General features: G+C 54.6%; 31 protein-coding genes and 1 pseudogene (2 of these 32 cut by a window edge). 13 read left to right on the forward strand and 19 right to left on the reverse strand.

All coding sequences use genetic code 11. The annotated features are described in order from the left end of the window. From DV706_RS20575 to DV706_RS20585, 3 genes are all read right to left on the reverse strand, one after another. Positions 1 to 312, reverse strand: the 5' portion of a protein-coding gene (locus tag DV706_RS20575) for a hypothetical protein (RefSeq protein ID WP_006065883.1). It extends 63 nt beyond the left edge of the window; the window shows 312 of its 375 coding nt (coding positions 1–312); the start codon lies at positions 310 to 312; its stop codon lies beyond the left edge, outside the window. Between the two features lie 443 nt (positions 313 to 755). Next, positions 756 to 2,690: a hypothetical protein gene (locus DV706_RS20580; RefSeq protein ID WP_006065884.1), complete on the reverse strand. Its 1,935-nt coding sequence runs from the start codon at positions 2,688 to 2,690 to the stop codon at positions 756 to 758. Between the two features lie 183 nt (positions 2,691 to 2,873). Beyond that, positions 2,874 to 3,029, reverse strand: a complete 156-nt coding sequence (locus DV706_RS20585; RefSeq protein WP_240756952.1) for a hypothetical protein — start codon at positions 3,027 to 3,029, stop codon at positions 2,874 to 2,876. A gap of 96 nt (positions 3,030 to 3,125) precedes the next feature. Between DV706_RS20585 and DV706_RS20590 the strand changes: the two genes are divergently transcribed. Together DV706_RS20590 and DV706_RS20595 are read left to right on the forward strand one after the other, a co-directional pair. Further along, entirely contained in the window at positions 3,126 to 3,944 is an 819-nt protein-coding gene (locus DV706_RS20590) for a hypothetical protein (RefSeq protein ID WP_136351018.1), read from the forward strand. Positions 3,945 to 4,083: 139 nt separating this feature from the next. Next, positions 4,084 to 4,260, forward strand: a complete 177-nt coding sequence (locus DV706_RS20595) for a hypothetical protein (protein WP_240756954.1) — start codon at positions 4,084 to 4,086, stop codon at positions 4,258 to 4,260. Positions 4,261 to 4,389: 129 nt separating this feature from the next. Here the strand turns inward: DV706_RS20595 and DV706_RS20600 are convergent, their stop codons facing one another. Further along, positions 4,390 to 5,559 (reverse strand): ISH3 family transposase, encoded by a 1,170-nt coding sequence (locus tag DV706_RS20600; RefSeq protein WP_006065887.1) that lies wholly within the window; start codon positions 5,557 to 5,559, stop codon positions 4,390 to 4,392. A 118-nt stretch (positions 5,560 to 5,677) separates the two neighbouring features. Between DV706_RS20600 and DV706_RS20605 the strand changes: the two genes are divergently transcribed. Continuing rightward, positions 5,678 to 6,586, forward strand: coding sequence for a DUF4238 domain-containing protein (locus tag DV706_RS20605; protein ID WP_006065888.1), 909 nt, complete (start codon positions 5,678 to 5,680; stop codon positions 6,584 to 6,586). Between the two features lie 113 nt (positions 6,587 to 6,699). Here the strand turns inward: DV706_RS20605 and DV706_RS20610 are convergent, their stop codons facing one another. The 4 genes from DV706_RS20610 to DV706_RS20625 form a co-directional block, all read right to left on the reverse strand. Continuing rightward, positions 6,700 to 11,232 (reverse strand): NACHT domain-containing protein, encoded by a 4,533-nt coding sequence (locus tag DV706_RS20610; RefSeq protein ID WP_240756956.1) that lies wholly within the window; start codon positions 11,230 to 11,232, stop codon positions 6,700 to 6,702. Positions 11,233 to 11,700: 468 nt separating this feature from the next. Beyond that, positions 11,701 to 12,141 (reverse strand): hypothetical protein, encoded by a 441-nt coding sequence (locus DV706_RS20615; protein ID WP_006065890.1) that lies wholly within the window; start codon positions 12,139 to 12,141, stop codon positions 11,701 to 11,703. 14 nt (positions 12,142 to 12,155) lie between these two features. Beyond that, positions 12,156 to 13,067, reverse strand: a complete 912-nt coding sequence (locus tag DV706_RS20620) for a ParA family protein (protein ID WP_006065891.1) — start codon at positions 13,065 to 13,067, stop codon at positions 12,156 to 12,158. A 451-nt stretch (positions 13,068 to 13,518) separates the two neighbouring features. Continuing rightward, positions 13,519 to 14,826 carry a tyrosine-type recombinase/integrase gene (locus tag DV706_RS20625; protein ID WP_006065892.1) on the reverse strand — a complete coding sequence of 436 codons (1,308 nt, stop codon included), beginning with the start codon at positions 14,824 to 14,826 and terminating at the stop codon, positions 13,519 to 13,521. A 561-nt stretch (positions 14,827 to 15,387) separates the two neighbouring features. Here DV706_RS20625 and DV706_RS20635 point away from each other — a divergent pair. From DV706_RS20635 to DV706_RS20650, 4 genes are all read left to right on the forward strand, one after another. Further along, positions 15,388 to 17,121, forward strand: a complete 1,734-nt coding sequence (locus tag DV706_RS20635) for a hypothetical protein (RefSeq protein ID WP_006065893.1) — start codon at positions 15,388 to 15,390, stop codon at positions 17,119 to 17,121. Continuing rightward, positions 17,118 to 20,081, forward strand: a complete 2,964-nt coding sequence (locus DV706_RS20640; RefSeq protein ID WP_006065894.1) for an AAA family ATPase — start codon at positions 17,118 to 17,120, stop codon at positions 20,079 to 20,081. Before DV706_RS20635 ends, DV706_RS20640 begins: the two co-directional genes overlap by 4 nt. A gap of 186 nt (positions 20,082 to 20,267) precedes the next feature. After that, entirely contained in the window at positions 20,268 to 22,856 is a 2,589-nt protein-coding gene (locus DV706_RS20645; protein WP_006065895.1) for a PD-(D/E)XK nuclease family protein, read from the forward strand. Then, complete coding sequence (locus DV706_RS20650; protein WP_006065896.1) at positions 22,853 to 25,714, forward strand: UvrD-helicase domain-containing protein; 2,862 nt, start codon at positions 22,853 to 22,855, stop codon at positions 25,712 to 25,714. The genes DV706_RS20645 and DV706_RS20650 overlap by 4 nt, the downstream gene beginning before the upstream one ends. Positions 25,715 to 26,038: 324 nt before the next feature. On the opposite strand, the gene DV706_RS20655 is transcribed toward DV706_RS20650, so the two are convergent. The 4 genes from DV706_RS20655 to DV706_RS20670 form a co-directional block, all read right to left on the reverse strand. After that, the gene (locus tag DV706_RS20655) at positions 26,039 to 26,914 is read right to left on the reverse strand and encodes a hypothetical protein (protein ID WP_006065897.1); all 876 of its coding nucleotides are present in this window, start codon (positions 26,912 to 26,914) and stop codon (positions 26,039 to 26,041) included. A 152-nt stretch (positions 26,915 to 27,066) separates the two neighbouring features. Beyond that, positions 27,067 to 33,039: a sacsin N-terminal ATP-binding-like domain-containing protein gene (locus DV706_RS20660; RefSeq protein ID WP_006065898.1), complete on the reverse strand. Its 5,973-nt coding sequence runs from the start codon at positions 33,037 to 33,039 to the stop codon at positions 27,067 to 27,069. A gap of 201 nt (positions 33,040 to 33,240) precedes the next feature. Then, the gene (locus DV706_RS20665) at positions 33,241 to 34,434 is read right to left on the reverse strand and encodes a hypothetical protein (protein WP_006065899.1); all 1,194 of its coding nucleotides are present in this window, start codon (positions 34,432 to 34,434) and stop codon (positions 33,241 to 33,243) included. Beyond that, positions 34,427 to 36,184 (reverse strand): DEAD/DEAH box helicase, encoded by a 1,758-nt coding sequence (locus tag DV706_RS20670; RefSeq protein ID WP_006065900.1) that lies wholly within the window; start codon positions 36,182 to 36,184, stop codon positions 34,427 to 34,429. The genes DV706_RS20665 and DV706_RS20670 overlap by 8 nt, the downstream gene beginning before the upstream one ends. Positions 36,185 to 36,303: 119 nt before the next feature. Here DV706_RS20670 and DV706_RS20675 point away from each other — a divergent pair, with 119 nt between their 5' ends. Next, positions 36,304 to 38,994: a DUF1156 domain-containing protein gene (locus tag DV706_RS20675; RefSeq protein WP_049889761.1), complete on the forward strand. Its 2,691-nt coding sequence runs from the start codon at positions 36,304 to 36,306 to the stop codon at positions 38,992 to 38,994. A gap of 271 nt (positions 38,995 to 39,265) precedes the next feature. Here DV706_RS20675 and DV706_RS20680 read toward each other — a convergent pair whose 3' ends face one another. Continuing rightward, positions 39,266 to 41,125: a DUF4143 domain-containing protein gene (locus DV706_RS20680; RefSeq protein ID WP_049889762.1), complete on the reverse strand. Its 1,860-nt coding sequence runs from the start codon at positions 41,123 to 41,125 to the stop codon at positions 39,266 to 39,268. A 118-nt stretch (positions 41,126 to 41,243) separates the two neighbouring features. On the opposite strand from DV706_RS20680, the gene DV706_RS20685 reads away from it, so the two are divergent. Both DV706_RS20685 and DV706_RS20690 read left to right on the forward strand, forming a co-directional pair. Next, a complete protein-coding gene (locus tag DV706_RS20685; RefSeq protein WP_006065903.1) occupies positions 41,244 to 42,479 on the forward strand; it encodes an AAA family ATPase in 1,236 nt (411 codons plus the stop codon). Further along, entirely contained in the window at positions 42,472 to 44,271 is a 1,800-nt protein-coding gene (locus tag DV706_RS20690) for a hypothetical protein (RefSeq protein ID WP_006065904.1), read from the forward strand. Before DV706_RS20685 ends, DV706_RS20690 begins: the two co-directional genes overlap by 8 nt. Before the next feature lie 15 nt (positions 44,272 to 44,286). Here the strand turns inward: DV706_RS20690 and DV706_RS20695 are convergent, their stop codons facing one another. The 3 genes from DV706_RS20695 to DV706_RS20705 are packed head-to-tail and all read right to left on the reverse strand — an operon-like array spanning position 44,287 to position 50,618. Beyond that, positions 44,287 to 44,682, reverse strand: coding sequence for a hypothetical protein (locus tag DV706_RS20695; protein WP_006065905.1), 396 nt, complete (start codon positions 44,680 to 44,682; stop codon positions 44,287 to 44,289). Positions 44,683 to 44,717: 35 nt separating this feature from the next. Beyond that, positions 44,718 to 47,345 carry a DUF1156 domain-containing protein gene (locus DV706_RS20700; protein ID WP_006065906.1) on the reverse strand — a complete coding sequence of 876 codons (2,628 nt, stop codon included), beginning with the start codon at positions 47,343 to 47,345 and terminating at the stop codon, positions 44,718 to 44,720. 39 nt (positions 47,346 to 47,384) lie between these two features. Beyond that, positions 47,385 to 50,618: a DUF499 domain-containing protein gene (locus DV706_RS20705; protein WP_006065907.1), complete on the reverse strand. Its 3,234-nt coding sequence runs from the start codon at positions 50,616 to 50,618 to the stop codon at positions 47,385 to 47,387. Positions 50,619 to 50,943: 325 nt separating this feature from the next. Between DV706_RS20705 and DV706_RS20715 the strand changes: the two genes are divergently transcribed. Then, complete coding sequence (locus DV706_RS20715; RefSeq protein WP_006065908.1) at positions 50,944 to 51,537, forward strand: hypothetical protein; 594 nt, start codon at positions 50,944 to 50,946, stop codon at positions 51,535 to 51,537. 2 nt (positions 51,538 to 51,539) lie between these two features. After that, complete coding sequence (locus DV706_RS20720; RefSeq protein ID WP_049889763.1) at positions 51,540 to 51,914, forward strand: hypothetical protein; 375 nt, start codon at positions 51,540 to 51,542, stop codon at positions 51,912 to 51,914. Here the strand turns inward: DV706_RS20720 and DV706_RS20725 are convergent. Continuing rightward, positions 51,911 to 53,356 carry a hypothetical protein gene (locus DV706_RS20725; protein WP_240756940.1) on the reverse strand — a complete coding sequence of 482 codons (1,446 nt, stop codon included), beginning with the start codon at positions 53,354 to 53,356 and terminating at the stop codon, positions 51,911 to 51,913. The two genes, DV706_RS20720 and DV706_RS20725, sit on opposite strands and share 4 nt — an antisense overlap. Before the next feature lie 165 nt (positions 53,357 to 53,521). On the opposite strand from DV706_RS20725, the gene tnpC reads away from it, so the two are divergent. Further along, positions 53,522 to 54,958, forward strand: coding sequence for an IS66 family transposase (tnpC, locus tag DV706_RS20730; RefSeq protein ID WP_029601814.1), 1,437 nt, complete (start codon positions 53,522 to 53,524; stop codon positions 54,956 to 54,958). An 8-nt stretch (positions 54,959 to 54,966) separates the two neighbouring features. On the opposite strand, the pseudogene DV706_RS20735 reads toward tnpC, so the two are convergent. Both DV706_RS20735 and DV706_RS20740 read right to left on the reverse strand, forming a co-directional pair. Continuing rightward, positions 54,967 to 56,202, reverse strand: a pseudogene (locus DV706_RS20735) (DUF1156 domain-containing protein); the annotation flags it as partial. Positions 56,203 to 56,297: 95 nt separating this feature from the next. Further along, positions 56,298 to 57,671 carry the 3' portion of a protein NO VEIN domain-containing protein gene (locus DV706_RS20740; RefSeq protein WP_006065912.1) on the reverse strand. Its footprint extends 1,218 nt past the window's final position, so the window shows 1,374 of its 2,592 coding nt (coding positions 1,219–2,592); its start codon lies off the right edge, out of view; the stop codon is at positions 56,298 to 56,300.

Raw genomic sequence — 57,671 nt, forward strand, 5'->3', positions numbered from 1 at the left:
GATCTCCGTCTTGGTGAGGACGTCCCGCATTGCGGTCTGCTGGAACAACCGGCGAACCTGGCTGAACCGATAGTCGGCGTAGAAGCTCAGGTCGAAGATCAGGGCGCGGGCTGCGTCCTCACGCGTCTCGTACGAGCGCGTCGACGACTCCCAGTCACCCTTCACGATCGGCATGATCCGGGCGCTGTTCGCAGCCGTCTGGAGCATCGTCCAGATCTGGTCGTCACTGAGTGGTTGTTCGAACCGGGGCGTCGGCTCGTTCGTTTGTGCATTGGTCGTGTCCGTCGATCGGATGTCGCGTTTCGAGCTCATAGTCGGTGGCCGCGCCCCGTCGCAACCTCGCGACGGGCGCGCTCCACCTTCGGTGAGGCGCGCCCCCGCGCCGGCCCGCCTCGCAATGGCCCAATCACCCAGGGAAATTCACCGATGGAGACGCATGTCTCGATCCAACGGTGGGTGTTCAGGCATCGTTCAGAAAGGGACAGGTCACAGTGAGCCGTGTGAGGACCAGTTCTGATCGAAAAGAGAGGGAAGGTCAAGAAATCTGAGGTCGGACGTATAGAACTCTATACGTAGTGGCTCAGTTTAGCGAAGGGAAGTCAGCTCAGTCCAGACGTAGGAAAGGTCTGATTCAGCGTTAGAGATGGGGATTTGGACGGTGTGAAACCGATGCGAGGCGGGCCGTCGCGAGCTGCTTGTGATTTCACGGAAAATCAACCGATAGCGTATTCGTGGGGGTGATAATACTTTCGCCACTACCCGAGTTCAGGCAGCCGCACGTGGGCGGTATGCGGAGCGTCAGCTAGGCCGTTGGCACCCCACGTGTATGGCTGGGAGTCATCACGGGAGACATACCCTTCCGACCGGAGTCGCTTCAGCCAGTCCCGGGTTTGCTTCTCGCCGATAGAGACTCCCTCTCGATTTGCGATCTCGGTGGCTGTCCCCGGGCCCTCGTCCAGGAGCGCGCGAATCACACCACGTTGCCCCTCGGAGCGCTCTTCGATCGTGACAGCCTCTGGCCCGACCGTGACCATCTCGGATAACCACTCAGGGAGTACCCCTGTGTGGATGTAGACCGTCGCAGCCGTCGTTCGGCCGAACCGGAGGACAGCTTGGGCAATCTTGTGTTCGCGATAGTGCCGGAGGAACGGCCGTTTAGGAATCCCGTAGTCGAGGTCTGTTCCCTTCCCCTCGTCACCTCTCACCGCCGTGAAGCCTTCCAGTGCGGCCGTAATCTGAAGCGGACGGTCTCCCGGATGGGGGGAACCGAGTACGACCCCCACCTTCGTCCCTGTGAAGTCGTTGCTACTCCGGAGCGCGCCGTAGTGTTTGACGTCCGCAATTTGGTCAGTCACTCGTTCGATGTCGATAAATGGCTCACTGGGTGGCTCTTCGAAGAGACGCTCAGTTGCACTCTTGGTCGTGATGACGCCTGGTGTTGTATCGTGGCGATTTGCGACCGCCTCGATCACCCCGAAGTCGCCCCGTCGATTGACGTATTCACCACTGCTGTATGGCTTGACGTGCGAGGTCGTTTGTACGAACTCGTAGCCGATGACGTCACGGAGATACCGGGCCCGACAGTCATCGCAGAGGATCCGCCAACTCACTATCTCGTCGACGCCAAGCCGTCCGCGCCAGAGTTCTTCGACCGGCGTTCCGTCGAGTCCAACTACTGCGCGGGCAGCATCAAGAGTCGGCGGCCGTCGGATGACGACCCGTGATTCAGCGTGATCGTAGACAACCTGTGACCCGTCTGGAAGCTCGACATAATCCAGTCCTGCTTCTTCCCGAAGCTGATCGTCCCAGTCATACTCCGTCGGTGCGGTATCGCCAATAATCGGTCCGCCAAGTTCGAGCATAGCGAGCACTGCAGTCGGGGCCTCGGCATGGCCGTCATCATCGTCGACTGCCTCAGTTGGACGGGCTATAGAGGTGTCATCTGAGAGTTCGTCACGAATCGCATCTCGTATCGCCTCCATCCCCTCATTTGTTGCAGCCCCAATCAACCCGAAGTGGTTGTCTATCGGCAAGTCGTCGTTCTTGCTGAGAAAGGTTGAAATCGCTGTTGAGAGTTGATTTGCGTCAAATTCCGTTCGATAGGCGGTTCCTGGGTCTTCGTCGAAGATGACGACGCGGTCGTCTACGACGCGATCAAGGGCGGCGTGGGCTGGCCCGCCGACGATGACGTCTGCCGCCTCGACCGCGTCCCAGCGTGCGAGGTATGGACAGTCACCGTCTTGCATACAGGGCAGCACATCCTGCAGATAGTAGTGAAGATACGTCGGTGAGGCTCCCCGCAACCGATAGTCGTTGATTCGCTCGGCCCAATCGGATCCGTACTCTCCTCGGCGGGTTGGACAGTCCCGGTCGAGCGTTGGAACTTCAACTACCGCTTTCTGATGCTCGGCAGCGAGATCGAGGTGCACGTCTCGCGTCTCGTACCGGTGCGTGAGGATTGCAGCCGGGATGTCTAGATCGAATGCGGTCTCCGTTGCATGTCGTGTTTTCCCGATCGTGGGGAGGCCGTCGATGATTACTGGTGGTGCCTGCTCGTCGTCGAGCTGTGTCTCGATTGCCTCTTGAATCCCATCTCGGCACGCATCCCAAACGGTTGCTTGAGTGAACTCGCCCTGTTGGGAAGCTGCGTGAGCACCCTGGCAGCAGTCATCAGGATCAGTACCAGCCATCTATCTGATTGTTGGGTGGTGATGAGTTAATCGTCTCGATTGATCGACTGGTTAGAAACTGATCACCCCTTCGAGGGTGGAGCATGTACGTACGGCGTTAGAGTGTTCGATTCAGGACGTCTGCTGTACGTTACCCCCCGATACAAGTGCGTGCATAGGCGAGGATTCTCGCTGGGCACACCCCTAACTATCGAGTTCCTCCCCGGCAATCTCGAGGAGCTTCTGGAGTCGCTCGTTGAAGTCGTCCTCGAACCCCGTGTGGAGAGATTCGTCGTACATCCGTAGAGTACGAGAAAGGCCAATAGCGGCCAGCCAGTCGCGGAACTGGTTGCTACTCATGTCTTCAACTGGCGTGTCCAAGGCCGTAGAGCTGGAACCAGCCGCCCAGAGTTGGAGCAGATCTAAACTGAGCGAGTTTGTTTCTCTTAGGTTCTGATGCGAACAGACTTTTCGGGTGGGCGGAACATAGGGTTGAATTATGGATGGAAAATGACGACATCCAAGCTCACACTCTACGATCTTATAGTAGATCTGATACCAGGAGTAGCCGCGCTTCTTCTGTTCACCTGGATACTACTACCCGACCGCCTTCCTGAACTGGTAGACAACTACGGAGTTGCTTTACCAGCAATCGTGCTTCTAACCTTTGGCTACATCGCAGGCCGAATAATACACGGAATATCCTCATTAGATCGGCTTGAAAACGGCATTGTAAAATTCTACAATTGGAGAGGAGATCAAATTGAAGCTTTTGACCGGGAGTTCTCAAACAGATTAGCAAAGTTACTTGAAAAGGAGGATTCCGAATCGCTTGAAGTCCAGACAGCAAGGAAAGCTTGGAACCAGATCAATGAAGGCGATGAGAGTTGGGAAGAATTAGAATTCGATGAGGATCCAAGTGACCCTGATGCATTCGATACCGGTTCAATCGGGGAGATTCATGATCTGCGGTATGCTCAGTATTTGGCGGACTCTATGACGTACCGTGGTCAGAACCTGTCTTGGAAATATGGTATCCTATCTACCTTCTTCCGCAATATGTGGGTAATCCTGTTCGCAGGGGTAGTGCTTTACGTAATAACTGTAGTGGCAAGATTGTATCTACAGAACCAGCTCCCGGACCCCTTCGTAGCTGGGTCGGTCATAGTATTGCTGTCCATTTTCAGCTTAATCTGTATTCAGCAGCAGTTCAAGTTCAAAAGGCGGCAGATCCGCACCATGATCAACGAGTTAGCAATCCAAGCACCAGAGTAATCCTGAACCGCTACAGAAACACGTTGTGCGCAGGTTTATACCGGTAAGGAATAATCCCTGGATAAGAAGTTCGATGCCGGAGCGGAAGAACCAACACTACGTACCCCAATTCTATCTGGATGCCTGGGCTACCGACGAAATGGTAGACACCCTTGTTTTAGAATCGGGTGATGTGTTCAATCAGCATTTGACCGAGGTATGTGCCCGGAACTACTTCTACGGCAACCCAGTCGTTGAAGGAGAACTTGCAAATCTGGAAGGCTACCATTCTCAGTACCTCACAAGGCATCTTCAGCTGAGCCGGTCTGAAGTCTGATTTCTGTCGTCAGTCACAGTGATCGGGTTGGTTTTCCTTGATGATCAACGAGAAGCTGTCGCTGTCGGCGGCGATCAGCCGCCGACGCGACGGCGTTGCCACTCGCGGTGAGGCTTACTCGGTCGGTGGTTAGCGGTGGAACCGATCGTCCGGTGGCCGATTTGCGGGGACGGCCCGACGCACTGCGAGGGCCGTCCACGCTGCTCGTCGAATCATGTTGATGAATTCCTTGAACGACCAGGACCAGAGGCGACGCCCGCCACGGCGGGGCGTCGCCACAAATTCCCAGTGTAGATACCGCCAGACGTTCTGCAACAGCAGACTCACCACGACGTACAATAGCCGAACCACCGGATTTTGTGTCGACGTTGTCGCAATACTCTGTTCAGAGAGTCGGTAGCTGGCCTCGATACCGAAGCGTTTCGCGTAGTGGTATCGAGCGTCTCGTGGCGTCTCAATGAACGGCGCGTCAGCGGCGTAGCCGTGACGCGCCACTCCATGTTCGTCGTATCGTCCGTTCTGGTAGGTACAGTCGATATAGACGGGAAACTCGACGGTCCAGCTGTGACCGTCGAGTTTCGCCGTCAGATCGTGCTGGATGACGCGACTCCAGCCTTCGGAGAGTTCCTGCTTGATCGTCTTTCCCCAGCGGACGATCGGCATCACGTACGCGTGGTTGTGCGCCTGAAGTAACGTGAGACACTTGCTATCGTAGAATTCGCGGTCAAGATAGACGGCCTTGACACTGAAGTCAAGGCCGTCAAGCACACCGAGAAACACTGCAAGGACGCTGCTGGCAGTGTCGCCGTCTTCGAGACGGCGCACTGCCAGCGTAAATCGCTTGTTCTTCACACGCGCGTAGAGTGTGGCATAGGCGTGGAATGCGGTGGTTCCACGCTTTGCTTCCGAATGATAGAGGCCGTCTGTCTCGTCTTCGTCACCGTAGTAGGGCCGCAGGTGGAGGTCAGCCACGACCTCCACCTGCTCGGGAAGCACATCGAGGACATCCTTCTGAAGCAGCGTGTTACCGATCCGTTCGACCGATTCTACGTCGAACTTCTTTCGGAGGTGGTACAGAACCGTATTCTGGTGAGGCGAGTCTTCGCTCTTCTCGCAAAGTGTCGAGACTGAGGTCCCGTCGGCGCAAGCGCCGACGAGGACCTCGTGAATATCTTCAGACGTTGTTTCGGCGTTAGGAGCGAGGTCGAGATCGACTTCCTCGTCGATCGTGTTGACGAGGAAGTTAAGGAGCTGGTCTTCGTGGATTGAACCGTCCGCTTGCTTTGCTTGCTTGGACACAACTCAGCAAGCGGACTCTTTCAACTTGCAAGCTTTGTGAAGTACTGATTCTTGGCCTATCAAGGAACTCCGAGAAACCAGTTCTCTCACTGATTTATCGGATACGTACCTCAAATTGTTGTACTCCTTTGTTACCACTCAGCGCCTCCGAACCAAGTCCGTGAAGTCCGATATCGAGGCCGGGGAGGAATTTCTCAAAGAAGGAGTGGAAGACGACCTGGAACACGGCAGGTACGAGGACAAGATCACATGGACAGATGATCTAACTGACGAGGAGAAGAAAGAGCAACTGGTAGACGGTAATCTCCTGGGAATCCATCATCAGCACCTAGTCAGAGGGATTTTCGGTTTTATCGGCTTATCAGATCTTTCAGCTGTGATGCTTCGGAACACAACCAGCAGGGAATTCGTAGTTTCTGACGCTCCCGTGATCCACGACAATATCCGATTTAAACAGGTTTGGGGACCGGGAACGATAGGGTTAGCGAACCGTGGTTTGCAGATTTTCTGTCCTATTGGACCGCACCGTGTTCTATTGCTGTATGATCCGGCGGTCTATCGTTTTGACTGTAATTCGAAACAACAAGTCGTACTTGAGGAAACCGAGGTGGTGAATGAGGTAAATTTATTACAGTTCCATAACGCTGACAGTATCATTATGTTCAACAGTTGCAGCGAAGAGTACGTCTCAGGTCTGTTGGATCGGATGGGAGAGGCTCGGCGGAGAGATAAGCGGACGGAAGAGTTGGAGACAGAGAAGGATCTTAGTTTTGAAACAGAGTACGCCCCGCACCAGCAGGCGCCCGGTATTTCACCCGACCTTCCAAGTTGTACTGTGTACTCGGAAACCGGTTTTGAAACCCAGAGAGGTTCTTGCCGTGTTGAGGAGCATACCCGACTGGTGCACTCCATTTTTCAAGAAGCTGTTTTCTCCGATGTGTCCGTGATTTACGCAATCAGGTTTCTCTGCGACTTGCTGGATTTAGACGGGTGTGATAGGGTTCTTCGGTCAGATCAGGACAGTTAGAATTCTCGCCCGATTCCAACGAAGTAGCTGATTATCGCTTGGATTCGAGTTAGTACTTCCCGTACCGTCACATACCCGGTCTGTCCCAGCCCCTACACACGCGTTTCACCGGTTCAGGTGTTGTTTTCGAGAAAAGCTCGCGCATCGTCATCACCGTGTTTGGCGAACTGTTCCGCGATATCGAGCGCGTATCCGCGAACATCGGGTTCGTCGAGGGCTGGCTTGAGGACAGTTGCAGTCTCCTCACTGAAACGAACAGGATAGGGGCTGGCTCCCTGGTCCATCAGCTCCCGATAAAGAGTGATAACGGTCTCCGGATGATCGGATGCCTGCGTCGCCAGATAGCTTTCGAGCGTTTCCCACATGCGCCGCTGTTTCGCGATGAAAGGCAGTGAACGGCCGATCAACTTGAAGATGTCCTCAAATGCGACCTGCTCTTGGATGAGCGTCAGCCATTCGACGAACCACTGTATCTCGCTGATGTGTGCCTCAACATCGTCGATCTGCTCGAGTCGCATCTTCCAGAGTGCTTCTACCCTGTCCCATTTCTGCCGGACCTCGTCGTTGTCTTTTCCTGACCGCCATAGCCCCCACGCCATCTGCCTGGCGAAGTCAGGAGCATCCCGGTCATAAAGATAGGTGACGAGGCTGTTCCTGTCATCCAACTCTTCGTAGCCATGGATGTACGCCAAGAGGATGTTGTACGCAAGACCTTCGGGCGCTTGGTTGATGTCCGTGGTGGCGTCTTCGGCAACGAGATCAATACTGTGGAAATAGTACGGGCGCAGCACAGGATACAGGTTAACATGGAATGTGTTGAACGAAACATAGGCATCCCAGGCAGCGGAGAACCGATTCCGGCTCTCGGTGTTCTGTTGCCGTGGGAACAGTGTTTCAAGATGTTCGTGGACGAAGTCATGGTCCAGCCACCAGATTTTCTGTAGCCTGTGGCCGTATACCGCCCTCACAGCCAATGACGTGTCGTCGAGCATCGATATCAACTGCTCCCGGATATCCTGATTGATTCCTGACTCCCCCTCCTCCTCCGCGTACCCGTCGAACTTCCGCTGGGTGGCGGTGCGAACGGCGTAAATGATCAGACCATCAAGTGCGAGCGGCCGCACTGCATTGAGCGCGACCTGGAATGGGTTGTTGTGCCCAGCATACCCCTCCGGTGGCCGATCTCGTTCCGGTGACGGGTCCGGATCATCGAGAAATGCGACGAGCAGCGCCTTCAGCTCCCCGTACTCCAGTAGATACCGGTAGGCATCCGTCGTCACCCCTGCTTTGAGCAGACGGGCTGCCGCGATCCGTGCCGAATCATCCCAGTCGCTTGGGTTCGCCGCGATCACATCGCAGAGCTCGAACACCGGTCCCCACGGGAAGCCGTCGCGCAACGACTCGGGATCGTCATCCAGGGTCTTGCGCACCTGGTTCAGCAGTTCGGCCGCGTAGACCGAATTAGCCTGTCGAAGCCTCGGGATCTGCTCCTCGTACCGGGACGGATCTTCAAGCATCACCTCCACAGCCGCCTCGGCCAGTCCCCGACGACTCACCTCCCGGAATCCGCCATCATCGGCTTCTTCCCAGCCCTGATCGGTATCAGGCTCCCACTCGATGCAGAACCGGAGTAACTCCCCGGGTGCCATCGTCCGCAGTTCGTCGGTCGGCCTTGGAGCCTCCTGCGAGATGGCCCCCATCCGCGCACGGCCCGAGGAGAGCAAATCACCGGGTTCATCGTCATACTTATCCAGAAGACCGGTCAGGACCTGTTCACCCACCTGCGGTAGATCCGACCGGATCAACCACAACCGTTCACGGAGCCAGTGATCCTGACGCTGTTCAAAGATCTCCTCGGCGGTATAGTCTTCGTACTGTTCGCTTCGCTGCTCGGCAAGTTTTTCCAGATCGTCTTCAACAGGGACCGAACAGATAACCTGGACAACCTGTTCGCGGTCCGAGGCGGACAGATCAGCGAACCGGTCCCGAAGAAGTTTGAGAAAGTCCTGCTGGGTCCGGTACTCCCGGTAGTTCGTCTGATCCTGTAACTCTCGGCGCACCAGGTCCGGACAGCTATCCGCATACCGGTTCAGGAAATGGAACCCCAGCCGCCGGAAGAGAGCGATACTCGTGAGATATGCCTCGATCGTTTCACGGCGCATATCGGCCGATGCACCATCAAGCCAGATCTCTGACGCCTCCCGCAACGATCCGGTTAACAACCCACGTAGATGATGGTGTCCCGGCCGGTCGAAATCAGAGCTGCCGATCGGAGACTGAGAATATCCGACAACAGTATCCACTTCCCATTCCCTCAAGTCAGCTTCCATACGCACGGTATCACGCAGATTCGCCTCCAGCACATTGATACACCGAACGGGATGCTCGTCGATCAGCGTTTCCAGCGTATCCTCGAGTAAGTTACTCAGTGTATGAAGTTCGACCTTGGCAACGGGCTTCCTGCCATCGTCCGGCCGGTGCGGCTCGGTAACGACCGCGAGAAGATCCAGACCGGCATCCGGTCGCCCCTTCTTGATAAGATCTCCCAGCAACTGGACGGTCCTGAAACTGACCCTATCGCGTTCCAGCTGCGACTCGGCAAACAGATCCACCACCAGATCCGTATGAGACGCTGCGTCGTCGACCGGAAGCTCGCGGATTACGGAGATGAGAAGCCCCTGTAACGCCATATCCTGGGTTTCGACGGCAGCCACAAGCTCACTGACCGTTTCCGGATGTTCCGGGGCGATGTCACCAAGGAACCCGATCGCCACGGGACCCGGATCATCGAATGAGCCGCGGTCAAGCAGGGTATACGCCCACGACGGATCTGTATCAGGCCCGAAGAAATACCGGTAGAGTTCCTCGCGTCCCTCGAGCTTTGCGAGTACCGTGTCCGCGAGCTCCGGATTGGTCCTGGCATTCCAAGTCTTGATCTCGTCAAGGATCGCGGTCGTCGCATAATACCCCAGTCCATCATCTGCATCGAGCAGTTCTTCCAGGAACGACCGGGTCGCATCCCCGGTCATCGGCGCCTGACTCAGGTCCGGGAACTGATCCTTAAGTGCCGTATCACTCTGGATATACAGCAACAGCATCCACCGGAACACGTCCTTGCCCAGACGATCATCCAGCCGGTCAGTCACCGCCTTCAGGCCCTCCCCGTCCTGTACGGCGTCCCACGCGTACAGGTATGTCTGAAAATCAGGATGCCGGAACCGGTGCCGCCTGTTCCCGCGCTCCGTACTAGACGCGATGATCACACCACGATTCAGGAGCTGGTTGTCCGCCCAGTCCTGGTCGGGCGGCACCGAGAAGATATTCGAGTCGTCCTCGGTCGCCTTCACGGCATAGTCAACGGCACGCTGGAGCACCCGACCACCACGTCGGTCATCATCGCCCGGCTGATATTCCTCTTCAAGGCTCTTCCGATACTTTTCCCAGACCGCGGCCTTCCCCGAAATGTTCGTCAGATCAACGCCATCGTCCGTCAACTCCGCGATCACATCGAGGTACTGGAGATTCCGTCCCACTTCGACCAAATCCTCCGACGGCTCAGTACCTGTCAGCGCTTCGACCTGCCGTTTCGCTATCGCCGGGTTCAACCGCTGGACGGTGGAGCGGACCGTGAACTCCGATGGGTTACGCAGAGACGCGTACTCCGGATGAGTTTCCAAATCATGTTCTCGACAGGCAAAGATGACCGAAATCCCATCGAGCTCGATGGTGTCAAACACGAAGTCGGTGACGACCTGCACCTCCGTCCCACCAATATCGTCTAGTTGATCGATGAACACCACCAGTCCTGCATCGAGACCGACCTGCGTGATCGCATGGTCGATATTCCCGTTGACACCGATCTTCTCCGCCAGATCGGATTTGGTCTGGATCCCCGGATACCGGGTCAGATCCAGGAACAGGACCGGTTTCTCACAGTCGTCCGCGATCGTCTTGAGGATCCCGCTTTTTCCCACTCCGCCATCCCCGAGAAGCATCGCATGATCTGTCTGCCTGACCGCCTCCCGGAGGCGGTTGGTTTCCGTCCGCTCAATATGACCCACCCCCGATATCTCATTCTCGATATGGGCCAGTGACTGCTCCGTTTCCTCCTCAAAGAGGTGTTTCACCTCCGCCACACCGTGATACTGTTGAGCGAGTCGCCGCCGGTTCTCGGCCGCTAACACGATCGACGACAGCGTCGCGATAACGGCCCCGAGCATGACGATGTGTCCTTCAGCCAGTCCGTGCAGGACGGTGGGCCAGTCAAGCGACGTCAGAAGCGTCTGAGCGGTCACGAACTCCGCAATCCCAAAACTGACGACCACCGCGACCACACTGATCAGCAGATACAGCACGAGCGACAGTACTACGCCCCAGTAACTGTGGAACACCGCCTGATCCGTATACTTCCCGGCAGTCCCGATAAGATACGCAAGTATCACGATCCCCGCAACGACACCGACTGCGGATATCCTCAGTATATTTGCCTCGTGGAACGCGATATCCGTCGGCAGAAACTGAATAATGGCAAGCACGACCCCTGCAATGATCACACACGTCGGGATCAACACGCTGGAGAAAAAGTCCGTTTCCCCGCCAAACGTCGTGTAAAACCGCACACCACGAATCGGCGGAGAACTTCTCATTGACCCACAACTAACAACGTGAACTATAAAATGATACTGAAGCCAGGAATGACCACACAGCTTCTACATTTCGCAGTAGAGAGTGAAAATGAAGGGTGGGCAGGCAAGACTCAGCCCTCTCGTGAATCTAGTCACGCCGAAGCTGTTACTGTTCCGTCGGATAGTCGGCTTCTGCAGTGACGACCTCAGAGTGTTCGAGGACCGCCACCCAGTTTACCGACGTGTGAAACTCGTAGATATCAGGGTCCGTAGAGTGGAACGGACGCTGTTCCCATGGCTTCGAACTGAAGGACCGAAATCTATTTTCACTAACCAAAGACCTCGAAGTAATCGCCCACTGTGGGCTGACGAACTCGAGTGTCTACGGTGGCGGCGATGTCTTCGATATCTATGCCTGCCCCGAGGACGGCGAACTGCCCCACGGCAAGACGTTCTTTGACCACATGAAGGATTCTGTGAATCAGTGATTCACTGATCGACGTCTTCCTTGGCGAGTTCGCGAATCTTCTCCTTCGTTTCCTCCTGGTGCTCGCCGAACGCTACCTCGAAAACACCGCGGTAGAAGTGCTTGTTTTTCTCCAGCGTGATGTCCTCGCGTTTGAGCTGCTTTTTCAGGCGAGTGAACGTGATCTCGATGTCCTCGCTTTGCTCCGGTTCAACGTATATCGTGGCTGAATCCCAATCTTCGCGGATGTTCAGCGGTTCGTCATCTGTCTCTCCTGCCTCACTGGTCGACGAATCAGTATCGGTCGTGGATGCGGTTCTCTGCTGATCTGATCGATCCTCGGTCGCTGCCGCAGTTTTACGACCCTGTTCTTCCGATTTCTCCGACGTCTCTGTGGTCTCCTCGTCTGTGACCGCGTCCTCCTCTTCCCCTTCGTCTGAAGGATCCTCGAATCGCTCATCCATTCCTCGAGGCATACTTACACCTCCACCTGCGTTTTGTCGAACGCCCGTTCCATCGTTTCTGCAACCTCGAGGAAGATATCGCGCTCTACTTGCTGGTCGTTCGCGTCCTCCCATTCGAAAATATCCCGTCCGTTGTCCCACGCACGCTGGATCGCCACCCGCATCGGGAGTTTGAAAATCGGCGCCATCGACGCGAAGGACTCGTCGAATGCGTTGAGGAATTTTTGTGACTGACCGTCGTCCCGGTACATGTTCGCCAGGAGTCCAACGATTGCGATCTCGATCTGCTGGTTGTCCTCGATGGACTCCAGCTGGTCCCACAGGTCGTCAAGTGCATCCCGTGATGTTGCTTGGGTCTGTGCAGCCAGGAAGACGTTCTGAGCCGCGATGAAGGCCGCGTCCGTCAGGACTGAGAGGTCGGGAGGGCAATCGACTACGATAAAATCGTAGTTGTATCCGTCGTCAACCATCTCTTCGAGGGCGAGTTTCAGCGAGAGACGAGCATTCGCATCGTCCATCCAATCTCGAGCAAGGCCCATGTCCTTGTGACTGGGAATCAGGTCGAAGTTCAGATGGTCGTACTCGTCGGCTTCGATCACGATCTCTGAAAGACTAGTCTCGTGCGTGCGCGGATTGTCGACGAGCACGTCGAGTAGGTTCTCGTCATCGGTGACTAGTGTGTTGGGGAGGTCGTTCTTCGGGCTTGATGGATCATTGTCGTCGCCCGGACCCAGTCCAAGCCCTTTCGTCATGTCGGCTTGTGGGTCCATATCGATTGCAAGAACATCGTGGTTGCGAGTGGCCAGTGCCGCGGCACTGTTGATCGTCGCGGTTGTCTTTCCCGTCCCGCCTTTTTGGTTGCCGAAGGCGATCGTAGGGATGCCAGTCGATGGTGTGACGCCCCATCCACGAGGTGATTCAGTCATAGTTCGATCATTGAATCAATGACTCATAAATCCATGTCAGACACTCAGTTGTGTCTCTCTCAATGCGACTCTGTCGGATATCGGTGCTTGAGGGGCTGAGATGTGTAACCGTCTCTTTTTGGGTGCTGTCTTTGAATCATTGAGTCTGTGATTCAATGATTCACGATATCAGTACTTCACTGATTCATTGATTCAATAACTCCGTGATGCGGGTCTCGTGTTCCTGAGTCCTCAATTCAATACTTCAAACACTCACTGATTCAATGACTCAATGAATCTATGAGTCAGCGACTCTTCGCTCTCCATAACACCAAGTAACTCAATGAATCATGGACTCTTTGATTCTTAACTTCCAGAAGTCAATACTTCATTGAATCTTGACTTTGTAACTCATTGATTCAGTCATCAACCGAGGACAGACATTTGGAATGGCTCGACAGATGGGTTGATGTTACGTTCTCTCTCCGAAGGCTGCGTTGAGTTGGTCTCGCATGAACTCTCGTCGGACTCGACGAGAACGCGAGTCAGACAGGTAATTTTGCATCACTACCTGAGGATCGCTACTACCTTGCTCTGCAGCGATTTCGTCGACACCTTCGAGAACGCCTTCGAGGACTGCTGTATAGGTATCATACCAGAATCGACGACAGAGCTGTGGACTTGGTCGTTCACCCTCGATCCGCTCGGGGAGATCTGCTTCCAATGCAAGATTTTGGAACCAATTCCGGATTGTATCTCGGGTCACGTACGGCGTTTCTCCCTGAGGGGAGGGAAACAAGTATCCAGTCCACGTATCGTCTTCCGCTAGCTCGTCGATTCGGGAGTCGAGCACGTCCATTCCGTACAGGAGAGACACCTCACCGGGCCCGTTCTTGCGGCTCTCGAACGTGATGAAGCGGATGTCGTCTTCGGGAACGTCACGGTGGAACTGCGATACATGGAGTGCGGCGACCTCACTCGCTCGAAGTCCCCAGCCAGCTAACGCCACCACGAGCAGCTGTTCTCGCGTTGTCTCCGACGCCTGCATCAGTTTCCGAATCTGATTCGCTGAAAGCGAAGGTGTGGGTGAATCTTCGACTTCCCACTTGAATTCGTCGTAGAGGCCGCTCGCAGGGTTCATCGAGGCGACCCGTCGACCGACCAGATGCTGATACCAGGCGTCGACGACGCGCCGCACACGCTGGAGGGTCTGGGCGCTGTATTCGCGTTTAGTTCCCTCATTCAACCAGTCGAATGCTGCATAGCACGCGTCAACGGCTTCGTAGTCTGGATTCTCTTGATCTCGTTGAATCGGTGTAAGGAGGTCATCTGTCCCGTTTGCCTCTCGATAAGCACGGACGTAGATATTCAGTCGCGTTCGGAGCGCGTCGACGGATGATGTCGCAAGGCTGTATCGTGATTTCCGCCGGTTGAGGAACTGTTCAAGGGCGTCGATTGTTGCATCATCCGTTGTTGCCCATGTGTAGCCCTCTTCATCACCACCGAGCTCGAGGTCCTCGTTCCAGAACTCCCCGAATGGGCGGTCGTGATGGCGACGGAGAGCCGCGAGGAATGACCGCGCATCGTGATCCCGAAACCACTGGTGGGTCGGCTTCTCGTCTCTCGGATCGATACCCTCTGCTTCGAGACAGGGGGCAATCTCGTCCCAGTACAGGTCCGTGAAGTCCTCGAGCGAGCACGAGGTCCATCGGACACCATCGAATGATGGCACCCGCTCAGCGTCGGTCTTGCCCTCCTGCTCGGCATCCGTTCGACTCATTGTAGCGATCTCTGGGGGACTTGATCGTCTGAAATTTGATCGGTGCAGAATTCGGTTAAAAGCCTAGTCACGGCCCAGTATCGCGATTCTAAGAGTGGCATATTCGAGTCGTTCAGCGTTTCAATCGGATTCCTTATCAGTTTGTGGGTTGGGCAGACCAATTCAGTCTGCTAAACCCACACCAGATCTTATGTGAATATGCCTGTTGGGAATAAACTCTATAACGCTATACTTAATCAGCAACAAATCTGTTTTCCTTGAAGCAACAGTATTGTCTCGGAGTACTATTCCAGATAGATTCATAGTGTTAGATATGCCCGTCGTCTTCGAAAATCCCCAGCCGTCGGATGTTTTGGGCGCCAACACGAATGGACGGAAGATTCTTCGATTCCTCGCAGAAACTTTCGTAGCGTCGGTATATATCCCGTGAATGAGTTAAAGACGTACTGTAGGAGCTCGCCCAACCAAGCTGATGCCAATTGTTTGGTAAGCATTTAGCGCCGAATTGGGAAATTATATCAGCACAACATGACATAGGATATCATAACTCACCTATTACCAATGTCTGAATCCGACCGAATTCGTGAGGCTGGAAGAATTCTCACTGAATTTGATACTGAGCGGTATGAGGTATTTGCAGAGGACGACTCGCAAAACATCGTTACGATTTGGCAACCACGCGGCAGGGTGGAAGACATCACTGTCTTTCCGAAACCAGTCGGTATGCACTCGAAGGCCGAATCGTTCCTCCAGCGGGCGTCCGAAGAGGATGCCCACCTCGCAGCAGCGCCGGAGTGGGCCTACAATATCGATTGGATTGAGGATCATGATGACTTCCTCTTTGCGGATACGGGTCCACTATTTGTCCTTGGGTGCGCCCCCGTTCAAGTAGACGAAATGGAGACCCGGCTCGCCGAATTGAATGAGGAGTACGACTGCTATTCGGCGGAAGGTGAAACTGATGGGAGCCCCGCCGTGCCAGACGAACCGGGAGAATTCGTCACACCGACAATCATTCCAATAGCTGCGAATGCAAGGCGTGGTGAGGGCAAAGACGCGTTATTTGTCCAATTTAAGAACAAGCACATGAGCAGCCGTGCGAATGATGTCGAGCTAAAGAGGCTCTGTGAGGGCACAAAGATCTGGGGCTTCCGCTTTTTGCGCGGTGCTGCCGTTGTTCCGTGGACATGCTCTGATGTAATGCAGAGGGAACTCAAAAATGAGGTTCTTACATTCTGCCAAGACGGTCCCTCGTATTCTGTCCATGTCCAATGCAACCCCGATCCATTCAACAAATCGTGGGTCAACTATCGAAAGGAACTCTTTGAGACGGAAGCTCAGGTGTCGTGTATCGTCGCAAACTGGGGGAGTGTGCCACCGATCGGCCCCTTTGGCTATTCCGGGATCTACACTACAACAGATGATTCAACTACGCTAGAGTCAGAGTACAACGACTCATACGAGCGAGGAGGGTTGGTAGCGACTCAGCCGGACATCGGGTGTGAGTATCTCTGCCTCATCCCGGATGACATCGTAAGTACAGTCATATTCCGACGAAAAACAAACCACGGAACGCCCAGTGGGTCGGCGATGATGGCTGATCTCAAAGTCTCAACGACAGCTGTCTTCGATACAGCTACAGATGAGTACCAACACAAAAATCCGGTCTATCCGGCGCCTGAACCGGATCCCTGCAAAGAGTGGCGAGAGCAGCTTAACACGACCCCACTCAACCGAGAGCTGTTGACCGCACTCCTTCGCGCAGAAATCGAAGCGGGCAGTCTCCCAGAACAATTTCCCACCAACCAGAAAGTTTCTTGGGAATCTGTTGAATCCCTCAACGGCGAGATGTCTGAAGAATTAGGACATCTCCTGGAGAATCACCCACGCCGACGTGGTGCCGGTGAGATAACGCCGAGCACGAGAGATGCGCCTGAAACAATTGCCGAACGGCTAATGGAAGCACTCTCATTTGCAGAGGATGAAGCCGATATTGTCCTCAAGAACGCCTTCGACCGAACCGACGTTCCGGTCAACGCAGAATATCGGGTTGAACAGGTTCCCATCTGTTTGACGACGCTTCCCAACTCAACACCTAACAGTGAGATCGACCGAGCTCGCTGGTTCGTAGAGTGGTTGCGAGTAGACGGAGTCAACTTCAAACCAGTTGCGCTGACTTCTAATTTCAGTTCCAGTAAAGTCAAGACATTGGCCGGATATGAGGACGTCTCTAATATGGTTCGTAATCCAGAGCGAGTCGATGCAACCGATGGATTGGAGGAGATCACGCTATGAACGGATACAATCGCCTTGAACGGCTATACGATGAAGAACACGTAGAACAGGTAGAGGGTTCGGACGAACTTTACAAAATCACACATCCTCGAAGAGGGTACGATGACGAGACGATCCTTGTTCGGTTTATACAACCAGATGATGACTTGGACGAGCTCGAAACGGAAGACAACCGTCAGCTCGAGGTTCTGTTCTATGATAATGAAATTCCGAACCAGTGGAATATCCAGCTCTTCTGGGCATATCCCGAAGAGATGGATATAGACGAATCAAGGCGTACAACGTTCGAGTCTAATACGCGATTTGCGATACGACGTTTTGTCGCTATCGACTCGTTGGATGCGTTTCTGCAACCGCTCCAAACAGTCATTCGAGATCTCGAATCGATGGAAGTCGAGTTCAACCGGGGGGAACTTATCCAGGAGATTCTCGAAGCAGATCTGGGGCTTCTCTTTGAGACCGACTCAACCAACCGGGATGAGCGGCTTGAAAAACTACGCAAAGGAAGTGATTTGGAGGCTGGACCCACGAAACCGAATTTGCCGAAGGGACCTGGGGGAATCATTGACTCAGTAGAATTGGGGCCAGACTTCCGCCGGCCAGCTAGCAAGAGAACGCTGGATGCAAAGCCGTTCACACTTCTCTACGGACGGAATGGGAGTGGCAAGACTAGTCTTCTTGATGCGGCCACGCTTGGAATGGTTGGGCAAGTCCGAGGTGAGACTACTCAGCGGAGCTGGAAATATCGTGACTTGAATGTGACCCTCACAGGCAACGGAGACGGACCGGTCCGGCTTTCGAATGACACGTCCGACGTGGCTGATCGGATCAGCGCTTGGTACGGCTTTCGACCAGAGGGTAAGGCAACACGTCACACCGAGTTCTATCATGTGAATTACCACGAGGCAGGGTCGACTACGCGACTCGCAGAACTCGATACGGACCTGGATATTGAACAAACAATCCGGCGTTCGTTGTACGGTGAGCAGTTGTCGAAGGCCCGTAGTGAAAAAAGAGAGTTGGTAAAAGAAGCCGGTAGCCGGATTGAACAGGAAGAAAAGCGGATTGCGGAATTGACTGCCGAAATCAGAGAACTGGAGAATAAGGCTGATCGAGCAGAGAACTTGTTTTCTACTGCGCGGACAGCTCGCGAAGAACTATCGCCAGGGATGAGAGAACTCATTCCGAATCCTCCGTCGCGCCGCCATGACGACGAAGGAAGTGGGGACTCCAACGAAGAGTGGGTCGATACCTGGACAACCTGGGGTGAACGAGTTGCTAGACTTGACGAGAGCCTTAAGAGTGCGGGCCTGAGCAGCGATGAGCCAAAGACGCCTGAAACGTTAGCATCCGAGCTGGCCACCGAGAGAAACCGAACAGAAACAGCGATTGACAAGCTTGAGGATATTGAAGAGTGGCAAAATAGGCAGAAGCAGCTAAGGGAACTTCAGAAAGAACTTAATAGTACACGCTGGGGAGAAGCACCGCCAACTGTCACATTCGTTGCAACCATCCTCTCAACTGAAGAATTCGAGATTTCAGATCTCCGCGCCATAGAGAAGGCACTCTCTGATGAAGGTCCTGAGTCAGAGGAGTCGCTCGAAAAATGGCGAACACGGGTAACGGCTGTTCTCAAGGAGGAGCTCGAAAGACTCTCTGACAAGAGAGAGGCGATTCGAGAGATTTCTGACCTCCAGGAGAGGCGTGAGGAGCTCTTAGACGAGATCCGCTCACAGACCGAGGAGTATCTTGATATTACTGACGAGGTTGCACACTGTCCAGCCTGTTATGTCGAGCAAACAGAAGCGTCGATTCGAAATCGAGAGCAGCCAGAGGGTCTTCTTTCTTCGGAATCGGGAGTCCCCGATCAGTTACAAGCGGATATCGAACACATTGAAAATGCACTCGAAGTTCTGGACCGACCCACTTGGGAATTGGTAACTGACAAATTCGGGACCCAATTTGGTGATTTTTGTCGTGCTGAAGACTTCTGGGGAGTGTTTGAACGAACAAGTTTTGAATCTCTACCAAGCGTGTCCGACGCTCACGTCATCAGGTTTGGTGAGGCGATCCGACAAAACCCACTCTGGAATCTTAGCAGTGGAGAAGCTATTGAATTAGTGGGGCATAGACATCAGAAAGCCACAGAGAAGTTGGAGTCACTGGAGAAATCCGTCGAAGACTTCGCTAGACCGATTGATGACGTTCAGAAAGCCATTCAGCGACTAAAAGATCGGCGTATAAAGCTTGACGCTGGCATTCAAATCCTCGAGGATCACGCAATCGGAGAACACCAACAGAACGAGTTTCGTGTGGCGGCTGATCGAACAGTGCTGCACACCGCCAAGTCGGAGTTCCAAAGCGATGCGGTCGTAGTTGAGTCGGTCGCGCAGATCAACGAGCAAATCGAGAAAAAGCAAACTGATCTGGATCATCATCAACACAGGAAGGAAGGTTATGAAGACGGCATTGAGCGATTACAAACCGTCTTCGACAAAGCGGGAGGTGACGAGAATCTCACAGCATACGTCCGGGAACATATGTCGGCAATAACGACGCTGTTTCAGGCGTTCCAACGCCCGTATCAATTCAATGAGGTGCAACTCAATGACGACGACGAAGTTCGTGTGATTCGCCGGGGGCAGGATGACCCGAAGCCAGAGCCGATCACTGATATGAGTTCAGGCCAACGGGCTGCCTTAGCACTCGCAATCTTCGTGACGAACAATCTCACCCATGCACATGCGCCGCCAGTGATGCTGCTGGATGAGCCGTTCGCACATCTGGACGATATTAACACGATTTCATTCTTCAACTTGCTCATTGAGCTGGCAACACGCCGAGATGGTGAGCAAGACCGACAAGTGATCTTCGCGACTGCAAATGAGGACATTGCAGACCTGTTGGAGCGGAAGATTGGTGACTCGCCCAAATTTGACCGGACCCCCATTGAGGGATAGGCTCCGGTATCGATTATCCTTGTTACCCTCTGGACACTGAGCCTGCGCACGTGTTTTGTACTCCCACTACCTCACCAGGGCCGATTTTGTGCATTTCTCAGAGGCTATGGTGTTTCTGTGCTGATTCTAGTTTGAGTCGGCTGTTCCGACGACACATTTTTGGAACTCACCTGAGTCTGATAGTCCGTGCCAATTACACGAGCGAAGTCTATCGACTCTCTATACGAGGAATGCAAGGATTCCGACCTTGTGCTCGTGCCGGATGCGCCGATGGCGAGCGCCCTGAACCGGCGTCTTGACCAACCCCACTTCGGGCCGTTCGCGATCACACCACGGCGCCTGGCTGCCCGGCGCCGAGAACAGGCCGAGGATCGACTCGCATTTCTCGAAATCATTCAAACGACTGATCTCAACTGGAAGGAGGCGTCCTATGCGGTCGGGAACATCCTCCAGTGCTGGGAGTACCAGGGGACGGCTGACGCGATTCTGGATTACGAGCAGTTCGCGACGACGGCAACGCACACCGCTGTCGACTGCATAGCAGAGATGGACACGACGTCTAACCGTCTCACTGAGTACAGTATCGAAGCCGACACGTCGGTCGCTGTCGTTGGCTTCAAGCAATTTACCGAACTCGAACGTTCGATTCTTCCCCCAGACTACGAGACGGTTGACCCATTCACCGAGGAGTCATTCGATCATCCACCCTTCCGAATTCTCGACTCACCGGCCGCAATCGTCGACGCGGTCCTCGATACGGTCACACCGGAGAACGCCGACGACGTGGCTGTCGTCCTCGATGCAGCCAGTCAGTATTCCTCGCTGATTGAGTCGGCGTTGGAAGCTGCAGAGATTCCATACTACGGTGGTCCGGGGTTCAATGACGATGCCCGTCACCGCGCATTCCTACAGCTCCTTCGAAGTGCCCACGCTGGCCGGGATACGCGAGTAGGCGACGTTCGACCACTCCTGACCCAGCTCGGGATGCCTGTCGACGTCGAGCACGACGAGAAGCGTCTCTACGACCTTGATCGTCCGGAAGTAGACTGGATCCTTGAGTTCCGTGATAAGATCCGTTCCCGCACATTCGAGGAGGCCATCGGCGAATACGAAGCAGTCACGGACGCCTCTATCGACGCCTTCAGAGAGGAACTCGCGACGCTCGGCCTCCTTGACGACGCCGTCACCGAACCGGCAGTTGACCGTCTCGAGTTCTATCTACAGTCGTACGAAGTGCCTGTAGATCGGGAGAACGAAGGTGTCCTATTGGCAGATGCAAAGTCGGCTGCTCACGTCGACCGCGCCGTCGTGTTCTATCTCGCTCTCGACGAAGGTTGGACACATTCGTCGCCTCGTCGCCCGTGGGTCGACCGAGATCAGGAGTTCGAGCGGAACATCCGACAGTTCCAACTCCTCCTGCAGAACGGTGTCGACCAGTACTACCTCGTGCAGGACACCGACGGTGGAACGCCCGTTACCCCGTGCCTATACTTTGAGGAACTGTTAGACGAGGAGTTCGACCGATTCAGTGACTTGGACTCACTGCGGCACTCGCGGGCGTCTCGAACGACACAGGACGGATTCGAAAAAGAACCACTCGATGTCTCCCCCGAGGAGGTCACCGCACTCAGCCAGTCGAGCCTGAACACCTACGTAAACTCCCCCCGCGATTACTTCTTCAGTCGACTCGTGGACAACCCGGACAAGGATCACTTTAGGGAAGGGAACCTGTTCCACGACTTCGCGGAGTTCTATGTCTCGCATCCGGACGCCATCACGTCTGATACACTCGACGATGTAGCCGCAGCCATTCTCGACGAAGTCGACCCGTTCCTCCGGGGCGTCGACCGGGAGGTTCGGCTCACCAAGTACCGTGTCGGCCTCCAGACCATCGTTGAATTCTTGAATGCAGACTCCCCTCACGGTGACGCTCTGGTGACGCCTGACGGTGGTCGGGGAGAGAACTTCTTCGCCGAGTATTACGACCGCCCCATCGATGCGTCGCACACCGAACGCTGGTTCGAGAACACTGATCTCGGGTTGAAGGGCAAGATCGACCTCGTTCACAGCCCGACCCGACTCCTCGACTACAAGAGTGGCTCAAAGAAGTCAGCATACTCGATTGTAAAGCATTCAGCGCTTGATCCACCGAGCGACAAACCGAACTTCCAGGCGTTGCTGTATCTCGCTCACCAGCGAACTGAGCACCCGGATGAGGAACTGCGATTCACGTTCTTCCACTTCCTCGAAACGCTTGATGATGTGGTGACTGGGAATGATTCTCTCGAAGACTGCCTCACTACGGTGACCTACTATCCAGTCACCTTCGAGGAATACATCGCGAGCCCAGATGTCTTCACCGAACTGCAGGAAGACGCCGCGAACGACTGTAATAAGACCTTCTCGAAGTCGACGTACGAGATCTACCGGGCTGTGTTGGATACGTACGAGTTCCCGGACACCAGCGACAGCGACGAACTCATCGACTCGGAATTCGGCGACGCACTCACCGAGCGATTGGTTGCTGATGTCGGAGACTACAAGTACGTGAAAAAGGGCTGTAAGCAGGCACTGCGACACTTGCTCCGTATTCGCAACCAGAACTATTTCACCGGCGATGTGGATGCATTCGAGCAGTTTGTCCAAGATCGCCTTTCGGAGTTGAACGACCGTCGTGCCGGTGATGAGCGCCTCCCGGTTCAGGGACTCGGCGGCGATCCAAACTATCGGTACGTGGACAACCGAGACTGCATCCTGGAGGGTGGTTCGCGATGACCGCGCCGAACGACCAACAGCAAGACCTGATCGACAGCAAACAGGGAATCCACGTCGTCGACGCCGGCGCAGGGACTGGAAAGACGTTCACCGTCACCCGTCGCTACGCCGAAATCGTCGACCAAGACCATGTCGAACCTGAGGACGTCCTCCTCGTGACGTTCACCAACAACGCGGCGACGGAGATGAAGGACCGAATCGTCGCCCACTGTGACTATGGTATGCGTGAACTCTCGGACGCACCGATCCAGACGTTCCACAGCCTCTGTCACGACATCCTCATGGAACACGGTTTCGAGGCACCGACGCTCCTCGGCATCGACGACCGCATCACGGGGTCCACACGCATCCTCGAAGACGAGAACGTCGAGAAGGCGAAGTTCCGCGAGTTCATCCGTCGGTTCAGCGACGACCATTCCGAGTACGACGACTTCTTCCGCGCTCTCGAGGAACCAGTCGAACTCCTCGGGTTACTCAATCAGCTTGCGGCGAAAGGTGTCTTCCCGACGGCTGATGGCTGGTATCGCAACGGCGAGCGGTATTTGGACGGCGACTTCAAGGCGTTCCGAGAGATCTTCGACGAACTGAATCAGCCCCGAAACGACGGGAACAAGCAGTCCAAGCTTCGCTCGAAACTTGGAGGCTACGGGAACGACAAGTGCTACCTCCCAGACGCACCTGACAAAGAGACGATTCGCGGAGGGTGGGGTGAGAAGCAGGTTCCTGCGGCAGTCGCACGGCTGGTGTTTGACGAACAGCGAGAGGACCTCAAGAACTTCGTTCACGACGTCTACCACGAGTACCTTGAGTTCGCACTCAGCCGGAACTACCTCAACTTCAGCTTTCTTCAACTATTTGCGTTCGTCCTGCTCTGTGACGACCATCGACTCCGCGACGACGCCGCGTTCGAGTACGTGATGATCGACGAGTTCCAGGATTCTAGTGAGATCCAGTTCAAACTCGCACTCCTGCTCGCGGACACGAACAACGTCTGTGTCGTCGGCGACTGGAAACAGAGCATCTACTCGTTCCAGTACGCCGCCGTCGAGAACATCACCGAGTTCGAGTCCCGCCTGGATCGGTTCGTCGACGAGCTCAACGAGGACCACGAACGAGTGTCATGGGCGACCCGCCCGATCATCGATATTGAGCTAGTCGAGAACTACCGGTCGACGCAGGACATTCTCGACTTCTCCGAGCACAGTCTGGTGACGCCCGCGGCGAGCACGGACGACGTCGACGAGACGGCCGTGCAAGATAGAATTGTGTCGCTCTCCTCGAACGCATCGCACGAGAACTCTCAGATAGAGGCGATTCAACACGAAGACGAACACGAAGCCGTTCTGACCAAGATTCAGGAGATTGTCGGGAACGACGCGTATCAGGTCGAGGAGGACGGGGAACTTCGTCTACCAGAGTACGGTGACATCGCCGTCCTCACTCGGACTCGTGACTTCGGCCGAGAACTCCTCTCTGTCGCCGAGGCGTATGGGTTGCCGATGGCGTACGAAGGAGGCATCGAGTTGTTCCGGTCTGACCCGGCGAAGCTTCTCCTGGCGTGGCTGCGAATTCTCGAATCCGACGCGGAGCGAGGATGGGCAGTCGTGCTTGAGGAAGCTGGCTACACGCTCGACGAGATCAAACACGTCCTCGATAGTGAGGAGTATCCCACCAATATGCAGGCGTTCAAGTCGGAGCTTGCGTCACTGGAGACGGTCGGTGGGGTTGCCCAGCGCGTGTTCTCCCAGTACGACTACGACGGGGCCTATGCCGACGTACTGCTGACGACGATTCAGTCCGTCCACAGCGCGACGACATTGACACGGGGTGACCTCATCCGATTCATCGAACGCGGCATCGAGGACGGTAGCACTCACGAGGTCCACGCGAGCGCCGGTATGAATTCGGTGACGGTCCAGACCATCCACGCGGCCAAGGGACTCGAACATCCCATTGTCGTGCTCGCGAACATGAACTCCCATTGCTTCCCACCGTCAGGCGGGAACAGTAACGCGATCACGTTCGACGATCCGATCGGGATCCGCCAGCGGAAACTCTACGCCGACGATCATGGGTATCCTCACATTCACGACAACTGGCGGGCCGACGTCCTTCGAAAGTGCTTGCCGCGTGGATACGACGAAGAGCGACGCTTGCTCTACGTCACGATGACGCGGGCTGAGAGCCACCTCGTGTTCGCTGCAGGCGAGAGCCCGAACTCATTCATTGAAGAGCTCCCGGTCGACCTCGAGGAACTAGAACCCAACGTTCAGGAAGACGATATCGACGAGACGACGCAGGCGCACTTGCAGATTGCTGTGCCGACGCCGGATGGTCCAGTCGGTCACTCGCCGCATACGCTGATGCGTGACGATGTGTTCGAGGATGTCGATGATGGGAGAGGGACAGCGTTCGGAACGCAGACCCACGAGTTCGCTGAGCGGTACGTGCTGGAAGGAGAAGCCGAACCCTCGAACGATGACGAGCGTCACATTAAGTCGTTCATCGACTCGCTTGATGGTGAGCTGCGAGTTGAGGAGGACGCCTATCTCCCGCTCACTGTCGATGACGAACAGGTCACCATCTCAGGAATCGTCGACCTCGTTCACATTCGTCCCGATACCGTCGAGATCATCGACTTCAAAACTGACCTTGGGCGGCACGCCGAGGATGAGTATCGGAAGCAACTCAGCGTGTACTATCACGTGCTGAATGAATGGTTCTCTGGTCGAGAGGTGACCGCAGGGATCTTCTATACTGCACAAGGGGTCCGTGTTGATATTGATCCACTCTCGAAAGCGGACCTAATCGCACTGATTGGTCAAGAACAGCGTCCGGAAGTCAGCGTTGTCGAGTAGTCTTACCGCAAATCCAGATATTCCCTACACAATGTCTTCGAATATGATCGGACTTTGCTCGGGGCCAATTGTTCGACGGCAACAGATTCTTCAGAGCAGGGAAGACCATCTGCGCACTCAGCACTGATCGAGGTGAACTGAGGCTGTTTGATACTCGTTTGGAGCCATGCGAGCGTTTATACGCTAGAAGACCTAAGATTAGATTGACCAATGAGTCTTGATGAGGCGGTTGACGAAGCGCTCGCGACGTACAATATGTCGCGCAGCGAAGAGGCCGAAGAAACGGGCCGAACAGTCGCCACACTCCAAGACTAACGACACTCCTTAGTCGAGGTTCCGAATCTTTTCAGCGAACTCTGTTTTCGATAGCCCTGGCGTTTCCTTCAAGTCTGGATACCCTGCGCGTTCGACGGCCTCTTCGACGAACTCGATCCAGAGGTCTTCATGCTGCTCCGCATAGACGATTTTCGCCTCACTCGGGTACATATCTAGCTCGTATGCGGTCAAGTCGATTTCGACAGCGTGTTTCCGCTCAAGTGTTCTCGCGCCGAAGCGGTACAGGTGCTTGAAGAGGACGTTCTTCCGTCGAATGGTCAACAGCCGCTTCGACTCGTTAATGTACTCATTAACCCACTCCCGCCAGTCGTACGTCTCTGGATCGACTTCTATAGACGTTTGCGGCATGGAGAAGTTCGGATTCAGACGCCGGAGGTAGAACTGGACCAGTGCGACAGCCGTCCGGTGGTTGGCGTTCGGAAGTGCGTGTTTCAGAATCAGGATCGAGGCAAGCCGCCCTGCAACGGCTGTTGCTGATCCCTCCCACGACGTCCGATCGAGTACGTCCGGCAGCGCGTTGACGTCGATCTTCTTGTACGCCTCGACAGGAACACCTTCTTCCTCCTCGTTCTGAGCGATGAGGGCGCGGTAGATCTCGAGCAGCCGAACGACGATGGTGCTGTTGTCCTCGCTCATCTTCGCGAGTGACTCATTCAGGTTGAAATCGATTTCACGAACGGGCCCACCGCCGACGCGGGACGTATAGATGACGTAGAATTCTTCGTCGATATCGTATGCTTGGACCTTCACTGCGACGTCGTCATCGTAACCGACGATCTGCGAGACGATTTCAACAGGATCCGGATGGACGAAGTCAAGAGAGAATTGCTTGTCACCGGGATGGTGGTAGTAGACGTGGCCCATCTGGTATGCTATACTCTTTCGTCAGTACTTATTAACCCAGTTTGTTGAACAGGGGGTTTATTTATAAAGCGTTGTGCTGGCGATTGTGTTCTGCGTGATTTCGGAGGCACATTCTCCTCAATCTATTCGCAACCAGACAATAATGGGGAGAGTTACTGATCTATGCTCATATTCATGTAGCCGCCTTTGACGACTTCCTCGAAGGGATCTCCACGAACCAGGGATTCAGCGTCCGACACATCTTCGAGTACTATCTCAGAGACGAACCGTGTCTCTGACGCCCAGTTGGGTGTCCCTGGCTCAGGAACGTGAACGAGCCGAATCACATACGAGCGATCTTCTCGGAGGAATGCCTTGCAGCGACGGTATTCGTTGGTCGTTAGTCGGAAGTGGAACGGTGGGGTTCGGCCGCCGACTGCTTTCACCTCCACGGGAGCGAACTGGTCGATACCGAATTCTCGACGTGGACCTGACAATGGACCGAACGGGTCGATCACGTCGAATCCGGGGCCCTGTTCAAGCGTGACGTTACAGAGCTTGACCAATGGGTGGTCCCGAAGCCGCCCATCTTCAAGGTGATCACGCCAGTCGACGATAGATTCCCGCGTTAACCCACCGCCCGACAATAGCGGCAGTAGTTCCTGTTCCCAGACTCGGTCGAGGTGCCAGATATGATTCCCGTTCTGCTGATCGTCATGCAGCGCACGGAACGTCGAGCGAATCGTCCGAATCATTCCGATGGGTTGGTCGTCAAGCCAGGCTGCAGCATCATCCAGTATCGCGACGAGCGTCGCAGCCTCGCCTTGCTGACCGCGACCACGATACTGCGTACTACCGCCACCGCCGCCACTCCCGGTCGTCCGCGTCGAGGCGCTTTGCACCTCGAACCCTGCATCGAGAAGGCTCTCGGTTGAGAATTGCTGTCCATTCATGGCCGCAGACTGGAGGTCAGCAAGTGCGCCGTCCTGGTGGTCAGCAGCGGAGACCGTCGCTTCATCTTCCGGTAACTCTCCCTCAAGGATATACCGTCGCAGCATTGTCTCCAGATTCGCTGTTTCGTTCGCGATAGCTCCGGAAAGTCCCTCGAGGAAGGGGGTGACGACCTGCGACCGGAACCGATCTTCGGGTGAATAGTAGAATAACAGCTCGCCGTCTGCGTCCTCATTCTGTAATCGGTCAGGGAGCCGGTCCACCCACTGAACGTTTGACTCCGTCGATAAGGCGCGAAGCCGCGACCGCCACACATCGACGTCGTTGAGATCCGTCGTCTCCGTCCGATCCCAGACGTTCATCACAGCGAGCACACGGACGTAGGCGGACGGAACTGACTGTGGGAAACACGCTGTTGCGTCGAGCGCTCTCGCGTTCTTCGCCAGCCAGTCAATCACGTCCGATTTGCGGCCAATTTCGGACTCCAAGATTATCTCCCGCCACGGTCGCCGATCCTCGCCAAAGAGCCGATCGAGAACGAATCTAAGCTCGTGAGGAAGAGTCTCCCGAACGTCGCGAACGAACGTTCCCTGGGGCGATGTCCCATCTAGAGTAGTGGCTTCATCGCCGCACAAGGCCCGCTTGAAGTCTTGGACAGCGATGTCCTCCTCGCGCTCGATTGCTTCAACGACTTCGTCGACGGTTGGACCGACTGCGCCGTCAAAGCGCTCAACCAGGGTGACAATAGCGTCAAGCCGTTGCCGGAGGTCTCGACGCCGTCTCGTACCCAGTATCCGTGCGACGTCGTCGACGGGGAAGGTTCGCCGCTGCCAACGCTTCGTGAGCTCTGCCGGAGAGAGATCATCGTCAAGTGCCTCTCGGAACGTCGCGATCGTCGTCGGTTGTTCGGCAAGGAGCGAGACAGCGTTTGCGAGCCCGTCGAGGGTGAGCCCGTCGTCGAAGGCTGCTGAATTGAATACGAAGGCTTCTTCACCGTCTCGAGGTGCGTAGAGGCCCGATTTCGGGGCGTCAAGATCGTCCTCGATCACCTCGGGGAACTGTTCAGCCACTCGAAGTTCTGCGATTGCGGCGTCTAAATCATCTGCAAACTCGCGGATACGGTCCTCACTCCGCTGTTCGAGTGATGCAACGAGGAGCACCGTCCGATCACGGAGCGCCGAACGGAATTCGGCGACTGACTCGTCCGTGAATGTCAGCTCGTCCGCTTCGAAGATTGGCTTCGACGCGTCGACCCGAGCAATCCCGAGAGCGTTGGTGAGCCGGGTAAACGGCCCTGACGCAGTTCGGGGGAGGAGCCAGTGACCGCCTTGTTCGACGGCACGGCGTTCCCACGGCTTCGGTGACTGATCCTCGTAGTAGCGACCCTTGTCGGCGTTCTCTGCCAGCCACTCTAGCGACGCGACTTGCCACTCACCGCTACGCTTAATCGGGAGGTGAGACAGAAACGGCATGTCGACGTCCTCCGCTGCTGGGTCCTCTGCAGGCAGCTGACGTAGAATCGGTTCCAGGAGCGCCGTATAGGCCGCGTTCCAATCATTATCCCGGTCGTCAGGGATATCGAGAGCGACCGGTTCCTCGCGTGGGCCGTCGACGGCGAGGACTTCGAGGAGCCGGTGCAGGTGCCACGCAGCTTCAGTTGCATCGAACGAACCGACTGGTTTCACTCCCAGCTTTCGGAGGAGTTCTTCAGAGAGATCAAGATCATCAGGATCGATGTGCGGGAAGAGTCGTGAGGCCCGGGCACCACGCGACCCTGTCTTTACGACTGTGTAGGCAAATCGGGTAGCGTCATCTCCCCAGCGGTCTTGGAGTTCTGGATTCACTGTTACAGTCGTGTCCCAGACTGCCATCTGGCGAAGCTGCCAGTTCAGGAGTGTCGGAACTGATTTCGACCATCCGTAGCCGTCACGCTGATGACCATGCGAGCAGGTCCATCCCGTCTCAAGTATCGACTTGGTGAACTGGCCTTCGTACCGGTGAAGGAGTTCGAGGAGATTCTCTTCGCCGAGCTGTTGAACTGCGTCTAGGTCGTCGAACCAGATCCACGTTGCGAGGAAGACGTCTCTGAGGACGCCATCTGTCTTGACGTTACATTTGTTCGAGTGCTCGGCAGTCGTCTGCGGATGTCTTCCCGGCGCCGTGATCCACTGTTGATAGACATTTCCTGCGTCTGCTAGAGAACGCTGGAGTGCGCCAGCACTCTCCGGGACGCTGTCACCCGCCAGAAAGTCGTCTGCAGACCACTTGACGGGATCCCAAGATGCGTCGCCTCGTGTTCGTGGATGCCCGGATCCATACATCCACACCGTCCGGATATCGGGAAGTACCGAGACACCGAACAATGAGAGTGTTTTCGCGATTCGCTCGTGAGCGTCGTCAGTCTCAAGCGCACCGGCAATAGGAACCCACGCCTCTTCAGTCGGTGCTGGCCATGTCGTACTTGCATCCCCATCGAACGTGTCCCAGTCTTCAGTCGCATCCTCTCCGTGGGCTAGTGCCCGGATACGCTGCCAATCATCGTCGAGTATCGTTTTCCGGATGGTATGGGTGCCTCCCTCTCGCGGGAGGGTGAGGCGATTATTCCGGAGATTCAGGCGTCGGCGGAGGTTTTGACGCTGGTCACCATCTGATCGTGCAACCGCAGATTTCACGTATTCAGTCGGAACAAACGAACCTTCGTCTGTCTGAAGGTCCGTCGACTCGCTCCCGAGTTTGTTGATCTGTTTCGCGAGAAAGTAGAAGTCCAGCGCCTTCACACGCGCCGAGTCGTCCATCGCGAATGTATCTAAGAGTTCGCGGAAGTAGCTCGGCGTGCCATCGTAGACACGGACTCCCCACGGTCGACCAGCGAGGTCCAGAACGCGACGGGCCCGTTCGTTCTGTTCGACCTCTCGATCCAAGAAGTAGACACGGAAACTCGACTTCTCACGCGGTACTTCAGGTGGTTGGGTATCTCGTTCCGGTGAGTTAACGTCCCAGATGACTGACCGTGTGCGGCTCGTCCCACGCTCGTTCGGATTTGGCCCCGATCGTGCCTCGATGGGAACGAGGAGGGTACTATCCGCCGCATCACTCTCAGAGCGTGTTTCTTCGGCGTCGTCACCGACTACCCCGTTTTCGCTCGTGCGACGGCAGGGGAGGAGGTATACTCCCTCCAGGTGCGAGGAGAGCATGTCGAGCGTTGCTGACAGCTCATCGTCGTTCGAGCCAGAGCGGAGTATCGTCTCGATAGTACCGACAAATAGTGCCCGAGCAGTACTAGAGTCACAGACGAGATGTGACGTATCCTGACCGACCATTTGCCGGTCGAGATGGCTGCCAAGGATAGTCCCCCATGAACGGGCAATCTCGGTTGAGAACTGTTCTGCATCGTCAACCCAGAGGAGCGCCTCGATTCTCTCCTCCCATGTAGCCGGGACGGAACGACAACCTTCGAGTGTTTTCTTCGTCGGGAAGTGACGGTCAATGACAGCGTCGGAAACTGATTCACCAAGCGAGTCGGTCACCTCGAACAGTGCGAGGAAGCCATCGCGCACGGTTCCGTCCCAGTGCAGAAGCGACTCACCGGGTACAACATGTGTCGATATCCCGTCCTCATCGCTAACTGTGGGAACGCACGGCCGCTCACGGAGCTCCTCATAGACTGCGGCACGGAACCATGTGAGTAAACTCGCCTGTGAACTCGGGTCGTCCGGGTAGCTCTTCGGTGGTGGCGGGAGGAGGATCCACGGATAGCGGTCGCCAAAGTTGCTCCCGCCAGCTGCCTCGGCAACTCGAGCTACGAGCTCCACTCCTCGTTCGAGGACTGCCTGATTCTCATCGAGGCTGTTGAGACTGAGATCCTTCCGATTTGTCTCGACCGTGAAGTGCCCATGGAGACAGAACGGGAGTGAAACGTCCCGTGTATTCTCGATCGGATAGTAGAGGTACAGTGGATATTCCTGTGGCCGCTCTCGTTCGGTTCTCGTCTGCGGAACGAGCAACTGCGTGGGTGCGTCGGCGTCAGCAAACCCGAACTGGTCAAACTGCTCGTCCGCGAACGATGCGTCCGTTCCCTCGACAGCCACCGTAACTGTCTCATGACGCACTGTCTCGCTATCGAGTGGCCCAGGGGTACGGTCGACATCCCACCGCTCCCGGCTTGGTTGCTCCGTGCCGTCGACGCGTTCGATCAGCAATGACTCGATCCCGCCAAACTGGATGAGCGTCTCGGGTGTCAGCGTTTCACTCGTCGCGCCTTCACCGTCAGCCTCCTTCGAGAGATACGACCAGAGCCGTTCAGCCCGACCAGCACTACCTCTGTCGGACGATTCAGGCAGTGGAATATCGAACTCCTCGAGGAGGTCTCGCCACTCCGTGTCCTCGTACTCAACGAAAACAGCCGTGCGGAAGGGGTCACCGTACCATTCGTCGACATCGCCAGTGAGGAGCGCCGATGCCCGGTCGGCAACGGGATCGTCTGCCCCAGAAGCTGTTGTTAGGGGAACCGGAAAATCAAATAGCGGGAGCTTGCCGATGTCCTCCCGAGCGTCTTTGGTCAGATTCTCGGTTCGCTGATTGGCATTCGGAGCTGTGGTGAGTGACTGGATCGCTTCGTTCGAGACAGCGCCACGAAGATCGAACCCAGATGTATCGTATCCTAACGACGAGAGCAACGCAGCAGTGACGTACGACCGACTGAGCCTGACGCGAAGCGTTTCGTTTGTAGCACTCTCGTGGCGCGTCCAGATCTCGAATGCATCCCCAGTAGCGAGTATTGACTTCAGGCCAACCCCCTTGTGTCCGATTTCTTGGTCGCTGTTCCCCTTCGAGGATTCGCCAATCATCGTGACGGCATCCTCGACATCTGGGTCGAACATATCGAAGGGGTGGCCAGTGTTCGCGACGAGAACGCCTTCGTCGTACACTCCAACGTAGACGCGGCCACCATCGGTTTCCCCAGGAATTGCGTCACGAGCGTTCTGGAGGAGTTCAAGGATTTCTCGCCCTTCGTGACCACCTGCGATTGCTCGCTCTGCGTTCCCACTTTTCACTTTATCTCGGAGGCGTTCAGAAACTGTGCCTGAAGACGACGCCGCAGAAAAGTCATCGAGGAAATGGTCCCAACGATCGCTCCACCGCTCGAAGAGTTCCGCTTCCGAAAGGTGGTCCACGACCGCTGATTGACTTGCCATGCTATCGACAGATGCGTAAATCGTTAATAAATGCCATGGAGACGTTACCGATAATCGTGAAGTGAGGGTTTTGATCCTCTACCGATGGCTGGTTACCCGGGTTCAACAGCTGTGAACTCCGTCAGATCCAACTCCCATGTTTCGGCGAGTTCCTGGAGAATCTCTGTTCAATCTCCACCTGAAGATGTGTTCTCATCGGAGTCACCAACAACTCTGACAGCCAAGTCTTCCCGCAACCATGCTGATCGAATTTTCCTCTGAGAGCTGCGTGTTACAACTCTTACAGTGAACTTCGTCGGTTACACCAGCACCGATCGCGTACGGTGCACGAACAGTGTCAGTTCGAGCACTATCTCCTACTGTGAATTCGATTTCCCCACGTTCGTATGTCACAAGCGTAAAGGCAGAAGGTTTGGTATTCACGTCTATCGCGTGTCGGCGATAAATCTCCCGCTGCTTCTGAGCATATCCTTGTTCCTTTTTTTGTAGGAGTTCCTCCAGCTCAGTTTCGAGGTCTTCTTTCTCGGTTTTGAGTTCACGCCGCTTCTCAAGTGCCTCTACACGTTGTTGCTGAGAGTCTGCGTCGTCGACGGCCGTGGATAAGTTCTGAAGACGGTTCGAGAGAGCATCTATCTCGCTGCGATGGTCGTTAATTCGCTGTTCCTGAAGCTGCCGGTACTCTTCAAATTCTGAATCAGCAGCACGAGATGCCGACTGACGAATTTCGTCGATCTCCTCCTGAACTCCTTCTACAGCGGCTTTCTGTCCGGTAGCGATTGCGTTTGCCAGCATATCCGGAGCAATCGTCACGTCGCTCTGGTCACTCCCTACAGTTACATCGTTACGCCAGGCTGATTTTGGGCTGAAAAACTCGTCGACAAGTATCTCTGTAACACCAGGGAGCTGATCCTTCGACTCAACGTCGATCGTCACGGCTTCCAAGAATTGGGTCTGGTACTCGCTGACCGTCTCGACGTCAATGCGTACGAACACGCAGATGGCTGTTCGGTCATAGTACGGACTGAACGCCGCGTCTACGACTTCTACATCGCTCTCTACAATCCACGGCGGATATCGATAGTCGCCATCTATCATCGAGTCCATCAGGGCGAGTTGCCCGATAGAGGCCATCGCTGCCGCTTCATCGAGCAGCTGTTGTGTAAATTCGCTCTCCGGTGTCAGCACGCAAACAGAGTCCTCTTCCTCGTCTCGTTTTTCACTGTCTAGGGCAATTTCGAACTCGCGGCCGTCGCTAAAATCGACGTCTACGTGGGTGGGTAATCGCACCTGCCATCGGTTTCCGTTCTCACGGACGGCCGCACCGAGATCGTTCAGATACTCCCGAGTGAAGGCCTCCAATGCGGATTGTGTCACCGCGTGAGTCACGTCAGTCATCGTCTGCCCCCAGGTCGAAGCTCTCGAAGACGCCGCTGTTGAATTCCTCGACCTTCTGTGAGAGGTCCTGTTGTTCCTCAAGGTCGATCGCCATCGAGTCGAAGTCGTTCTCGAGATCAATCTCGGAGTCGGCGTTGGTTAGCCGCTCGAAGATTTCGTCTTCGAAGCTTCGCCCGGAGTCCTCGAGCCGGGTGAGAATCGTGCTCAGCTCGCCGACCGTCTGCTGGAAGAGATCGATCTTGTGGTAGAGACGATCCAAAACGTACTCTTCGATTGTATCTTTCAACCCCATATTGAAGACGTACACCTCGCGTTTCTGGCCGATTCGATGAATCCGTCCGATCCGTTGCTCGACCTTCATCGGATTCCACGGTAGATCGTAGTTCACCATGATATTGCAAAACTGGAGGTTGCGACCCTCGTTCATCGCGTCAGTGGACACGAGGACGCCACCCTCTTCCCGAAACTGGTCCACAATGTCTTCCTTTTCCTGGCTCGAGTGCCCGCCGTGGAACGCGTGAGTCGTGTACCCCTGCTCGTCCAGCACTTGGAGGACCTGACGCTGGGTCGGCCGGAACTGAGTAAACACGATAACGCGACCCATATCGACGTTCTCACGGACTTCTTCAACGATATCGAACAGTCGCTCCTGCTTCGTGACCGTGTCAATCGCGTCGATCTTGTCCAGGATGGTTTCGAGTTCGTCCCGGTGCGTTAGCTCGTTCTGTTCGTCGAGCATTTTGAGAATCGTTTGTTCGAGTGCGGCTGGACTACTGACAACCTCCTTCTGGAGCAGCATCAACACCAACTTCTGGCCGCTGTCCTGGCTGTACGCACCACGCACGTACTTCGTTACCTCATCATAGAGTTCCTTCTCCGCCTCGCTCGGTTCGAAGGTTCGCGTGTCGATGACACGGTCTGTGAAGTCAATGTCTGTGTCCTCACGGCGATTCCGAATCATCACTTGACCCAACCGCCGCTGTAACTCGTCTCGGTTCACCAGCGTCTCCTGATTGCTGTTTATGAAGTACTGATGGAACGTGTCCCGACTGCCGAACAAGCCGGGGCGGAGCAAGGAGACGATGTTGTAGAGGTCGGTAAGCTCGTTCTGGATGGGAGTCGCTGTGAGGAAGAACGCGTAATCGTAGGTGAGTTTCTCGATGAGTTCGTAGCGATCGGTCTCCTCGTTTTTTACGTAGTGGGCTTCGTCCATGACGAGGACGTCCCAGTCTCGGGCGAGGACCATGGCCCGGTGTCGGTCGCTCTTCGCGGTGTCGATGCTGGCGATGATCCGATTATGTGCGTCGAATCCCTGGAACTCGTCGTCGTAGTTGCAGACGAACTCGAGACCGAACTTCTCGAGGAGTTCCCCTTGCCACTGTTTGGCCAGCTGCGCCGGGGTGAGGATCAGCACCGAATCGTCAGTCTCGCGGTAGTGCATCTCCTTCAGAATCATGCCCACCTCGATCGTCTTCCCGAGGCCGACTTCGTCCGCGAGGAGCGCCTTCCCATCCATCTCGAAGAGAGCTCGGTGGGCTGCATCGACTTGGTGTTCGAGGAGTTTGACCTCCTCTTCGTCGACGTGCGTGAGCGATCGTAATTCGGTGTCCGGCTGCCCCGCAAGAAGGCGATTCGCCACCACGGTCTGCCGGTGGAAGGGAAAATCGGAAATTCCCGAGGAATAGGAGTCGACAAGATCGTCCGGGTCATCGTGCGTGACCTCGATGTCGACGAGGTCCTGCTCTTCCATGGTTTTACGAAACAGGTAGGTCAACAAATAGGTTGTGTAGAAGAAGTACACCCTGCGGAGTAATCTGCGAAGTGTAGTGGATTTATGAGACTTCGATGGATTGGGAAGACATATCCACAATGTCTAAGGAAACGAATCACTCTGCTGAGCGAAGTGAACGGAAGGAACTTCCGATTGAACGGGGCTTTCCGATTGAGCGAATTAACGAGATCGCCGAAAAAGAATCGCGGGCGAAGCAATGGTATAGGCCGGTATATACGATGCATAAGTGGTGGGCACGGCGACTCGGCTGTGTTTTCCGCTCCATTCTTCTCTATTCTTTGTTAGATGACCCCGAGAAGGTTGAGGTTCGAGAACCGGGCGAGAACGGCTCACTAAGCGACTATGGTGAGGGACATAGCGAAGTCCGTGAGTTGATTGATAACGTGGAGATGGTAGATCCAGAGAGCCTGTGGGAACTTTATCCGAAAGATGTTCGTGTGCAGGATAAGAGAATCCTTGACCCATTTATGGGGGGCGGAACTTCGATTGTTGAAGCCACCCGTTTTGGAGCCGAGTCAATTGGTTCTGATCTCAATCCGGTTGCGTGGTTTATCACCAAAAAAGAACTTGACGCTGGACAAACAGATGTTGATGAGGTTCAGTCGGCATATGAAGATGTAAAAGAGGATGTCGCAGACGAGATTAGATCTTATTATCGTACTGAATGTCCTAACGATTCTTCTCACGATGCAGATGTAATGTATAATTTTTGGGTGAAGGAGCTTGACTGCACGGCCTGCGGTAGCTCAGTCCCATTGTTGAAGGATTACCGTGTCGGGAAAGCACGGTACGCAGATGGTACAAAGTATGACGTGTTCTGTCCTAGTTGTGATTCAATAATTCGTGCGGATGATTGGCAATCTGAAACAACTTGTGAGGAGTGCGGCTACACCTATAACCCGAGTGAAGGGAATATCGGGCGTGGGAACTATTCGTGTCAAGATTGTGGTCAAAAGTATAAGATAATTGATGCCGTCAAGGAACAAGCCGGGGCAAATAAATCGCTCTTTGCGGTCGAGTACTACTGTTCCACTTGTAAGGAGAATGGTTTACCGAAAGAGAAGGTGAAGGGATACAAGCCAGCGGGGAAGAGGGAAAAAGATCTTTACGACAAGGCAAGTGCAGAGCTTGAAAATTCGACTGAACTAGAAAAATATATTCCTGACACTGAGATCCCCGTCGGGATTATGACTGATAGTACTGCGTTTGAGGGAAGTATCGGTGGGGGTCATAACCTACTTGCTCACGGTTATTCCGAGTGGCGTGACCTGTATAATGACCGGCAGTTGTTACTGTTGGCCAAGTTATTGAAGGCGATTGATGATATTGAAGATCAAAATGCTAAGGAGTTCCTCTTACTCGCCTTTAGCGACTCTCTGAGCTACAATACGATGTTGACACGGTATCAATACGGATACAACAAGATCGTACATATGTTTAGCACGAACTCATTTGACGTCCCTCAGGAACCTCTTGAGAATAACGTGTGGGGTGCTGAGCAAGGCGCAGGTTCATTCAGCGCTATGTTCGATATGATTGAGAGAGCGGTAGAATACGCCAACAACCCAACAGAGCGGTATCTACAGAATGGAGACACAGTTGAGACACCCCCATTCGCCACTCCTATCGGACAAAATTCAAAAATTGAACAGGCCGATGCAAGAAAAATGGATTACGATTCGGAGTTTGATGCAGTAATCACGGATCCACCGTACTATGATAATGTCATCTACTCCGAAATTTCGAATTACTACTATGCGTGGCTTCGATTAATCCTAGAAGACGAATATGAGATGTTTCAACCTGAACAAACACCGGGAGCCGAAAGTATTGTGGCAAATCCCGCACAAGGAAAGGGTACGGCTGAATTTGAAGACGATCTACGCGAAGCATTTGGAGCAATAAGTGACGCCTTGGTAGATGATGGGGTCTTAGCATTCACATATCATCATAGTGACTCTGAATCTTGGGGTGAGTTACTTGAGGTTCTATGTGATGTTGGATTTGAAATCACAGCAACGTATCCAATCAACGCCGATCTACAGAAACACGGCACGAAGATAGGAGCAGGAGACTCAGTTGCGTTTGATATAGTAGTCGTTGGTAGACCAATCGAGGAACGTGGTTCGATTAGTTGGAACTCCCTTCGGCGCGATATCTATCGGACTGCCCAACGAACACAACGCCGATTAGAAGATAGCGACCGAGAACTTTCTAGAGGAGATATTGGCGTGATTGAGATGGGGGAATGTTTCAGGGAGTATTCAAAATATCACGGTAAGGTTCGAAGAGCGGGTGAAATAATGTCTGCAAAAGAAGTAGTGGATGAGATATACGGAATAATCCAACAAGGAAGTGATATTGGTGTAATCGATGTTTTCCTTGATCTTCTTGAAACTCCCGACGCCACCTACAACGACTTGAACAAATTGACGCGGGGAACGAATGCCAGCTCCGAACAGATGAAAGATATGAATCTATACCGTAGAGAGAACGGGAAATTTATTCTCGGAACATGGGGTGACGAGAAGCGTATGGCCTACATCCAAGAGCGGATGAATGGCGACGACGAAGCCCTGAACGCCCTTGATAAGGCCCAATTCCTACGCTACCACTACGAACAAGGCAAGTCAACACAGAATTACCTCTCCAAATGGGACGTCGATGACGAACTTCGCGAACTCTGTGAAGGCCTTGCTGATGCGACTGGGGACGACACCTATCGGCGCATCCTTGGGGCCGATTCTTCGCTTGAGGACTTCTCATAATACTATTTTTTCTAAAAGTCCTTTCCTGCAGATCTCCTGCCGCGCACCAACATAGAAGTATCCGCCGTCTCCAAACGAAGACGGAACGCTTGATTGCGCTGGGGTGAGCGCAAGTTCCGGCCGAAATCACATCACGGTTTGGGGCACCACACCGCCCGAATGTGACGCTGTCCGGTAAATAAAAAACGAGCGAAATCGAGATGCCACCTGCCGGATTTAGATCGGAATCACTCGATCTTCAGACATATTCATGGGTATTTCTTGAATTCTATCATTCTAACCGGAGATACGTCCAGAGTGGAATCTGGATGATCGGCTTCGAGTCGTCTGTATTGACGGTGATTCCTTCATCCAGCGCCGACCGCGCATTTGAAACTACTATTCCGAATGCTGGCTCGCCGTCAAACGTCGCCTTCCCATCATCACTGAGCTCACCCCCGTACTCGTCTTGCTGTACGTATGCTCGTCTCTGCTTGGTGAAGGTGTCCGTCACAGGGCTGTACATCTGCTCATCGACTCTGTCCCGTTCGCTCTCGTAGGCATCGCTCTTGAGGAACTCCCGTAAAGCATCGAAATCAGGCGTATATCGACTCATCTGGAGTTCATCCAGAGCCCGGTTGTGAGACCACAGTATCGGAACGGGTGTACCGCGTATTTTGGGCACGAAGTCGACTGCACCCTTTGATCCCACCCAGAACTTGACTACTCCACGCTTCGGATCGTGGGGATGGTTGAGTTCGTTCGACAGCCGGACCGTGTGATCGAACGCGACCGCCTTCGCCAGCGCCTCGTCTAGGCCGGGCTCACGCCGGAGGACGTCATTGAGATCGTTCCGACAGAACGCATTCGTGATTCCTGGATCGCGCAGGTAAAATCGGAGTTTCCGCGGTCGCTGATTGTCGTACTCCTGAGCCGCCGAAAGCAAGTGGAGTCTCGAGAGTGCACTGAGATACTTATCGCGGAGGGTTCGGCGATCGACATTGAGAACGTCGGTTAGCTCGTCGAAGCGTACATCCCCGGTCGGGTGTTCGTGAGCGGTGAGGGCACAAAACCGCTCCAAGCCGAGTGCGTCCTTTACCCCTCCAAGATTCGTCGTAGCATGAAGGAGGTCGTTTCTGAAGCCCATGAGTAGCTCTCGCTGATGGGATTCGAAATCGACATCGTCTCGTCCACGGATTATGTCGACAAACTGCTCCTCGTCAATCGAGACGTCGTCTCCGGCGATCCGGAGCGTCAGCATTCCCCCGCTCGTGCAGTAATTCGCGATCTCCCGCCGGACCGTCGATGAGTCTGTAATGGCGTCACCGTTCTGGGCTTCAATTTCGGCTACGAATCGGTCAGCGTCCCCCGTTTCGACAGCCTCTCGCAACGCCTTTCGAACTGCGCTCTCATCGAATCGTTCAGTTGATGGTGCGAGTTCAATATCCCGGTATCGCATCTTGAGAAAATCGGAGAAGCCCATTGGATACAACATACGTGTCTCACCGAACGGTCCTCCGTTCACATCTGCAACGCCAGTTTCCTCAAATCGTTCCCGTACGGCGCTCCTCGAAAGCGCCGTGAACACGATTCGGCGTTCATCGTGCTCGGCAATCACGTCTGTAAGAAGGCGTTCCCAGCGACCGACGTCTTGATTTCCACGTTTATTCGGGCGTTCAATCGTATGGAGATCATCTAACAGTATGTAGTGCGGCGACGACCGAGGGCGCCGCAGGACGTGCGTCTCGAAGTGATCCACGGCTGCTCGGAGCTGGTCTTCCGGCTGAAGTTGGAATACCGGATCATCTCGAAGCGGAATGTACAGAACGTTCGATGGGGGTACGAGGTGGTCTTGAGCCTGTTCACGCCTGTCTGCATCTCGAACGAACTTCTCTACGAAATCCGGATCAATATGCGCAGAGACTAGTTGCTTGAGGAGGGCGCTTTTCCCAGCCCCGTCAGGCCCGGTTATGGGCACCAATCGCCGTCGCTGTTGATGCAGGTCGTCGTATGTCTGGTAAAAGATGTTCTGAAGCGATGAATATTCCCCGGTTAGGCTTGCCTCTCGACCGCGCTCCCACCACGGGTTGTATTCCTCAAGTCGCTGAATGAGGGTGTGCCCAGAAGTGAATGGTTCCGAGTCGAATGCCATAGGATCCGTCTCAATCCCACGGTTAATCTACATAGGTATGTTTCTTTGTATTTCGCTAGCTCACGTTCTCCCGTCTATACATGTCGTTTTATGGTACCCCTCCAACATTCTCTAACTAATGAGTAGCGGGAAGCCGAGATTTGAGAACTACGACCGTGAGGAGGCGGAGGAATTCAGTGGCTTCATCGTCAATTCAACCGCTTATGCGACTGATTTCATCAACCGAACTTCTGACCCCGACGCACTGAGATATCTAGTTGAAGATGTAGAAATCGACGGTCGCGTCTCTGGCAACCGTGACGATGTCCAACAGGCGCTATTGACTTCTACTGTCACTCCATTCGAAGTCAAACAGACTGTCGCCCAACGGAACTACAACTTGGGTGAGACACTCGTCCCGGATACAGTCAAGAAGAACGCGCTCACAGCTATCGAAGTCGGGAAGCCGATCGTTCTCTACGGCCCGACCGGTACCGGAAAGACATACTTCGCTAAGCAGCTTGCACTGGAGGCGTGCATCAACTACTCTATCCACACTGCGACGCCAACGTGGACGCCTGCAGATATCACCGGTAGCATCCAACCGGAGACGGACAAGAATGGGGATATCAAGTACCGTCGTCAGGCTGGCTGCGTCTCACAGGGCATCGAGAAAGCAAACGAGTATCAGGACAATTGGGGAGTCATTATCGACGAAATCACTCGCGCTGACATCTCCCAGGTGTTCGGTCCGCTGTATACTGCCATCGAGGACGAAGACCAGGTGATATTCCGTAATGACGACGGAGACCCGCTCACGCTCACCGATGATGTCAAGATCATCTGTACGATGAATATGTCGGACCGAACGGTGAACGAGCTCGACAATGCAATCACCCGTCGCTTCGCGATGATAGAACTCAGCCGCTACGGTGACGAGGAACGGGCCTCCCTGTTCGACCGCTGGATCGGAGAACTCGGATCCGATGTGGACATTGATCGCGACAAACTACAGGAGCTCTTCGAGAGCCACCACCAAGGGATCAATGAGGGGACAACCACGAGCGGTGAGGACGGAATTATGGAGTTCGGGCCGATGCACTACGAAGACGTCACCCAGTTCCTCAAGCACGCCTGTGGGAACGGTGGACCGTACGCAGGTGAAGAAGACATCGCGGTCGGTCAGGCATTTGCGACCTATATTGCGCCCCGTCTCCTGAACACAGCGGCCTTGCCCCAGATCAATCGCCTTGCGAGTCACTACGAGACGCTCGACAACCAGTTCGAAGCATTCGACCTCAGTCCCGCTATGAACCTCGCGAACCAGCAAGCAGAGGCTGAGGAACGCGAGATGGGCGTCAGCGCCTATGAGTAAGGCTGTCCGCTACGACTACGGAACGTCGCTTTGCTCCGTCCAGGAGAATCGAAAGCTCATCATCGAGGACTGCGATCCGGATACGATCAATACCGAACTTCGGGCGGCGAACTTTGTTCGAGAAGGAAGCAAATTCGTCAAGAAGCGGCCTCGACTACGGACTCGATCCGGGCGAAATACCGAGACGGATGCGCTTCAGGTTCTTTCGGTACGTCTCGTAGGTGACACACTCCACGTCAAGCCCTCAGACGTCGTCGGCATCGTGAGGCTCGTCCCGGGGATGAGTGTCCAGGTCGAACCCAAAGTCGACTGGGAGCACGTCATCCAGATGCTCCTTACGGTCTACGACATCGACAGGACGCAGTCGTATTACGGGGTTCCACTCGACGAATTGGTGTCCAGCGGCATTGAATCCGCTCGCATTATCGCCATCCTGGCGATCAACTATGTTCGTGGCGTCCGAACGATCCGACGCGAGGGGTTCATTCGGGACCTCAATATTCATCGTCGAAACGGATTCGAGGGACTGGGCTCAATCGATGTCGAGCAGACGCTTATGAATCACGCTACCGGGAATCCGGCCCCGACCTGGGTCGAAACACAGGTCGAGTACGCTAACCCTGTGAATTCGGCGATTCATATGGCCGGGAAACTCCTCCTCAGGCTGCTCCAGCAAGATCAAGACGGCCATCAACACCCCCGCCAGGATGTGCTTCTTTCCATGGTTCACCAGGAGGTGGAACGGATGGAAGAGTTGGGAATCCAGAGTAGTCAGAAGCAAATCGGCGGCTATCGTCGGCTCTCCCTCCAAGATCTCCCCCGACAGCGCCATTACTACCGACGAGCCTTCCACACCGCCCAATCAATTCTCTCCTCGACGTTGCTTGGTCAGGCTGGTGGTGGCCCAGAGGAACTCCTCGTCGATTATGCGCTGAGCATGAATATACTGTTCCAGGATTATTCCAATCGAATTCTCAACCGGAAAATCGAAGCCCTACGCCGAATCGACTATCTGGACCAACTGTCGGGAGTCAAATGTAAACCTGAGCCGTTGATCTATCCCTTTGCTGGAAACGCCGACGCCCGACATCAACCTGATCACCTCCTCACGGACGGGGAAGAAACGCTCGCGGTACTGGACTCCAAGTATTATCGGGAGGGCAAGAATCCAGCTAACGATTCTGGGTCCCGGTCGAGGATGTTTGCGTACGCCTATCTCACAGAGACCGATCGGATGGCATTCCTCTGTCCCCAGTATCGCAATGTTCGGCTACCCGTACAACACACTGGGGCAGAGATAGAGGTCGTTTCGCCTGACGGTGACTTCACTTGTGAGGACTACGAGGATGGGATCCGAAAGTACATTTTGGAGACGCTGGCGATCAGCTATCCTGACCTCCACGTTTTCGAGGCGACGACCGATGCGCACCTCAGTCTCAGTGGCGTTTCAGAGGAGGCCCTCTCGGAAGTCCACGATACGAACGGCCCGTTTAGTATCAGCAATCCCGCCACGTTCGCTGACCGGGTCATTGCGGCGATCGCATTCGCGTCCTATGGACCAAACAAACCGGAACTAGAGAATCAGGGCCGGTGGACGAAGTCCCGAATCAAAGAGGCATGTGCAAAGACCGACGAGGAAGACCATCCAAAATACCCGCAACACGAGACAACCTGCGTCCCGATATACGATCCTGAGGGGAACGACGACCATGGGACTGTGACACTCCACTTCCTCAAATCAGACCAAGAGGGCACCTCGGTAAGCACAGAAGGGCCATTTCCCCTGATGTGAACCGTTGTACAGGAGCTACACGCGAAACGGTGTAACGAGCCATCCCGAATCCCGCTTCTTGATTTGCCGACCAAAAATTGGCTCCAAGGAGTAGAACTCATCATCGATTTCCACGTCGAACGAGTCACCGGCACCTTGAACATCACCGTCGACGACGAACTGAATCGCTGGTAACGGGCGTTGGCTGTTGAGATAATCCATCTCTTGTCGCATCGTAGATACCAGCTGGTCACGGAGATCATCGTCTCCTGTAAGGATATCCTCGAGTCCTGATACGCAGATTTCGTCAGGGAGGTCTCGATTCTCGAGCTTCGTCACGAACTCCTCGACAGGAACCCGGTACTCGGCGGACTCTCGCTCGCCGCTAACGATGATATTGTACATGCCCGCCACTGCGTCGATATCACTCATGTCATTACGAACATCTCACAGGAGTGTAAAATATGTTAGTCTCTGAAGAGCTGACGGTACGTCTCTTCCCCGGTGATGTCCGCAAGTTCGGATGCAACGTCCATCATCGTTCCTGTGACCTCCAATTCACGGCGGCCGTCTCTCGGTTTGGTCTCCTCATCGGCATCGTATCTGAGGAGCTGAACTCGTTCGAGAGCCGAGAGCTCGTCAGGGTCCTTCCCTTGGAGGTAGGAAAACCGTTGATCATCGTGCCATCGCGATAGCGTGAAGCCGTCTGTGGTGTCGAAAAGCGCTCGTTCCAGGAGGTCATTTTGGCTAATTTGAGTTCCTCTGCACAGGCGGTTCACGTCGTCAAGTGTGGGGTTCTCCATTGCCAAGAGGCTCAAGTAGATTTCATCGGGAGAGACGTCACCAGCGATGATGTCGTAGATCTCGGCGACAACATCACTAGCGGACATGACCGTTCCGTCGCGGTGGACCTTTCCGTGATGGTTGGAATACTCTCGGAAACACCGTCCGAGTTCGACGACGTTGATATCTCCTTCAGAGATGGTTTGTCCTTCCCGAATCTCCTCCCGTGTCCGTTGAGCAGTCCTGTGCATCTGTCGTCGGAGTGCAGACCAACTGATCGGATCGCGATCCGACGCAGGTCGTGCGACCACGATCACGCTGAAGCTGAGCCCGTCGCCCATTACGAACTCGCTGAGATTGGCCGAAATTGGATACGTCGCAGTCACGTCAAACCCTTCGTCGCACAGTGATTCTAGGAGCATCCCCCAGGATTCTTTTCCGCTATGACGATACGTGAACGTGAGGATGCCATCGTCTTTTAGCACGTCACCCATCCGTGAGAACGACTGTTTGAGTTCCCTCTCGAAGGTAGCCCCGTCTTTGTCGATAGCCGGATTCGCGACGATACTCTCTTCGCGAGGCGTCGTTTCGGGGCCGAAACAGGGATACTCGTCGGCTAGAAGCAGCTGTTGCCAGACGTAGAAGAAGTCTGAGACCTCCGAATAGACGACGTTGTCGTAGTATGGGGGATCAGTGATGATAGCGTCGTACTCCGATTCGAGCTCGACGTCCTGGACGTCGCCTTGGTGGAGTGTGTATTCGCCTCCGACCGGGTTCTCAAACGAAGCCGTCTCTTTGAGCTCTCCGTCCTCGAGGTAGCGTTCCGTCGGATGGTGGGCGAACTCGACGGCGTTGACGATTTTCTCCCACGTATTCTTGAACGTGCCTCGGCCAGCTCTGGTTCCCCAGACGTTGTTTTCCGCGTATTCGACCTGGGGTTGGTAGGTGTTCTGTCTGAAGATCCCCTCGATTTTCGTTCCGGAGATATTATAGATGGAAAAGTTATTTTGGAACATCAGGGAATCGCTGAAGGCGAGGAGGAGATACTCCTTGATAGTCTGGTCGTCGACGTCATCGATTGCAGAGAGCAACGTCGAAAGACAGTAGAGCTGGCGATCATTGAACATGTCCGACCACGTCTCGTAGCCGTGGCGGAAGACATCGTTTCCATTTATTCGAGACGCTGCTGTGATCGCGCCTTCGGGGATTTCGCCCTGTGGGACATACGCACTCAGGTCTTCTGCAGAGTGCCACGCCTCGCTGGTGCGATCGAACTTGGCACGGTCTTCCTCGGTCGCCGCTTTGTAACCCTTGTAGGTAGACCGCTCTTTGCCTTCATCCTCACATGACCGACAGTAGTATTCGATCGCATAGAGCTCTTCAGTATACGACTGTCCGTCAGCAATCGCGTCCACAATGGGGTACTGCAAACCACACGACGAACAGCCGTAATTACCGCCTCGCGTCACTGGGCCGTTCGCTGGAACGAACTCGTGTCGGCACTCGGTGCAGATAGACTCAGTACGATAATCATCGGTCAGGAAGACCGATTCACACTCAGGACAGTAGACGTTGTACTTGTCATCATTCTCGTAGCGACCGTTTGCGACACGGTAGTCTTTGAATAGTGGAATCGTCTCCCCACAGGACGTGCAGTCTAGTTTCCGTACCCAGAACGCATAGACGATGTCTGCAACGTGATCCTCATCGTGAGGGCAGGCTGTCTTGTAGTGGGACTGGAGTTCGTCAGCGACAGCTGTTCTGACATCCTCGAAGGCCCGTTGAAGCTCGTCAATATCGACCTCATGAGCTTCGAGTTCCTTCTTGGTGATAAGCCATGCAACCGGATTCAGGTCGACGCCGGTGACGTCAGCCCCAAAGCGGATGGCTTCCATGAGACTCGTTCCGCCACCCATGAACGGATCGAGGACGGTCTTCCCGTCGACGCGAACGTCTTTCGGATACAGCTCCCAGAGCGCATCTGGATTAGTGAGACTGACCCCCTCGATGAGATCAGAGAGATCCTCAGCGGCGATGTCTTCTGAATCTCCGTCGCCGAAATCGGATAGATTCAGATTTTCCTGATCTGCATTGTGGATTTCAACGGCGCTGGGATCATCGACTAACGAGTACAGAGAGATCGCCCTGAACACGCTCCCGAGCCGTCTGGCCCACCACTTGTGCATTGTGGACAGCGGCCGATAATACATCTTGGCACGTCCCTCTCGATCAGCGAGATCGTTCACCTGCTCGATAGGGAATCCCCGTTCGATAGGGAGCGTATCCCGCGAGTTCGCATCCGGGTCAGACATGGTGGATGGTGGCCCCGCTTTCGTATTTGAAGATTGGCGTCATTCGAACTGGATGGTGACGTCGATGCTCGTGGCAGACTCGGGGATGTTCTCCAGAATGTCGGCGACGATCTCGTGAGATTGTCCGAGTTCGAGCTGAAGATCCGTGTGTGCCTGCTGGAACTCAGCGACACCTTGGAGTCCGCCTGGTGCTGCGTCTTCGCCCTCAGTGTTAAACGAGAGCGATCCGTAGGAGACAGAGCCAGACTCGTGTGATTCGTTCCACTCCTGGCGCATCTCAGCTGGACTGTCGCCCTGATATTCGAAGGTCCAGCCCTCTTCCGGAGGGATACGGAAGCCAGCGCCGGGGAACCAGTCTGCTGGATCCTCCGAACCCGTCGCGCCGACGACGTAGTGCGGATCCTCCTTCCCGAGGTTGGCGAGCAGGAAGTGCTTGACTGCAGCTTCGGGTTGCCCTGCCGCGCAGTCACTCTGGATCGACTGCACCTGGAAAGTAGCTTCCTCCTCGAGGTCGCCGATATAATTCAGGATGCGCTCACCGATGTCATCAGGAACCATCGGAGCAACGACAACAGAGGTCGGTTCACGATCACCAAGGGTACTGACATAGTCGCCTCCGGTTTTGAGTTTGTATCCCTCGGAGAGGAGCGTACTCACTGCGCTGCGGAACGCGGACTCGGTGTTGTCCTGCGGGAGATACACCTCCGTGTCGTTGCGAATGGTCGTCAGCACCTGGCTGGTGTCGGCTTCGCCGGCGGCATCAATCGTCTCCTCGATGCGATCACGAACCTCGTTCGGGCCGATCGTTTCAGCGTCCGAGACGTCGCGGAGCGTTGCATCCGAACGCACCTTGTCGAGGATTTCATTCCCACTGACGAGGACGTATTGGTCTTCGTTTGCCAGCCGCCCAGCAGCCATCTTGACGGCGTCTTCCGGGTCCTGGTCGTGGATCCACACGTCAGTACGCTTGCGGAGGTCGAGTTCGAACAGCTCTAGGTCGACCTCCTTCTTTCCCGCACCGAACCGACCACGGAGTTCGGATTCGACTTCTTCGGTCGACCACTTCTCGACGTCGCTCTCCAGGACGAGTACCGTGTCCTGAGTTAGACCACGGAGTTCGTCCTTGAAGCCGCTGCCGTCGTGGGCCAGAATCGGTTTCTCCTCAAGTCCGTCCTCAACGGCGTTGACAACCGCCTGGACGCTTCCCGGGATGGGATACGTCGGTGCCATCAGGAACTGCTCGTAGATGTCGTCGATGGTCGTCTCGGAACGGCTATCGAGGCGATCGCGGACGATGTCCCAGACGTGGCGCTGGAGGTCGAAGGGATCCGCTTCCGCCGCTGCGGCGATGTTACTGGCGTTCAGGACGGGTTCGGTGGCGACGAAGTTCTCCAGCGACATCTCGGCCGCGTAGTCAAACTCGTTGAGAAGGTCGTCACCGTCGATGATTTCTCCGTAGGCGCTCTCCAGGCGCTCTAGGAGGTCATCCTCGTACTCGTCGTGGAGGTTTGCGATTTCATCGCGGATCTCCTCGGCCAAGTTTTCATCCTTCTTTCGGATCTCCGCCCCGATGACCTCTTTGGCCTTTCCGAGGAACTTCTCCTGCTGTGAGGTGGGTGAGATGGTCTTGCCGTTCTTCGGCTGAACGAATACGAGCGTGTTCCGCCACTGCCGGCCGGCAGGCTGATTCTTGATAATCTCACCGACGCTGTCCGCATCCCAAGGGCCGTTCTTTACGACGGTTTTGATGTTCTGACTATCGGGGACGTTCTCGAGTTCGCCGTCGACGTTGAACCCGACCGCGTGTGCGCCCGAGCCAAACAGCGTTTCGACCTTGTCGCCGACGAGTTCGATCGCGTCTTCGTCGTCAACGTCACGGGCGGCGTTTTTCACAAGCGAGCGCGGGTTCTCATCCTCGCGGATGACGTAGCGGTCGTCGGAGCGCCAGAGGTGGTAGACCTCGCCTTGGAGGCGCTCGAGGTCGACGATGATGTCGTTGATGCGGTCGCCAGCGTGATAGGTTCCGATGACGATGTCGGAAGTGGTCGCGCCTTCCGCGAGTCCCGGCGTGAGCGAGTAGATGAGAACGGTACTGAGGATGGGCCGGCCGTAGGAGATGTCCGCGTCCGCGAGGCGCTCTCGGATGTCGTCGTAACACCGATCCGGCCGGGAATGTTCGACGTTGATCCGGGTGAGTTCGTCATTGTACTCGACGGCGTCGACTGCGCCGTGCGTGATGAGGTCAGTGTCCTGGTACTGGTCAACGAGTACCTTCGCGAAGAGATAGAGCATCCCCCGGGTTGCCCCTGACTCGGTTTCCGCGAAGTAGCGGGTTTTCAGCGAGTCGATGAGGATCGGGTGGAACGGGTAGGTATCGTACATTTCCTCACGGAGGCCGTCCGGAAGATCGACGTAGTCCGTATCCGCGTAGGCTTCGATGTACTGGTCGACGAGCGTGCGCATCGCCGACCGGTCGTTGATAGAGTCAACGAGTCGGTGACGGAGGACCTCCCGGATGTCGACCTGATTGGACATGTTGACCTCGACGCGCTGCTGGCGCGACAGGATATCATGGACGTCCGACCCCTCGCGAAGGACGGAAACGAACGAATAGAGTTCAGTATCGGGGCTCGTGGACGTTTCGAGTAGAGCCTGGAGAAAGCCCTTGTTGGCACCTTTCCGCTGGCCTTTGAGCGCCTGGAAAAAGTCCTCGAGCTCATCCATGAAGAACGCAACCGTACGGTCACCCACCGCGTCCTTGATGACGTCTATCGTAGGGTAGCCTCCTTCGTCGTCGTATTCGCTCTCATCAGGTTCGTAGTCAAGTGCGTCGAACAGCGGCTCCCAGAGGTACTGGTATTGTTTTTTCTGCAGCGAGACGACGATCGGAACAGCGTCGTCAGGAAGCGCATCACCGAGGCCCTCGATTCGGCCATCGGCCCAATCGCTGACGACATCGGGGGATTGGAAACAGTGGTACATCGCCACCATCTGGTGAGATTTACCGGTCCCGTACGGACCGTACATCTCGTGTATACGCGTATTGTCCTCACCCTCGAGGGTGTCACGGAGGCGCTTCATCGAGTCTTCCAACCCACCAGTCAGAAGCGTGCGATCAAAAAATCGCTCCGCGTCAGATTCCAGCGTGTCGGCATCACTGTCGACATCGTAGAGGCGAATCTGGCCTTTGATCAGGCTGCCGCCCTCAGTAAGTTCTGGGCTGAGCGTCAGCACGTCATCGATTTTTGTGTTGAGAGTTCCTTCTGCGCTCATATCTGTCTGACACAATGGCCGACCATCTTATGAAAGTATGTATCTTTACTGTTGTCAACTTCAACTATCCAGCTGTTACCGATTTCAGATTGGCCTAGGAGAATATATTCAACATTATAATGTCTATTAGACTATTCTCGGGGCAGTTATCGTGGAGAACACCATACGATCGACACAGAAGAAAGGAACTCTACCAAGTTGAGGCCTATTGTGCGTCTATTCAGGGTCCATCGTAGACAGCTGTCAATTAGTTCCCCAAATCTCTACTGAGTAGACTCTAAATTGGTTAGTAAAAACTATTACTTAGTAGTGTATTGGTAGGGGCATGACGACAGAGAAACGATCAGTCGTGTTCACCAGCGAGGGGATTACCGTCAAGGAAGAGCGCAAAGCACCGCTTTCGAACGATACGAAGTACGTCACTATCGACGAGCTCGAGTGGGACGATTTCCCGATCGAGAATCTCACGATGGAGGTCACGAGTGTCTGGCCGAAAGTGAGTGACGAAGACGAGACCGCGCTAGAAGCCCTGGAATTCGAAGTAGAACGCCTGGAGCGAGCCGATGCCCAGACCGAAGCGTCGACGTCGGACGACTTCTGGGAGCAGGTGTACGAACAGACGGGAATCACATACGAGGACGGAGAGATCACACTCAGTGGGAATAAGAACGCCAAGGATAACCTGGTCGCGTTCGTCGACTTCCTGCTCGTCAACGGATACCTCACGGAAGGCGATCTCCCGATCAAAAGCGGCTGGAAGCGGTACCTGATCAATACGGAACCGCTTCATCAGAAGGGAGGATCGATGGCAGAGGATGTCGAGGTCACTGATGGGGTCTACCTCGAGACGAAGTATAGTCGAAAAGACATCTGCAAGAAGATCAAGGAACTCGCAGAGCGGGTCGGTGAGCTGGAATAACGATGTCATCGCAAATCGAGCACCAAGATGAACAGCAACGAATCGCAGAACTCGAGCAACGAGTAGCCACACTCGAACGCCTCCACGACGACCAGATACTCGAATGGGCACGGCGGAAACAGCAGGGCCACGAAGAAGCCAAACGTCGTGATGCCCGTGAAAAGCTCGAGACTGGTGAGGTACGAACGATCGTCATTCAGAGTCCGCCTGGCAAGGAGAGTCCGGATGCGTTTACGAAGATTGAAGGAATCGCCACGTTCGTGGATCCAGCAGGAAAGAACCTACCGAGCGGTGCTACCGTCCGGGCAAAGCTGACTGACGTCCGAGAAAGTTCCGCGCACGCGATCGCACTTGAGGTCCTCGACGCCCAATCTTAGTCTTCAGTGAACTCGAACAGCGACGTATCGACGCCGATCATTTTCAGGTACGTCTCATCGCCTGTCGCCTCGGTTAGCCCCTCACAGACGTCTTGGAGTTCGTCGGTATCCCACTGCTCGAGGTATTCGCTCGTCGACTTGTCCTGTTCGAAGCGATATCGGAGGAAGTGTGCCTTATCCAGAGCGGTGAGATCACCGTTATCTTCCTGTGCCTTGCTCTGGACGTAGGCCTGGCGCTTTTCGTCGGCCCAGTCACAGAGGACGAAATTATTGCCCTCGGTTCGGAAGAGGTGCATCTCTTTCATCGTCTCTTCGGCGGCATCGGAGTGTTTGAGATGCTTGTTTAGGTCGTCGTAGGATGGGTTGTACGCCTCGAGGAGGTCGAGGTAGACAGCTTGTTCGCCGCGGGTATTGTCCTGAATAATCCCGTAGATTTTCTGGACGACCTCCTTGGCAGACATAATATCGCTCCCACGATGAACCTCGCCGTGATGTTTGGAGTATTCCTGGAAACATTTCCCCATCTCGATGACACCGATGTCACCAGCTGCGAGATCCCGACTCTCCTCAAGCGTTTCTCGAGTTTTGGTGGCTGTTCGAACGATACGTCGCCGGAGAGAGTTCCACGAGATGGGTTTTCGATCTTTTATCGGGCGCGCAACAATAACAATGTCAAAAGCAACAGCTCCAGCACCTGTAAACTTATTCAGGTCAGAATTAATTGGGTACGTTGCCGTCACTTCGAATTCATTCTCACAGAGAGATTCAAGAAGTTCACCCCATGATTCTTCATCACTGTGGTGATATGTGAAAGCTAACAATCCATCGTTTTTGAGTGCCTGGTTGGCTATGGAAAGTGCTTCACCCATTTCATGCTCAAAGTCCTCAGCCGTCTTATTTAATGCTGGATTCGTTACAATTGAATCTGCTCGTGGAGTATGATCGTTATCAAATCCGGGGTAGATCCCCTCAAGCAGAATCTTTTGCCACACGTAAAACATGTCGGACAACTCCGAGTAAATCACATTATCATAATATGGTGGATCGGTAACAATGGCATCAAATTCTCCTTCGGTAGTAATATTTCTCATATCACCCACGCTAATTTCTGAATTTAGCCCAACTGGTTGAGCGAATGTGGGTGTTTCTTTGGCTTCTCCTTCTTCTACGTAGCGTTCAGTAGGTTTGTTTGCATACTCGACCCCGTTCAATAACATATCCCAGATTGCAGTGAAACTTCCCGACCCAAATTTTGTTCCCCAGACATTATTCTCAACAGGATATGTAGTGGGCACAAATGCATTCGCTTTAAACATATGATCGGCCTTATTATATCCATTATTGTATGTAACGAATTTACAATTGTATCTAATGGCGTCAGAAAAGGCGAGCAACAAAAATTCTCTTAGGTTTTTGTCAGATATGGAGTCGATGCTTTTCAATAATCGTATGTGTTTAGCCCGGGCTGATTTCGGTACTCTCTCGTAGGAAGCGTTCAACGGACGCGATATGAACAGGCAGCAGACATCGGATACGATTCTCAGGGATGGGCTCCGCAGCGGAGCCCATCCCGTTACTTCTGCTGTCACTACTGGTTGGTGGAGTCTGTGAACGCAGACGATTTCACCAAAGAAGAGCTCCTTTCTCGGCTTCTCCAACTTGAGCAACGAGTCGAAGAACTCGAACGGGAGAACAAGCGAAAGGACAAGAAAATCGATCAGAAGGACGAGCGGATAGAAGAACTCGAAACACGCCTTCGCAAATACGAAAATCCGCATACACCGCCCAGTAAGCGACGGTCGGGGACTGACGAGTCCCCGACCTCGCAGGACGACGAAGACGAGAATGTTCGAACCGATGGCGGTACTCCCGGACGGAAGGACGGTCACGACCCTGAGTGGCGTGCAACAGCAGATCCCGACAAAGAGATCGATGTCACCTGTGACTGTTGTCCCGAGTGTGGTGAACACTTCGACGAGTCGGTGGGCGTCAGCCCCCGACTCGTCGAGGAGGTTCCCGATCCACAGCCACCAGAAATCACCCGGTACAACCGTCACTACTACCAGTGCAGCTCTTGTGGAACAGAAACCGTTGCTACACACCCCGACTGCCCCGATGAGGGGCAGTTCGGGGTGAACGTCATCTCTCAAGCAGCACTTTCTCGGTACGATCACCGCCTCCCCTACCGGAAAATCGCTGACCGGTTCGAGCAACTGCATGGATTAGAACTCTCGGGCGCGTCCGCGTGGCACGCGACCGAGCGCGCTGCGCGCGCCGGTCGCTGCGAATACGAACAGATTCGAAGACAGATTCAGCAAGCAGAGATCGTTCACGTTGACGAAACCGGTATCAAACGCGAGGGTGAGCAGGCGTGGATTTGGACGTTTCGGACGAGCGAGCACACGCTATACGCCGTAAGGGAGAGTCGTGGAAGTGATGTTCCCGCGGAAGTCCTCGGCGAGGACTTCCCGGGAACGGTCATCTGCGATGGGTGGACGGCGTATCCAGCGTTCAGCAGTAACCTTCAGCGGTGCTGGGCACATCTTCTCCGAGAAGCTGAAGACGCTGCTAGTGACCACGAGGAGGCAGAGCCCGTTTACCGGTATCTCAAGCAGATGTTCGTCGGTCTCCAGTCGTGGCTGGAGACCGACCCGAGTCTTCGTGAGAGAGCACAGATGCACCGCTCATGCCAGAACGGGCTTAGATCGCTCGTGGGGCGGTCAGTAACCGACGAACCAGTGGCAACACTACTCGGGAAAATCGAAGGAGGGATCGACCACTGGCTCACCTTCGTCGGTGAGCCAGCGGTCTCCCCGACGAACAACGCAGCTGAGAACGCACTTCGTGAACCAGTCGTTCTCCGGAAAATCATCGGGACACTCCGTAACGATCGAGGTATGTTCGTTCACGAGACGATCTTGTCCCTGCTGGCGACATGGCGCCAGCAGGGACGCAATCCCTACGAAGAACTTCGCCGAGTCGTCAACAACAATGAGATGATCTCACGGGCTCACACTGAACCGGCTGTTGAGACTTCGGGGTAAACACGTACCAATAATCTACTGAGACAGAGCAACTGGCGCTCAGTGAACATGTCCTCCCATTTTGTATAACCGTACGGTCGAAGGTCTCCTGCCCCAGGAGCAGATCCTGAAAATTTCCCAGAGGTAGTTTTCCAACCATCTGGGATTTGTTCAGATGGTGCATATTTATGCAGATCGGTTCGAGTGTTCCATTCACGCTTTGCCTCTTCGAATATTTGTTTGTCCTTAGGTTCGGCTTCTTTATACCCTTTATAAGCACTTTTTTCTCTTCCTGCATGATCACACTCTTCGCAATAGTATTCTACTCCATAAAGCCTGAGATTATATCCTTGCTCCTGAATCGCTTTCGTAATTGATTCTTTCTGTCCACACTCTGGACAGTTGTAATAACCTCCCCGGGATACATTTCCATTCTTCGGCTCAAACTCGAAAGAGCACTCATCACATTCCGCCTCGTCTTGCCAATCATCAACAAGGCTTATTGTCTCACAGCCGGGACAAAGTACATTCTCTTTATCATCATTCTCATAACGCCCAGCAGCAACGCGATAATCTTTGAATAAGGGGACAGTTGCATCACAAGAGACACAATCAATTTCTTTCACCCAAAAATTATACATCACGTCCGCGTCGTGCTCGCCGTCGCAATTGGGACACGGCGTCTTGTAATACTGGAGAATCTCATCAGCAACGTCCTCTTTGACTTGCTCGAACGCTTCCTCAAGTTCCTCAACGTCTGTCTGGCCAGCATCGAGCTGCTTCTTTGTGACGAACCATGCCACAGGGTTCAGGTCGACGCCAACGGAGTCGACGCCGAAACGAGAAGCCTCTACGAGCGACGTCCCGCCGCCCATAAACGGATCGAGAATCTTTTTGTCTTTGATCCGGACGTCCTTCGGATAGAAGTCCCACAGTGATTCCGGATCGTCCATCGAGACCTCGCGAATAGCGTCGACGAGATCTTGATTGCTTAATCCATTCCTGCCGAGTGTTTGGTTCTCACCCGGTTCGTACACATCGACATCGTCAATCGTTGTATCATCGTCGAGAAGTGAATAGAGCGTAATCGCACGGAAAAGACACCCCGGCCTGCGTGCCCACCACTTGTGCATCGTGTAGATGGGGCGATACCACTGTTTCGCTCGTCCCTCCTTTTCTGCGATCTCATTCACTCGCTCGATCGGAAAGCCACGTTCGATAGGAAGTTCAGAACGGCCTTCCTCTCGTGGTTGCTGCTCAGACATTTGATATCCCTCCATTTTCACGAGAGACATATAAATCTGGTACTACGCTTGCCTGTCACAGACGAAGTTGGAATTCAACAGTGGTGGTATTGCTGTCAGTAAGAGGTCCTCGTCTCCATTGTAATAGAGTCTCGCTGCCAGTCGCTGCTTGAGAACTCCAATTTGAACGTTCCTGCACTACGGGCCGTCTCCGCATCCGCATAGCGAACAATCGGGTCCGTCGACAGAACTTCGGTCACCCTGTACACACGATATCGCTCCGACTCTGCTTCGAGCAGTTGCGTTTGCGTGGTATTCAGATCGAAATCCTGTTTCGACTCTTTTGTTGATTTGACCTCGACAATCTGTCCATCGGGGTCATTGATAGAGCCGACATCCAAATCTCGGCCGATTTTTGCCTGCCTGACATCGACATCTTGCTTCGCTTCCAGCTGTAGCTTCACGAAGAGCTCACCCAGTGCTCCAATGGTGTGTTTCTCATTGACCATCGAGTCGACCCCAAGTTTCCGAAGGAACGGCCTCCAGTCGTCGACGCCGAGTTCGTCGAACGTCTCCAGGTACGCTTCACTCACGTACCGAGGTCCGGTTCTGAGGGCGTCAGCACCTGCTTCGGCGAAGATACCGCGATTTTCGATCACCGTGTTCGTAGTAAACCAGGGAGCGGCTTGGAGATTTTGAGTCGGAGCATCTGTATCGTCTGCCACAGTCGGGCCGTAGGCTTCACCGAGGAGAAGCTGAGATGGCGAGAGCCAGGAGCCATCTTCTGTTTGTAGTCGGAGGGTTGGCGGATCCTCACCGACTTCCCACTCGCCATCACTCGATGCCCGACAGAGGATTGCCGCTACGAGGTATCGGTCATTCGTCGTGAGAGTGTCCCATTCGACGGTCTGGAGCCATTCTTCGATCAGTGCTCCTTCGGTCAACTCTTCTACATCGTTCTTATCCAGCACCGACCGAATCTCCTCCTTTTCGGCAAGGTCACTATCTACAATATTGAGAGAGGACCGGACCTCTTGTAGCGGGCGCGCAGTCTCGAACTCGTCTAAGTCTATCCCAGTAGGTGGAAGGTAGACCTGCTCTACGTCATCAGTTCCAACTACTCGCCCATCTTCTAATGGCACAGCGGTTGTGCTGAGGATATTTGATTGCCTAAACGAAGCTTTGCTTGAAATCCCCTCGAATACTCGCTCGAAGGTGTTCGTTCTCTCCACACCGGCAACACCCTCGAGCGTCGTCGTGACATCATAGTTCTGGAGAAACTGATGGATGCCGAGCGATTTTCTGCTCTCGATCGTTTGGTAGATCTCCTCGTGTTCCTCGTGAATGGGACGGTCAGCACCCGCTTCCTCTACTTGATCAGCGTCGAAAGCTTCGCCAATGTGTTCGTCAACCACCTGGCAGTCGTCTAATTTGATTCGTTGGCCCGCTTGATCTCGGACTAAACTTGAGCTCTCGACATACTCGTGAAT

It is taken from the genome of Natronorubrum bangense, from assembly GCF_004799645.1.
GTDB classification, from domain to species: Archaea; Halobacteriota; Halobacteria; order Halobacteriales; family Natrialbaceae; genus Natronorubrum; species Natronorubrum bangense.

Excerpts from the sequence above, each read along its gene's own strand:
- DV706_RS20700 (WP_006065906.1), bottom strand. The coding sequence starts at position 47,345 with ATGTCTGACCCGGATGCGAACTCGCGGGATACGCTCCCTATCGAACGG.
- DV706_RS20675 (WP_049889761.1), top strand. The coding sequence starts at position 36,304 with ATGTCTAAGGAAACGAATCACTCTGCTGAGCGAAGTGAACGGAAGGAA.
- DV706_RS20610 (WP_240756956.1), bottom strand. The coding sequence starts at position 11,232 with ATGAGAAGTTCTCCGCCGATTCGTGGTGTGCGGTTTTACACGACGTTT.
- DV706_RS20590 (WP_136351018.1), top strand. The coding sequence starts at position 3,126 with ATGCGAACAGACTTTTCGGGTGGGCGGAACATAGGGTTGAATTATGGA.
- DV706_RS20650 (WP_006065896.1), top strand. The coding sequence starts at position 22,853 with ATGACCGCGCCGAACGACCAACAGCAAGACCTGATCGACAGCAAACAG.
- DV706_RS20665 (WP_006065899.1), bottom strand. The coding sequence starts at position 34,434 with ATGACTGACGTGACTCACGCGGTGACACAATCCGCATTGGAGGCCTTC.
- DV706_RS20680 (WP_049889762.1), bottom strand. The coding sequence starts at position 41,125 with ATGGCATTCGACTCGGAACCATTCACTTCTGGGCACACCCTCATTCAG.
- DV706_RS20580 (WP_006065884.1), bottom strand. The coding sequence starts at position 2,690 with ATGGCTGGTACTGATCCTGATGACTGCTGCCAGGGTGCTCACGCAGCT.
- DV706_RS20585 (WP_240756952.1), bottom strand. The coding sequence starts at position 3,029 with ATGAGTAGCAACCAGTTCCGCGACTGGCTGGCCGCTATTGGCCTTTCT.
- DV706_RS20640 (WP_006065894.1), top strand. The coding sequence starts at position 17,118 with ATGAACGGATACAATCGCCTTGAACGGCTATACGATGAAGAACACGTA.
- DV706_RS20595 (WP_240756954.1), top strand. The coding sequence starts at position 4,084 with ATGGTAGACACCCTTGTTTTAGAATCGGGTGATGTGTTCAATCAGCAT.
- DV706_RS20635 (WP_006065893.1), top strand. The coding sequence starts at position 15,388 with ATGTCTGAATCCGACCGAATTCGTGAGGCTGGAAGAATTCTCACTGAA.
- DV706_RS20690 (WP_006065904.1), top strand. The coding sequence starts at position 42,472 with ATGAGTAAGGCTGTCCGCTACGACTACGGAACGTCGCTTTGCTCCGTC.
- DV706_RS20615 (WP_006065890.1), bottom strand. The coding sequence starts at position 12,141 with ATGGATGAGCGATTCGAGGATCCTTCAGACGAAGGGGAAGAGGAGGAC.
- DV706_RS20625 (WP_006065892.1), bottom strand. The coding sequence starts at position 14,826 with ATGAGTCGAACGGATGCCGAGCAGGAGGGCAAGACCGACGCTGAGCGG.
- DV706_RS20670 (WP_006065900.1), bottom strand. The coding sequence starts at position 36,184 with ATGGAAGAGCAGGACCTCGTCGACATCGAGGTCACGCACGATGACCCG.
- DV706_RS20685 (WP_006065903.1), top strand. The coding sequence starts at position 41,244 with ATGAGTAGCGGGAAGCCGAGATTTGAGAACTACGACCGTGAGGAGGCG.
- DV706_RS20715 (WP_006065908.1), top strand. The coding sequence starts at position 50,944 with ATGACGACAGAGAAACGATCAGTCGTGTTCACCAGCGAGGGGATTACC.
- DV706_RS20705 (WP_006065907.1), bottom strand. The coding sequence starts at position 50,618 with ATGAGCGCAGAAGGAACTCTCAACACAAAAATCGATGACGTGCTGACG.
- DV706_RS20720 (WP_049889763.1), top strand. The coding sequence starts at position 51,540 with ATGTCATCGCAAATCGAGCACCAAGATGAACAGCAACGAATCGCAGAA.
- DV706_RS20695 (WP_006065905.1), bottom strand. The coding sequence starts at position 44,682 with ATGAGTGATATCGACGCAGTGGCGGGCATGTACAATATCATCGTTAGC.
- DV706_RS20655 (WP_006065897.1), bottom strand. The coding sequence starts at position 26,914 with ATGGGCCACGTCTACTACCACCATCCCGGTGACAAGCAATTCTCTCTT.
- DV706_RS20660 (WP_006065898.1), bottom strand. The coding sequence starts at position 33,039 with ATGGCAAGTCAATCAGCGGTCGTGGACCACCTTTCGGAAGCGGAACTC.
- DV706_RS20620 (WP_006065891.1), bottom strand. The coding sequence starts at position 13,067 with ATGACTGAATCACCTCGTGGATGGGGCGTCACACCATCGACTGGCATC.